Origin of the sequence: Anoxybacillus eryuanensis (assembly GCF_051200995.1) — a bacterium.
Taxonomy (GTDB): domain Bacteria; phylum Bacillota; class Bacilli; order Bacillales; family Anoxybacillaceae; genus Anoxybacillus; species Anoxybacillus tengchongensis.
The window spans coordinates 1-57,671 of sequence record NZ_JBPODS010000007.1 but is presented as its reverse complement, the minus strand read 5'-3'; the positions used below and the strand labels follow the sequence as shown (position 1 = coordinate 57,671).

33 protein-coding genes and 2 pseudogenes (1 of these 35 running past the window's edge) are annotated in these 57,671 nt (G+C 41.6%); 24 read left to right on the top strand and 11 right to left on the bottom strand.

Translation table 11 applies throughout. The annotated features are described in order from the left end of the window. The 3 genes in view from HNQ84_RS08645 to srtD are tightly spaced (at most 60 nt apart) and all read left to right on the top strand, a layout consistent with a single transcriptional unit that may run on beyond the window. Positions 1 to 870, top strand: the 3' portion of a protein-coding gene (locus HNQ84_RS08645; protein ID WP_435621842.1) for an aspartate kinase. It extends 477 nt beyond the left edge of the window; only the last 870 of its 1,347 coding nucleotides appear in the window; its start codon lies beyond the left edge, outside the window; the stop codon is at positions 868 to 870. A gap of 60 nt (positions 871 to 930) precedes the next feature. Beyond that, positions 931 to 1,854, top strand: a complete 924-nt coding sequence (locus tag HNQ84_RS08640; RefSeq protein ID WP_435621841.1) for a processed acidic surface protein — start codon at positions 931 to 933, stop codon at positions 1,852 to 1,854. Further along, positions 1,836 to 2,342, top strand: coding sequence for a class D sortase, LPxTATN-specific (gene srtD, locus HNQ84_RS08635; protein ID WP_435621840.1), 507 nt, complete (start codon positions 1,836 to 1,838; stop codon positions 2,340 to 2,342). The genes HNQ84_RS08640 and srtD overlap by 19 nt, the downstream gene beginning before the upstream one ends. 4 nt (positions 2,343 to 2,346) lie before the next feature. On the opposite strand, the gene HNQ84_RS08630 is transcribed toward srtD, so the two are convergent. After that, entirely contained in the window at positions 2,347 to 2,754 is a 408-nt protein-coding gene (locus HNQ84_RS08630) for a YwpF-like family protein (RefSeq protein ID WP_343053397.1), read from the bottom strand. 375 nt (positions 2,755 to 3,129) lie between these two features. On the opposite strand from HNQ84_RS08630, the gene HNQ84_RS08625 reads away from it, so the two are divergent. Then, positions 3,130 to 3,522, top strand: a complete 393-nt coding sequence (locus tag HNQ84_RS08625; RefSeq protein WP_435621839.1) for a DUF1640 domain-containing protein — start codon at positions 3,130 to 3,132, stop codon at positions 3,520 to 3,522. 183 nt (positions 3,523 to 3,705) lie between these two features. Here the strand turns inward: HNQ84_RS08625 and HNQ84_RS08620 are convergent, their stop codons facing one another. Next, positions 3,706 to 4,119 (bottom strand): helix-turn-helix domain-containing protein, encoded by a 414-nt coding sequence (locus tag HNQ84_RS08620; protein ID WP_032101393.1) that lies wholly within the window; start codon positions 4,117 to 4,119, stop codon positions 3,706 to 3,708. A gap of 192 nt (positions 4,120 to 4,311) precedes the next feature. Between HNQ84_RS08620 and HNQ84_RS08615 the strand changes: the two genes are divergently transcribed. Further along, entirely contained in the window at positions 4,312 to 4,761 is a 450-nt protein-coding gene (locus tag HNQ84_RS08615; protein WP_032101266.1) for a hypothetical protein, read from the top strand. A gap of 171 nt (positions 4,762 to 4,932) precedes the next feature. Here HNQ84_RS08615 and HNQ84_RS08610 read toward each other — a convergent pair whose 3' ends face one another. Both HNQ84_RS08610 and secA2 read right to left on the bottom strand, forming a co-directional pair. Continuing rightward, positions 4,933 to 5,802 (bottom strand): accessory Sec system S-layer assembly protein, encoded by an 870-nt coding sequence (locus HNQ84_RS08610; RefSeq protein ID WP_435621838.1) that lies wholly within the window; start codon positions 5,800 to 5,802, stop codon positions 4,933 to 4,935. Positions 5,803 to 5,824: 22 nt separating this feature from the next. Beyond that, a complete protein-coding gene (secA2, locus tag HNQ84_RS08605) occupies positions 5,825 to 8,155 on the bottom strand; it encodes an accessory Sec system translocase SecA2 (protein WP_435621837.1) in 2,331 nt (776 codons plus the stop codon). Between the two features lie 237 nt (positions 8,156 to 8,392). Here secA2 and HNQ84_RS08600 point away from each other — a divergent pair, with 237 nt between their 5' ends. Both HNQ84_RS08600 and HNQ84_RS08595 read left to right on the top strand, forming a co-directional pair. Further along, complete coding sequence (locus HNQ84_RS08600) at positions 8,393 to 11,833, top strand: S8 family peptidase (protein WP_435621836.1); 3,441 nt, start codon at positions 8,393 to 8,395, stop codon at positions 11,831 to 11,833. A 117-nt stretch (positions 11,834 to 11,950) separates the two neighbouring features. Then, a complete protein-coding gene (locus tag HNQ84_RS08595) occupies positions 11,951 to 13,534 on the top strand; it encodes an S-layer homology domain-containing protein (RefSeq protein WP_435621880.1) in 1,584 nt (527 codons plus the stop codon). A 23-nt stretch (positions 13,535 to 13,557) separates the two neighbouring features. On the opposite strand, the gene HNQ84_RS08590 is transcribed toward HNQ84_RS08595, so the two are convergent. Next, positions 13,558 to 14,523: a C40 family peptidase gene (locus tag HNQ84_RS08590; protein WP_435621835.1), complete on the bottom strand. Its 966-nt coding sequence runs from the start codon at positions 14,521 to 14,523 to the stop codon at positions 13,558 to 13,560. A 377-nt stretch (positions 14,524 to 14,900) separates the two neighbouring features. Between HNQ84_RS08590 and HNQ84_RS08585 the strand changes: the two genes are divergently transcribed. The 9 genes and pseudogenes from HNQ84_RS08585 to HNQ84_RS08545 all read left to right on the top strand — a co-directional run bounded on the left by HNQ84_RS08585 (position 14,901) and on the right by HNQ84_RS08545 (position 40,675). Then, complete coding sequence (locus tag HNQ84_RS08585; RefSeq protein WP_435621834.1) at positions 14,901 to 17,843, top strand: S-layer homology domain-containing protein; 2,943 nt, start codon at positions 14,901 to 14,903, stop codon at positions 17,841 to 17,843. 438 nt (positions 17,844 to 18,281) lie between these two features. Beyond that, positions 18,282 to 18,456: pseudogene (locus tag HNQ84_RS08580) on the top strand (terminase gpP N-terminus-related DNA-binding protein); the annotation flags it as partial. A gap of 293 nt (positions 18,457 to 18,749) precedes the next feature. Continuing rightward, entirely contained in the window at positions 18,750 to 19,322 is a 573-nt protein-coding gene (locus HNQ84_RS08575) for a transposase (protein ID WP_435621833.1), read from the top strand. Between the two features lies 1 nt (position 19,323). Further along, positions 19,324 to 20,844 (top strand): YifB family Mg chelatase-like AAA ATPase, encoded by a 1,521-nt coding sequence (locus tag HNQ84_RS08570; protein ID WP_435621832.1) that lies wholly within the window; start codon positions 19,324 to 19,326, stop codon positions 20,842 to 20,844. A 147-nt stretch (positions 20,845 to 20,991) separates the two neighbouring features. After that, complete coding sequence (locus HNQ84_RS08565) at positions 20,992 to 21,543, top strand: hypothetical protein (RefSeq protein ID WP_435621831.1); 552 nt, start codon at positions 20,992 to 20,994, stop codon at positions 21,541 to 21,543. A 193-nt stretch (positions 21,544 to 21,736) separates the two neighbouring features. Next, a complete protein-coding gene (locus tag HNQ84_RS08560) occupies positions 21,737 to 27,847 on the top strand; it encodes a pullulanase X25 domain-containing protein (RefSeq protein WP_435621830.1) in 6,111 nt (2,036 codons plus the stop codon). A gap of 158 nt (positions 27,848 to 28,005) precedes the next feature. Next, a complete protein-coding gene (locus HNQ84_RS08555; protein ID WP_435621829.1) occupies positions 28,006 to 32,295 on the top strand; it encodes a S8 family serine peptidase in 4,290 nt (1,429 codons plus the stop codon). A gap of 45 nt (positions 32,296 to 32,340) precedes the next feature. Then, positions 32,341 to 38,850, top strand: coding sequence for an S-layer homology domain-containing protein (locus tag HNQ84_RS08550; RefSeq protein ID WP_435621828.1), 6,510 nt, complete (start codon positions 32,341 to 32,343; stop codon positions 38,848 to 38,850). Positions 38,851 to 38,920: 70 nt separating this feature from the next. After that, complete coding sequence (locus HNQ84_RS08545; protein ID WP_435621827.1) at positions 38,921 to 40,675, top strand: S-layer homology domain-containing protein; 1,755 nt, start codon at positions 38,921 to 38,923, stop codon at positions 40,673 to 40,675. A gap of 27 nt (positions 40,676 to 40,702) precedes the next feature. On the opposite strand, the gene HNQ84_RS08540 is transcribed toward HNQ84_RS08545, so the two are convergent. Both HNQ84_RS08540 and HNQ84_RS08535 read right to left on the bottom strand, forming a co-directional pair. Then, positions 40,703 to 42,541: a stalk domain-containing protein gene (locus HNQ84_RS08540; protein WP_435621826.1), complete on the bottom strand. Its 1,839-nt coding sequence runs from the start codon at positions 42,539 to 42,541 to the stop codon at positions 40,703 to 40,705. Positions 42,542 to 42,633: 92 nt separating this feature from the next. Further along, positions 42,634 to 44,520, bottom strand: coding sequence for a 5'-nucleotidase C-terminal domain-containing protein (locus tag HNQ84_RS08535; RefSeq protein ID WP_435621825.1), 1,887 nt, complete (start codon positions 44,518 to 44,520; stop codon positions 42,634 to 42,636). 111 nt (positions 44,521 to 44,631) lie between these two features. Between HNQ84_RS08535 and HNQ84_RS08530 the strand changes: the two are divergent. The 4 genes and pseudogenes from HNQ84_RS08530 to HNQ84_RS08515 all read left to right on the top strand — a co-directional run. After that, a pseudogene (locus HNQ84_RS08530) lies at positions 44,632 to 45,261 on the top strand (IS66 family transposase zinc-finger binding domain-containing protein); the annotation flags it as partial. 486 nt (positions 45,262 to 45,747) lie between these two features. Further along, positions 45,748 to 47,970 (top strand): S8 family peptidase, encoded by a 2,223-nt coding sequence (locus HNQ84_RS08525; protein ID WP_435621824.1) that lies wholly within the window; start codon positions 45,748 to 45,750, stop codon positions 47,968 to 47,970. A gap of 264 nt (positions 47,971 to 48,234) precedes the next feature. Continuing rightward, positions 48,235 to 49,677, top strand: coding sequence for an N-acetylmuramoyl-L-alanine amidase (locus tag HNQ84_RS08520; protein ID WP_435621823.1), 1,443 nt, complete (start codon positions 48,235 to 48,237; stop codon positions 49,675 to 49,677). Positions 49,678 to 49,688: 11 nt separating this feature from the next. Next, entirely contained in the window at positions 49,689 to 50,435 is a 747-nt protein-coding gene (locus HNQ84_RS08515) for an S-layer homology domain-containing protein (protein WP_435621822.1), read from the top strand. 18 nt (positions 50,436 to 50,453) lie between these two features. Here the strand turns inward: HNQ84_RS08515 and HNQ84_RS08510 are convergent, their stop codons facing one another. After that, positions 50,454 to 51,797, bottom strand: a complete 1,344-nt coding sequence (locus HNQ84_RS08510) for a SpoIID/LytB domain-containing protein (RefSeq protein WP_435621821.1) — start codon at positions 51,795 to 51,797, stop codon at positions 50,454 to 50,456. Positions 51,798 to 51,799: 2 nt separating this feature from the next. Then, the gene (locus HNQ84_RS08505) at positions 51,800 to 52,018 is read right to left on the bottom strand and encodes an alanine--tRNA ligase (protein ID WP_032101251.1); all 219 of its coding nucleotides are present in this window, start codon (positions 52,016 to 52,018) and stop codon (positions 51,800 to 51,802) included. A gap of 225 nt (positions 52,019 to 52,243) precedes the next feature. Between HNQ84_RS08505 and HNQ84_RS08500 the strand changes: the two genes are divergently transcribed. Then, positions 52,244 to 53,296 carry a glycosyltransferase family 4 protein gene (locus HNQ84_RS08500; protein WP_435621820.1) on the top strand — a complete coding sequence of 351 codons (1,053 nt, stop codon included), beginning with the start codon at positions 52,244 to 52,246 and terminating at the stop codon, positions 53,294 to 53,296. Positions 53,297 to 53,327: 31 nt separating this feature from the next. On the opposite strand, the gene HNQ84_RS08495 is transcribed toward HNQ84_RS08500, so the two are convergent. Continuing rightward, positions 53,328 to 54,350, bottom strand: a complete 1,023-nt coding sequence (locus tag HNQ84_RS08495; RefSeq protein WP_435621819.1) for an LCP family protein — start codon at positions 54,348 to 54,350, stop codon at positions 53,328 to 53,330. A gap of 92 nt (positions 54,351 to 54,442) precedes the next feature. Next, positions 54,443 to 55,081 (bottom strand): YigZ family protein, encoded by a 639-nt coding sequence (locus HNQ84_RS08490; protein ID WP_435621818.1) that lies wholly within the window; start codon positions 55,079 to 55,081, stop codon positions 54,443 to 54,445. A 196-nt stretch (positions 55,082 to 55,277) separates the two neighbouring features. Here HNQ84_RS08490 and HNQ84_RS08485 point away from each other — a divergent pair, with 196 nt between their 5' ends. From HNQ84_RS08485 to HNQ84_RS08475, 3 genes are all read left to right on the top strand, one after another. Then, positions 55,278 to 56,441: a sensor histidine kinase gene (locus HNQ84_RS08485; RefSeq protein WP_435621817.1), complete on the top strand. Its 1,164-nt coding sequence runs from the start codon at positions 55,278 to 55,280 to the stop codon at positions 56,439 to 56,441. Then, on the top strand, positions 56,438 to 57,124 hold the full coding sequence (locus HNQ84_RS08480) for a response regulator (protein ID WP_435621816.1): 687 nt from the start codon (positions 56,438 to 56,440) through the stop codon (positions 57,122 to 57,124). Before HNQ84_RS08485 ends, HNQ84_RS08480 begins: the two co-directional genes overlap by 4 nt. 208 nt (positions 57,125 to 57,332) lie before the next feature. Next, positions 57,333 to 57,671 (top strand): helix-turn-helix domain-containing protein (locus HNQ84_RS08475; RefSeq protein WP_435621815.1); only part of this gene is annotated, 339 nt, incomplete at its 3' end.

Sequence of the window (57,671 nt, the reverse complement as noted above, 5' to 3'; positions counted from 1 at the left end):
TTGCCAGAATCATATGAACGACTTGCAAAATTAAAAGAAAGAAGTGGTATTTTAGTCATTCCAGGCTTTTTCGGCTATTCTCGTTCAGGGCATATCGTTACCTTCCCACGTGGCGGTTCGGATATTACGGGTTCGATCGTTGCCGCAGGTGTTGGTGCTGAGCTATATGAAAACTTTACCGATGTCGACTCTATTTACTGCGTCAATCCATCAATCGTTGAGCATCCGTGCCAATTAAAAGAATTGACGTATCGCGAAATGCGCGAATTGTCGTATGCAGGGTTTTCCGTCTTTCACGATGAAGCGCTTGAACCTGTGTACCGCCGTGGCATTCCGGTATGCGTCAAAAATACGAACAACCCTGAAGCGAAAGGGACGATGATTGTCGCAACGAGAGACCATCGCGAGCGTCCTGTCGCGGGCATTGCCAGCGATACAGGCTTTTGTAGCATTAACGTCAGCAAATATTTAATGAACCGCGAAATCGGATTTGGACGTCGCCTACTACAAATTTTAGAAGATGAAGGCATTTCATACGAACATACGCCATCAGGCATTGATAACATGTCTGTTATTTTACGTGAAGAACAATTGGCTGGTGATGTAGAGCGCCGCGTATTAGACCGCATTGTGAAAGAGTTGCGCGTCGATGAAGTATCGATTGAACGCGATTTAGCGCTTATTATGGTCGTTGGAGAAGGGATGGAGCGGAGCGTCGGTATTGCTGCAAAGGCAACCGCTGCGTTCGCTCGCGCAAACGTCAACATCGAAATGATTAACCAAGGTTCATCGGAAGTGAGCATGATGTTTGGTGTCAAAGCGGATGCGGTTGAAAAAGCGGTGCGCGCCTTATACGAAGTGTATTTCTAATCGTATAAAAATGGAATAATCGAACAAAATAACCATAGCACACATAAGGGAGGAAAATACATGCGCGTGCTATGGTTATTGATTTGTTTATTATGTGCGACACCTGTGCAAGCAGCCATTCCTGAAGAAGCATTGCGACAATACGTACAAGACATCGGTTGGACGATGGACGATTTAACGCGTTATTTAGCGAAATGGAATATGACGATCAACGATTTTTCTTCGTTGGAAGCATTGAAAAAACAATTAGGAACACCGATCACTCCAGAGCGTCTTGATGAACTATTGCTCCGCTATGAAATGACGAAAGAAGAAGCCGAAGCGCTTCTCGGACAATTCGGTGAACAACTACAACAATATACGTTCATCGAAGATTTAGCATATGCCTTATCGTTTTATCGTGATCGTTACGATGCGATCCAAGCGATGACCGACGTTTTAGCAACGATCGGGCTAACTGAAGATGAAATTCATCGGTTAGTCGAACGGACGCCTCCGTCTGCGAAACAAACGCTTGAACGCCTCGATAAACACATTCAAACGCTCGTATTGCGCGACTCATCTATACCACTAACAAAAACAGAACAAGAAACCGTCCGTCATCTTTGGAGCGAATGGCTTTCGCTTTACCGTCTCCAAGCGAAAGTGTATGAAGTAAACGAACAAGGGCGAAAACCCATTTCGTTTGAGCAATTCCAAACCGCCACGGCGCCTGTTGTGATGGAATGGTACGATGACGACGGCACATTGGTAGCTGATTTATATATTCCGTATGAGCGAATCGGATCAAGTGCGCTCATTGATGCAAGCGAGCAGCTCGCGCATATCGGTATGATGGCGCTTGATTTAGAAAGCGGATTACTTGTTGCGCGCATGCCAAAAACTGCTTCTTCGTACGGGATGAACATATTGATTGGTATCGCTTTACTTTTTGCAAGCTTCGTGTTATGGAAGAAGGGAAAACGATGCGCGTCGTGGCGATAGCGTTATTTTTATTTAGCGCTTCTTTCATTTGGGCAAACGCTATCGGTTGGCATGAAGCGTATGAAGCGGTCCAACAAAGTAACTACCCTATTGTCCATCAAGGCGACGCCATCGGAACACTATTTATTCCGAAACTAAATGTAGCGATGCCCATTTATGAAGGCATGCAACAGTTAAATAAAGGAGTGGCACACGATGAACGAAGTGCACTTCCTGGTGAGGGCAATCATACCATTTTAGCAGGACATCGCGATACAGTATTTCGTAAGCTCGAGGACATGCGATTAGGGGATGAACTGATCGTACGGACGAACGACAAAACGTGGACGTATGTCGTTCAACATATTCGCATCGTCAAGCCCGATGACAAAACAGTGCTCATCCCAAAAGCGCACCCGACGCTAACGTTAATTACATGTTATCCGTTTCGCTGGGTAGGCGATGCGCCGAACAGATACGTGGTAGTTGCCAAACAAAAAAGAGGCTGAATAATCAGCCTCTTTTCGTATGCATTTGTTGTTTAAATTGTTGCAGGAGCGTTTCGCCATGTAGTCCACGTTGAACTAAGTCTTCTAACACGACTTCAGCTAAATTCGAGCGCTTAATGAGCGTCGCATCCATTAATACGCTCATTCGTTCTCCCATCATCGTCACGGAGCGAACAGTTGCACGTACATGAGCGGGATCGTTCGTTTTGCGCGAAATGGTTACGAGCGCATCAAACGGTGCCTCGCTCTCTTTTAACGACGTAAATAGCTCGCGATATGTTTGCTCGACATACGCCTCGATAAGCCAACGTTTATTTTCATCTTCTTTATTAATCATTAACCCATCAATGAGCGGAATGTCTTGTTTTTGCTCATGCAATAGTGTAAGAGCAACGAGCTTAAAAGTTTTCACCGCATCCACCTCGCAACAGTAGTTGCCTTTATTATACCATATGGGCGAAATGTAACAAAAAAAGAAAAGAAAAAGTGAAAATTGAATTTTTAGGCGCTTTTTTTGTCAAAAATGGCCGAAAAACGGCAAAAAAACAAAAAAACGGGCTCGAAAATTGAAAAATCGAAATTTTACACCATTTTTTTATTTTTGTATCATATGAATCGAGGAGGTGATCAAAAACAATTCCTCTCAACTTCCTTCCAAAATGTGTCCTCTTACTGCTCCCTCATTATTTGGCTAGCATCCCCTTCGCTAGCCTCTTTTTTCAATTGACCGTCTGTTACGAGAGTGATATGCTAGGGGTAAAACGAATAGAAAGGAGGGAAATGAAAAATGGAAAACCAAGTTTTACAAGCGGTGAAAGAATTGCTTTATGAAGTACGTGAAATGCGTGGGGAAATAGAAAGCTTAAAAGAAGAGATGAAAAGCTTTAAACAAGAGATGCGCACAGAAATGGAAAGTTTCAAACAAGAGATGCGCACAGAAATGGAAAGTTTCAAACAAGAGATGCGCACAGAAATGGAAAGTTTCAAGCAAGAAATACGTGCAGAAATGGAAAGCTTCAAACAAGGGATGCGTGCAGAAATAAAAGAGTTGCATGTGCGCATCGACAAGTTAGAAACAAAAGTGGACAAGCTACACGACAAATTTGAACTGCACGCACAAAAACAATGGCAAACAGAAGCAGACGTGTATCGCTTAAAAAAATTAATTGGCATTGAATAACGGGCAAAAAGTGCCCCTTTTTTATTTTTTTAAAGATAAGAAAGTATAAAATTTTAGATTTACGGAGCTGTCTAGCTCCAAGCGCCATCGGCTCGAGTCGCTTCGCCCCACACTGCGGCGGCGACAGCCTCCTCGGTGGGGCTTGTGCGCTCTTCGCCGATAGGCGGGCGCTTTGCGCTTTTCTTATTTCAACGCTTCAATCATTTCATCAATCATCTTGATGACGACTCCTTCAATTCGCTTTCGCTTATGTAAAGGCAATGACTGTAGGGCATATAGTCGCTTCGCGAGCTCGCGCTGTTCATTCATGTAACGAATAAGCGATAATTGCTCATCGCTCATTTCGTCCGTTCCGTACGCCAATCGCACTTCTTGTAACAGCTGTTCATCTGTTGGATGTTTTCCAAGCAAAAAGTCGACGCTGACACGAAACATATCACTCATATCGATAATGGATTGTAAATCAGGGAGCACCTCACCATTTTCCCATTTACTTATTTTAGAACGAGATACATTTAATCGTTGGGCGAATTGCTCTTGCGTCCAATCGTGAGCGTTTCGCAACCGTCTAATTTGTTCGCCAATACGTTGTAACATCATCTTCCACCAAATTCCCTTTTTCTTTTTACGATAGAAGAAGAAAGGGGTTTATTTTGTTCTTTTTACGAACGAAATGACAAAATGTTCATTTTTAGAACAAAAATCGACGGTTTGTTTGTCGAAAAAAAGTTGATTGAATATTCATAAAATGTAAAAATATACATTGGAAAAACTTGAAGGAGAGGATGAATCGTGAATATTTATTTTTCAAATTACATTGTTCATCAAGCGAAACAAGGAGGAAAAATGTGTGAAGTACTTATTAAAGAGAAGCCGAATCCTCCGTTTCACGAATCGCGAACGATTGAGCCCATTCACTTTTCTGATTCACTTCAGTTTATTTCACCAAGCGATAAACGACCGCTAGAACCGATTCGTTATCGGATGATTACGTGCACAACAAAAGATGACTTGTTTTTATTTTTTAAAACGATAGACGATCAATTAATGATTGTCATTACGTTTTTCTTCGGAAGAGGAAAAGCTCAAATATGTGTGAAACGTTGGAGTGACCTCGAGAAACGTTACATCCCCGCACCGATGAATGACCTCACAGCTGCTGAAGAACGAGCCATCTTATGTACATTCCGCTCAGTTTCCATTCGTTCTGGGCAGAAAATTCAATATTGCTTATTTTAATGTCAAATTTGTCAACGAAAAATTTATGCCAAAAAACTAAAAATATGTTTGTTAAACGTGAAAAATGATGCTAAAATATAACTGTAGTACTATTTCCTTCTGTTTACAATAGAGAGCGGTTGGTGGCCAGAGGCAAAGAAAAGGGCTGATGTAAATCATCAGCCCTTTTCTTTATGATTGCGGAATGTAGGCGCGCCATGTGGAAAAGTCAAATTGTTCTTTTTGCAAGAGCGACTTTGGAAAGATAAACGTCCACGGTTTGCTTGTATTTGCTTTTACTTCTAATTGCAATGTAAACGCTCCGCGTGCAACAACGTCCCCTGATGCATCTTCAACCACTAATGGCAATTGTTCAAACGTAATGTTTTTGTCGCTACCATTGCGAATGAGTAATGTGATCACTAAACTTCCTTCTTCATTTATGCGCGCCTGTAGTCCCATGACGTTCACTTCTCCTTGTTTTGGCGGAGTAAGAGAGCGAACGAGTTGCTCAAGCTTTTGTTTATCTTCTTCTTTTAAATGTTGTTCCCAACTTTCTTCTAAATCTAGTCGATGTGGCTTTTTTAATTCAAACGCCAACTTCCATCCTGTTTCTGGAATATGTTCTGTATACAGGTCGCTCGTTGTAAATACAAATCGCCATGGACGACTGCTTTTAGGCGGAATGTCCCCAAGTTCGTGCATTGGAAATACCTTTCGTCCGATTACTTTCCCATCTGGCCCAATCAACAACAAAGGTGTATGTTCAAAACGAATTGATTGATCTAAACTGTTTCGCACAAACGCTGTAACAATATAACGATCATCTTCTTTTTTCCATTCAATTCCTGATAGTGATACTTGATTTTTTTTCAATGGTGGCAGTTCGTTATTTACGTATTGAAAATAATATTTTTGTTCTGTCGTTAGCGACATCAGTGGATGAATCGATAACGTGGTGTGCACGTCTTCATCTTGTTGTTCAGCTGCTCCGTCAAATAATTGTCCTGCTTGAACGGTACTATCTTCACCTTGTTTTTTCTTTTTGAAAAATGGAATCATCGTTCCATCTCCTTTCCTCGATTTAAATAAGTAGCTGGGCAAGTTGTTGGGAAGCATCTTTTTCTAATCGATGGTACATTTGTATAAAGAGTTCCAACCCTTCTTTTGCATATTGGCGCATCGGATCTTCTTGTCCGTAATAGCGCAACCCAATTCCTTCTTTTAATAACTCCATTGCTTCCAAATGTTTTGTCCAATGAAAATCAATAAGTGAAAGTAAAGCACGTTTCAATGCCCATTTGTGTTCTTCGGTGTATTCTAATGCATGCACGCGCTCTTTCCATGAGGAGATTGCTTGTTGGACGATCGCTTCCACTTCTTTTTGATCGACAACACTAGTCAAATCAATATGTTCGTTTGTCACCGTTTGAACGGTCTTCACTAGCCGAGCCATATCCCATTCTTCTGGAATGACGTCTTCTGGACATGTATAACGAATTTCTCTTTCAAGAAATGACGGCACCATATGAACGATAATTGGAATAACATCGTTAGCTTCAAGAATGCGATTGCGGAGCGTATAAATGGTACGACGCTGTTCGTTTAATACATCATCCAGTTTTAAGTTATATTCCCTTACAGAGAAGTTGCTTCCTTCACAAATACGCTGTACACGGTTGACGAATTCATGCACCTCTTTGTTTAATACTTCACCTTCTTCATTTACTTGTAGTGATTTTTTCATTTTTTCTAGCTCATCTTTAGCAAAACGACGAAACATGTCATCTTCAAGCGAAATGAAAAATTGCGAGCGCCCCGGGTCTCCTTGACGGCCAGCCCGTCCTTTTAACTGGTTGTCGATGCGACGGCTTTCATGGCGTTCTGTACCGAGAACATATAAACCGCCAAGTTCTGCCACGCCTTCTCCAAGCATAATGTCTGTTCCACGTCCTGCCATATTTGTCGCGATTGTAATTTGTCCTTTTTGACCAGCGCGTGAAATCAATTCTACTTCTTGCTCGACACTTTTGGCGTTTAACAATTGAAACGACAATCCTTCTTCTGCTAAATATGTCGCCACTTTTTCTGACTGTAAAATAGATGTTGTTCCAATAAGCATCGGTTGTCCTGTCTCATGCACGCGCTTTGCTTCTTTTGCGACTGCTTTATATTTCGCATCGATTGTCGCAAAGACGCGGTCTGGCAAGTCTTGACGGATGACAGGGCGGTTTGTTGGAATTTGTACGACATCCATTCCATACAACGTTTGAAACTCTTTTTCTTCTGTTTTCGCCGTCCCTGTCATTCCGGATAAAATTGGATAAAGACGGAAATAGTTTTGAATCGTAATCGATGCTTGGATTTTATTTTCTTCTGTTAACTCTAATCCTTCTTTCGCCTCAATGGCTTGATGAAGACCATTGCTTAAACTGCGTCCTTCCATCGGACGACCGGTGAACATATCGATTAACAACACTTTTCCGTCTTTTACGATATAGTCGACATCGCGTGTAAACATGACGTATGCGCGCAATGCTTGAATGACGTAATGATACAACACTTGGTGTTCAAGATCATATAAATTGTCGATGCCAAATCCTTTTTCAATCTTTTCAATGCCTTGCTCGGTTAAGTTAACAGTTTTTGTTTCTTCATCGTATTCGTAATCTTCATCGCGAATGAAATGTTTTACGATACGGGCGCATAAATAGCTTAACTCCGAGCTGACACCTGTTTTTCCTGCGATAATGAGAGGGGTTTTTGCTTCGTCAATTAATACGCTATCGACTTCATCGATAATCGCGTAATGAAATGGGCGTTGGACACGATCAGCGCTGCTGTACACCATATGATCGCGCAAATAGTCGAAACCAAATTCGTTACCGACACCGTACGTAATATCGGCATTGTATGCTGCTTTTTTCTCCTCTAGTGTCATTTGTGGCAAATTTAAGCCAACGGTCAGCCCTAAAAACTCGTGAATTTTTCCGATTAAATCACGGTCACGGCGAGCTAAATAGTCGTTGACGGTAATGACGTGCACGCCTTTTCCTTCAAGCGCGCGCAAATAGCTTGGGGCGGAAGCGACGAGCGTCTTTCCTTCACCTGTCGCCATTTCTGCAATATTTCCTTCGGCAAGCACAAGACCGCCGATGAGCTGAACGTCAAAATGGCGCATGCCAAGCACGCGTTTCGATGCTTCTCTGACAGTCGCAAACGCTTCGACCTGTATATCGAGTACCGATTCACCTTGCGCTAGTCGCTGTTTAAATTCGTTTGTTTTGGCGCGTAATTCTTCATCTGTCAACGATTCAAATGTCGGTTCAAGCTCATTGATACGCGCGACGATTTTATTGTAGTTTTTCAGTTTGCGTTCATCACTGTTTACTAGTTTTTTTATGTAAGACAACATGGGGAACCTTCTCCTTCGCTGTAAATCAAATCGTTTCAACGTACAGTATACCATTGTTCCCAAAATGTTTCACGACCCGGAAAATATTTCTTTACTTTTTGTTTGTTGGGTGATATTGTAAGTTTATTAGAAAAAATTATCAAAATATGAAACTTTTTTGTCTTTTTTTCGTTATAGTAGGTGTATTTGCCTGTTATGGCGAATACATATGTTACATTCTTTTGAAGGAGGCTTTTTATGAAAAAATGGAAGAAAACCGCATTATCGATTAGTTTAGCCTCATCGCTTATCGTGCCGGCAGTTGCGCAAGCATCGACGGAACCGCCGATTGCGCAGTGGAAAAAACAAATGACGAAAACATCAGCGCCACTCGCTTACAAAAAGTTTGAAGATGCGCAAAACCAAGTGAGTACGGATACATTGATCGTAAAGTACAACGAGGCCATTCCAGCTGCTGTGCATCGTAGTTTAGGAACGACAGTAAAACAGTCGTTTCCGCAATTAAAATACGATGTTGTGACGGTGCAAAAAGGGAAAAGTTTGCAAGACGTGATGAGAAACTATGCAAAATTAAAAGCCGTAAAAAGCGTGACACCAAGTTTTACATACAAACGGCTCGGTTCTGCTGATCCGAAAGCAGATCATATGTATTTATTATCGCTTTTAAATATGGATAAGGCGTTAAAACTTGCTGGAAAGTCTAGTGTCACGGTTGCTGTCATCGACACAGGGATGGATACGAAGCATCCAGAGCTTAAAGGACGCGTTCTCCCTGCTTACAATGCGATCAATCCAGCAGGTGCGCCTGTAAAAGATGTACACGGGACGCACGTTGCAGGTATTATCGGAGCGAACGCAAACAACGGCATTGGTGCACACGGTGTCAATCCAAATGTTAAAATTTTACCCATTGACGTATTCGGTGGCGGTTGGGGGGCAAGCGACTATACGATTGCCCAAGGGATTTTATATGCGATTGAAAAAGGAGCAAAAGTCATTAATATGAGCCTCGGTGGCTATTTTAGCTCGCCAATTTTAGAAGAAGCTGTTCAAAAAGCAATTGATGCAGAGATTACGGTCGTTGCTGCAGCAGGAAATGAAGCGACGGACATGTACTCCATTCCAGCTTCCTATGAAGGAGTCATTAGCGTGGGGGCGACCGACAGCAAAAATAAACTTGCTGAGTTTTCAAACTACGGTCCATCTGTTGACCTCGTTGCACCGGGGGTTGATGTATACAGCCCCATTTATGACTATACGAAAGGGTCTTCGTTTGCTGAGTTAAGTGGAACGTCGATGGCATCGCCAGTTGTCGCAGGCGTCGCTTCGCTTCTTTTATCGAAGTACCCGAATTTAAAGCCGTATCAAGTTGAATGGATTTTAGAGCGCACCGCAACAGATTTAGGGGAAAAAGGATACGATTTAACGTACGGTAACGGTTTAGTCAATCCCGTTGCTGCGCTGCAATATAATATCAAAAACGTGCCACAAAAAGAAAAATGGAACGATGAAACGATTTTAGCGAAAGCGCCTGTGATTGATGCGAAAGAACCGTACGTGAAAAAAGGATCGCTGACAAAACCGGAAGAAGTGCATTGGGTAAAAGTAAACGTCCAACAAGGTGAAAGCGTGCAAGCGCTACTCGAAGGGTCTGAAGCTTACGATTATAAACTTGTGTTTCGCTTTTATCCAGAAGGAAAAACAACGTCTGAAAAGCCCATTCAAGTGAATGACGGTCGAGCAGGCGAGATGGAAGCGAAACTATTTACGGCGAAACAATCTGGCGTGCTTGCAATCGGCGTTACAGATGCAAATGGCAACTATAGTTTACAAGGAAAATCAACGTATACGTTAGCTGTTCAATCGTTTACGGAACTTGCCGATGATGGCATTACAAAAGAAAATCCAGCTGTCATTGAACAATTGCCGTTTGCCTTAGAAAACTTAACGTTTGTGCCAGAAAAAGATGCAAAAGAAGGCGATCGCGACTATTTCCGCTTTACTGTCGCAGAGCCGACAACGGTGAAGTTTGAATTGTCGCCTGTTCCGGGCATTGATTCGTCATTAAACGTTTATTTAGCTGAAGAACTATATCGTCCAGTTGATCCGAATGCGAAGTATAAAGAAATTCCATTCCCAATCGTGTTTGGGAACAATAACGGTGTCGGTAAAGGAGAGACGGTGACGTTTGAAGCGCAACCGGGCGTACAGTATGTGCTCGAAGCGTCAAGTGAACCACTGAGTGGATTTTATCCGATGATATTAGACTCTTTTATGTCAAGCAATCAAGTGAAAGAAGGAAACGCATCAGCCATTCCATATCAGCTGAGCGCAAAAGCCATTATATTGCCACAAGACGAAGACAACTTCCCAGCGCGCGAGCCGATGCCAACGGGCGATGGTGCTGTTGAACAAATGGAAAAAATAAAAGAACAAATGCGCAAGCCAAACGATATCATCATCATTGGCGATGACGGAAGCTGGAGCTATTTTGAAAAAGAACAAATCCAGCAAATTAAAGAAAATGCTCGCCCTTACAACATCGGTGATCGGACAGAAGCATTTATCCAGTTTAGTGGTGACCAAGACTTTTATCGCTTCACTGTTCCGAACACAGCGATATATCAGTTTTCGTTTGCGACACCTGACGACATGATGCCGTCAGCAATGTTGTTCGAATACGATGAGAAAAAAGATGATCTCATTCCTGTTCACTCGTTCTGGCCGTTTGATTGGATGACAGGGAAAAAACAAACAGACTGGACGTTAATTCTTGAAGAAGGAAAAACGTATTACATGTCGGTGCAAAATGACAATTATCAACCGGTAGCTGATCCGTATGTCATGACATCGAAAAAGCTCGTCGATGCCCCGAAAGATGTGAACGAAAAAAATAACGAGCCAATTCAAGCGACAGTTGTAAATGTCAATGAATCGAAAACAGGAAATTTCGTGCTTCCGAACGATGTTGATTACTACTACTATAAACATCGTCAAGCGAAGGAGCTGTTGACGTTTTTTGCGAAGCCAAGCAAAACGAACGCATCGTTGCCAAAACAATTGCGCGGTACATTAATTCCAATCGTATCCGTTGTTGAAGATACGAACGGAAATATGACGATCGATGAAGACGAATACAGCAAAGCTGTAACCTTTTATCCAGACGGTTGGAATCCGTTATACGATGTAAACGGTTCGTTCCAAGCGAAGAAAAATGTCGGCTACTTCTTTGTCGTCAACTCGTTTATGTGGGATGGGCTATCGCTACAGTCGTACAACTTTGGTATTCAATCGCTTAATAAAAAAGACGAAGATGCGTCTTCCGTCGTGAAAAACAATGTGCCATCAAAACCGCTTTCTTTCAATAAAAGAGGAAATGTGTATGAAGCACGTGGCTACATGAACGTCGTTGATTACGGCGATAAAGATTATTACAAATTTGTCGTTGAAAAAGACGGCACATTTACATTCAAGCTCGATGTACCGGGTACGATGGATGGGGTCATGTCCATTTACGACGCGAAAGGTCGCCTCGTTCAAACGTACGACCATTACGGCGATGGCGATGCAGAAACCGGCATGCTTTCTTTGAAAAAAGGAACGTACTATGTCGTCGTTGAAGAATCGCTTGCCCGACCAAATGCCAACCCATACACGCTCTCTATAACGAAGAAATAAATATAAAGGCTGCCTATGCATACAGGCAGCCTTCCTTATTTTTCTTTTCCATCATCGCGTGTGACGTGTTAACATAAATGTAGATTAATAGATAACGAGGTGATTGACGTGCAGCGCATGCGATTCATTTGGCTTTCATTCGTTTTTTTATTCTTTTTTCACGCGCCTGCCCACGCCCATGTCGTTGATTTAACGAAAAAAGCGCAGGCGCAAAGCTATGAAAACTACTATTCGCTCATCGCTAGCTATAAAGGAGAAAGTGGCGTCACGTTTGAAAGCTATAGCCCCCATTGGACGAAGACGAAGCTCGTTTTGTTGGAACAAGAACTATTAAAAAACAAACATGGTGCTGAGCTTGCTTTGTTAGGGAGCGTAAAAATTTTTCCGGACTATCCAGCAGGGGAGAACGTGCTCGGACAATATTTTGTCCAATATCAACTGAGCCCGAAGCTCGCACTTCTTCCGAATCGGTACATTCATTTATACGGCGGCAACGAATGGACGACGGTGGAACAAATGGCGACGACGCTCGCACACGAGTACGGGCATCATTTTACGTACTATTATATGATTAACAAAGAACAACGTCGCCCGAACGAATGGTTACAATCGTCATATGCTTCTGCGCGTGAACTATTCCGCTATCCGTCTGTCCATGCTGATGGCAGTGGAGCGTACGAATGGTATATGCCTGAAATACTAGCAGAAGACTACGTGCAATTATTCGGCTCACCGAATGCTTTAAAAGGACATATGCAAATGAACGTGCATCTTCCGACACCGTTTGAGCTTCCAACGTTACAAACGTATTGGAAAAATCAGCTCGGCGCTCCGTATGAGCCGATGCCACCGCTGTCATTACTGCTGACAAACTATACGGTAAAACATAACGTATATGCGCTCAAGCTTTACACATATGCCGATGCCACCGCGTACGTCAACGCGCACGATGGAAACGGACGCTATGCCTCCGTTTATATCGGAAGTGTGCCAAAAGGAGTAAAAGAAACGACATACGACGGAGCAACGTTAAACAATGAAGTGTCGTGGTTGTTTCGTTCAACGATTGTTGATACGGCTCTATTTCGTGTCGTTCAGCCGACGACAAAAGGATTTAATCGTGGTTCAGCGACGCTACGTGTCCAATACGGAACGATTGACTCGCTTCTTTCCCCTCCTTCACTTTTTCCAGATGTGATCGGGGAGGAGTTGCAAGAAGCAGCAAGATTATTATATGAACGGAGTGTCATTTCGGGATTTCCAGACGGAACGTTTCGTCCAAATGAACGGTTGCTTCGCCGACATGCTGCGCTTATGCTTATTCGTGAATTAAAACTCACGTTGCCAGAAGGATACGTCAGCAAAGCAACAGATATCAAACCGACCGATCCGTGGTATAAAGAAATGGCGATTGCTGAGGCATATGGATTGCTTACAGGATATAACGGAAAGCTATATCCGAACGATTATATCACTCGTGCTCAAATGGCAACGATTTTAACGCGTGTATATGCAGACGTATATGAACGCCCGACTGTAAATCAATCGTTTTTTGATGTTTCTCCTTCTCACTGGGCGTATGAGCCGATTAACACGCTATTTTATAATCGAGTGACGATCAACAATCCGTATCGTCCAAACGACGTTGTGACACGCGGGCAGTTTGTGCTCTTTTTAAAGCGAACGATCGATAAAAAATAGCGAGAAAGGCTTGTCCTTTCTCGCTATTTTGCGTTGATTGCACGATAGAAAAATACCGTAAATTGTGCACGTGTCACTGTCTCTTTCGGTCGAAACGTTCCGTCTTCATAGCCGCTTGCAATGCCAGCTGCGACAAGTTTTTCAATCGCATCATAGGCTGCATCTGTTTCTTTTACATCGGTAAATGGCACATCCGCTCCACGCTTCAACTTCCATGCTTCCGCAAACCACATCGCTAATTGTTCGCGCGTTAATGGTTCATCGGGTTGAAACTGCTTATTGTTTTTATCGACAATATTTTCTTTCGCAAGGGCGTTCACCGCACCGACAGCCCAATGATCGCTCGGTACGTCAGAAAACGTTTCTTTTCGATTGTTCATGTTGAAGTTAAAGTACGTTGCGATCAGTCCGGCAGCTTCTGCACGCGTCATCACGTCATCGGGCTTAAAGTAGCTTTTCGCATATCCAAGCACCATTTCTTTTTTTCCTAACGCCTCAATTTCTTTACTTGCCCAAAAATCGTTTCCGACATCTTGAAACTGCCCAGCAGCTTGCACGTATGCAAGCACACGTCTTGCTCCTATGTATCGCTTTTTATAGTAAGAATCGTCTAATGAAGTGACCGTAATGCCTTTGGATGAGCTCGCATGAATAAATTGATTATCCCCAATATAAACACCTGCATGCGACGGCCCCTTTTTATACGTCTCAAAAAAGACGAGATCGCCGACTCGTAAATCTTCTTTCTTTACTGCGCTTCCTTGTTTATATTGTTCCGCTGTCGTACGCGCTAACGTCACACCAAGTCTGCTCATTACATGGCGCGTAAATCCAGAACAATCAAACCCTTTTTCCGAACTTCCGCCGAACTGATACGGCACACCGACATATTTTTTCGCCAGTGGAATGAGCCGATCGTAACTTTCGTTTGCATAAGCGAAAGAAGGGAAAAGGAAAAACAAAAGCAATGTTGCAACAAACCGCCTCACACGTCACACCTCACTCCGCCATTGTTCTTACAATTTCGACATTTTTACACTATTCCAAGTGTATCATAAATAGGAGAATGATAACTTTACAGTTATGTAACAAAACTTTTTGTCAAAAAGTTACGTAGGAAGGTATTGAAAAAAGTCGAACATTAGGTAAAATGGTGAATAGGTGGAAGGCTACATATGAAACAGTATTGTTATTCCAACAAAGAAAAGTGATTCAAAAAATGGTTGACTTTAATCATGGAAAAAATTATAATGTAGTTTGTAGTCGTTCACTCGCTAAGTTTAAGAGTTTCATAGAGAGAACATACATAATCTCTTAAATTTAGCTGAACTAAATAGAAGCAGAAACAAAAGGAGGAAATATGTCGATGGCTTACCAACCAAAGTCTTATCGCAAATTTTTAGCTGGTACAGTCTCTGCAGCAGTTGTTGCTTCAGCGATCGCACCAGTAGCAAGCGCAGCTTCTTTCACAGACGTAGCAGGAAGCGTGCATGCAGATGACATCGCTACATTAGTAGCAAAAGGTTACATTAAAGGATATGCAGACGGTACATTCAAACCAAACAAACCGTTAACACGCGGTGAAGCTGCGATCATCTTCTCACGCATTTTAAAAGATGCAGGCGTGACTCAAAAAGGAGCAGGCTTCCCAGACGTTCCAGCGAGCAAAGCTGAATTAGCAGAAGCGGTGGCGATCGTGCAAGCTGCTGGAATCATGACTGGAGACGAAAAAGGCAACTTCAACCCGAACGCAAACATCACTCGCGAACAAATGGCGAAAGTCGTTGTTGAAGCGTTCAAATTAACAAAACCAGCAAACCACACAACAAAAGTTACTGACCTTGACAAAGCTGGCTCATGGGCGCGTGAATACATCCAAACATTAGAAGCAAACGGTGTAACGAAAAACACTGAGTTCATGCCAAAACAAAACGTCACACGCGGTCAATTCGCTTCATTCGTCGTTCGTGCGATGGATGTGAAAAAAGAAGTTTCCGCAGCTGATATCACAGCGGTAAAACTTGTTGACGAAAAAACATTAGAAGTAACATTCAACGGCGAATTAACAAACGTAAATAAAGACGATTTCAAAATCGAAGGCGTTGAAATCGACTCTGTATCGATCAAAGCAGCCGCAGCAGCTGAAGCAAAAACAACAGTTGTTGTCATCAAAACAAAAGCAGCATTAGAAGAAGGCAAATCTTACAACGTATCTTACAAAGGTCAAACAACCGACAAAGCAAAAGTAGATGTGCCTGTTGTAACGCCGAAAGTTGAAAGTGTAAGTGCGATTAATGCTGAAGAGATTTTAGTTACTTTCAATAAAAATGTTGATTCAAAAACAGCATCGGATGTAGCAAACTATGAATTGAAAATTAATGGTGTCAGCAAAACATCCGCTATTGACAAAATCAAAGTAGATGGTAAAACAGCACTCATCCGCCTCAAAGATGGTGTTGTATTTAATAGTGGGGATAAGTTTGTTCTACAAGTTAAAGATTCAGTAAAAGATTATACAGGAAAACAAGTTGAACGATTTGCTTCAGACGAAGTTACATTTAATGTTTCTACAGCTCCAAAGATCGTAGAGTCAAAGTATAACGGAACATCCTTACAATTAACATTTGATCGTCCGGTATCACCATTGGTAACACTTATCAAAGTGGATGGTGTGGCTTTGGGATCGCAATCATTATTAGCTGCCGATGATGATGCACCAGGTAACTATGTTTATACTGTATCGTTAACTTCTGGTGAGCAGAAACTTGCTGGAAAAGTAGGAACGCATGAAGTAGTAATTTTCGATTTGGCAGACACGAAGGGTGTACTTCCTAACAAAGCTAGTGTTGCTACTTCTACTTATACAGTCACTCAAGACACTGAGGCTCCATTTGTTAAGGCAGTGAAGGCCTTGAATGCTAACAAGTTCTTTATTGAACTTAGCGAGGGTGGCACAACAGTTACTAATGCTTCGTTCACAATTAAAAAAGGTAACTATACATTCGCTGTAGGTGGCAATAATGCTCAATTAGCAAATGATGTAGGAACAGGAACAGAAAAGAACAAAGTTTATTATGAATCAGGCACTCTAGACGGAAAGCCAGGATATTATGTCGTTATTACTGAACCTAGTACTGGAGAGTTAAACCCTCTATACGGAAAAGATGAGAATAGTGTTACGTTAAATGTTACTTTTGAAAACTATAAAGACGCTTCTAACTTCATTGGTGCGAAGTACGAAGGAACAGTAACACTCTCAAAAGATACAAATAAACCGCAAGTTGAAAAAACAAATATTGATACAACAAATAAGAAGTTGTTAATTGATTTCGATCGTAACTTGAGTGCAGCTCCATCTCTTTCTGATATTGTTGTACGCAATAAGGATGGGGTAATTATCGCACCAAATAATATTGGCTTAGGTACATCAGATAATTCAGTTGTGGAAATTACACTTTCTGATGTGAAAGACGAACCATATACAGTTGAGTTTAAGGAAGGAAAAGTTCAATACGCTGTTGTGAAAAATAGCGTGGTAGGCTATAACTTGAACGCAAACAAAAATGATGCGTTTACAGTTACTGTTAAATCAACAGCGAATAACTTCTTTAAGTATGTTGAATTCACAACGAATGGTGCTACTCCGACTGTTGTATCTGGATCTAAAAATGTTATTGAAATTAACTACGGTGTAGAAATGGGCACATCAGCATTAGATTTGGCAAATTATTCCCTGGATGGCAAAGTTTTACCAAACGGAACAAAAATTGATTTCTTCGGTGACAAAAAGACTGTAAGAATCACACTTCCTGAGGGAACATTTGTTACAACTACTTCATATAAGTTAACGATTAAAACAGATGTAATGACTAAAGACGGTGTTCGTATCGTCGGTGATTTGCAGACAAAAACACCTTATGAAACAGTATTGACGTTAACTGATAATGTAAAACCAGTCCTTCAAGAAGTTAAGTATTTGATTGTAAATGACACAGATACAACAACTACGAAGTTGTTAGTGAAATTCTCAGAGGCACTCAAGTCAGGTGTGACTTTTGATACAGACGACTTTAAAGTAACTGTTCAAGGTTCAAAACAGACGATTGCTTCTATTAGTAACTCAAAAGATGATGACGAGTATCTTGTTATTGTGTTAAGCAACACCGTGAATGTGAATCAATCTGCCACAGTTGAAATTGTCCCTGAGGGTCCATCGAATACAACTATTACTGTAGTTGACCCTGCAGACAATAAAGCTACAGGAAGTGCAACTGCTACAAGCACAACAAAAGATGATAAGGGGAACTAATTGGTAGCGTGCCTGTTGGGTTGCGTGCCAGTTATGCCTCGAAGATTGATAGAAACAGAGAGTCGTTAGTGGCTCTCTGTTTTTTCAGTGAGGAAGAATTTCGTCATTTTTGTATTAAAAAATACGGAGGAGGTAGGATTGAAAAGAATAACAGAAAGTGAAATTCAGGAATTTTTGTATTGTTTCGTTTTATATGCTGTGTCTTTGTTGATAGCTAAGTTAATACTCAACAGCTTAGAAATAAGTAACTTGCCATTGATTTGGGTCGCGGGGCACGTATTCTCTCCCATGCTGATAGCAATTGAATTAAAGTTATTTCGTCGGATATTTTTTAAGAACGCTCTATATCTTGAAAGAATTATCTACTATATAGATTGAAATAAAGGTTTTCTCCCGTTCCACGGCGAATAAATAATAGGGGAACGGAGAGAAAATACGATGCCAAATCATAAAGACGAGATCGAAAAGTTGTCCACTGCCATGAAAGAAGCAAAAAGTAAACGAACATATGAACGCTACCAAGCCATTTATCTTCATTTGCAGGGGATACACCAAAGGAGAAATCGCAACGATTATTGATCGATCCAAGAAAACTATTTATAACTATATTCATGGGGTATGGTGCCTGTGCACTGCGATCCGAAAAGTAGACAGTATAAATTCAGTTAACGTGAAGGAATCAGAGTGATTGGGGTATGGTGCCTGTCACGCCCCGAAGATTGTCGAAGATTAGTAGATACAGAGAGTCGTTGAGTGGCTCTCTGTTTCTTTTTTTATCCGCATCAACGAGCATTTGGTTACGTGCCTGTGTACTGTCAGCTGTCGAAGAAAATTTTTTGAACATGCAGGATTTTTGCTATTTTTGTCGAAGAAATGTGTGAAAATACTTCAAAAGGAGTGAAAAGTGTGGGACGAGCAAGGCGGATATGGGTGCCGCATTTGTTTTACCATATCGTTTGTCGTGGGAATCGGCGTGATCCGTTGTTTAAAGAAACAAATGATTTCCTTGCTTTTTTGCATATCCTCGAACAGCTTCATGACAAAATTCCGTTTGAAATTGCTTCGTATTGCCTCATGACGAATCATTTCCATCTGCAGCTTCGTTCGCAACAGGAATCCATTTCCAAAGTCATGGCACTGATTAACAAACGATACGCCAACTATTACAATACACGTTACGGATTAACCGGTCATGTGTTTGAAAAGCGTTACTTCAGTAAAATCATTGACGATGACGCGGGGATGTTAGAAGTCAGTCGCTATATTCATCTCAACCCTGTCGAGGCGCGTATGGTGCATCTTCCCGAACATTATCGCTGGAGCAGTTTTTATTTTTATCACCAACCTTCCTCATTGCCTTCGTTTATGAACATGGATGTACTCCTTCGTTACTTTTCTGGAACAATGAATGAAAAAAAGAAGGCATATGTGCAGTTTGTGAAAGAAGATGTTGTACCGAACTGTGTCAAGGAGGAATAACATGAAAGTTTGTAGCATCGGTTTGCGTGGGATGGAAGGGTATCGTGTGCAAGTGGAAGTGAAAGAACTGCCGGGAATGCCTTCCGTAGTCATTGTTGGATTGCCGGATACATCGGTGAAAGAAGCAAAGGAGCGTGTCATTGCAGCGTTGCATGCGTTTGGATGTGATATTATGAATCAAAAACTTGTCATCCATTTGTCGCCGCCCGAGCGAAAAAAACAAAGCCCGATGTTTGATTTAGCAATGGCGATTGGCATTTTACAAGTCAAAGGAAAACTCGAGCAACCAATTCCGTCACATATCGCATTTTTAGGCTCATTGTCATTAGACGGAACGATTCAGCCAGTGGATGGCATGTTGCCAGCTATTTTAGCTGCCAAAAAACTCGGCTTTCAACAAGTATATGTCCCATATGATCCCACATTTCCCTTCCAGTACTTGCAGCATATCGATTGTGTTTTTGTTCAAACATTAGATCAAGTGGTGCAATGTTTACAAGGGCAACAAGTGTTATTTTCGATGAATCATCTACCTTCAGCTGTCGATCCACCTCAAAAAACTCATCGTGATTTTGAACATATCATCGGACATGAAGACGCCAAATATGCACTTGAAGTTGCCGCAGCAGGAGAGCATAACGTGTTAATGATTGGACCGCCGGGGTGTGGGAAAAGTTTATTAGCTGAAACGTTTCCGACGATTTTGCCGCGCCTTTCCCATGAGGCACAGCTGGAGGTGCTTAGTTTGTATCAATTAGCTGGAGAAACAAAAAACGACTCCTCCCCACCGTTTCGTCATCCGCATCATTCAGCATCTTCCGTGGCATTGATTGGTGGAGGAACGCAGCCGAAGCCCGGAGAAGTTTCGCTTGCTCATCGTGGGGTATTATTTCTTGATGAAATGGCAGAGTTTACGAAAAAGACGCTCGACATGCTTCGCCAGCCGTTAGAAACAGGCAGAGTGACGATTAGCCGCGTTTCGTCGACAGTGACGTATCCAGCACATTTTATTTTGATCGGGGCGATGAACCCATGCCCATGCGGATATTTCGGTTCGAAAAAGCGCTATTGCATATGCAGTCCGAAACAAATCCACGCCTATCGTCAGCGCATCTCAGGGCCGATTTATGATCGCATCGATATATTGTTATCGTTACAAGCAGTGGATTTGACGCAAAAACACCAACAGCTAGAGCGTTCGGAAACAATTCGTCGCCGCGTGGAAGCCGCACGCTTTAAGCAATACGAACGGTATGGGGAAGAAATCACCAACGGTCGTGTGCCAATGGACGTGCTGCTTGCGAAAAGTCCATTGACGAAAAGGCAACAGCAATTGCTTCAACATTGGGCGGCTACGAACGACTGGAGCAACCGCGTCCAAACAAAAATCATTCGCCTCGCTCGCACCATTGCCGACTTAGCAGAAGCGGAACACATCACCGATGAAGCATTATGGAAAGCGATGGCGTTTCGGAGGATAAAAGAAGGACGTCAAGAAAGGAATAGGAAGGGAGGGTGTTGAGGAGATAGGGAGAGTGATTGGTGTATGAGCAAAATGTTTGTGGGAGAAAAAGACAGGTTCCTAATTTGGTAAATAAGGATCTCCCGCAATATACATTGATGGCACTTTCTAATATGCTATAATGAATGTCAAGGGAGGGTGTGTGAAATGAATGAGCTAAAAGAAATGTTGCGCTCCATTATTCAAGAAGAGTTTAAACCTGTTCATGAGCGGCTCGATCGATTAGAAGGAACAGTGGCGCAAATTCAGGAAGGCCAAAAAGCATTACAGTGGGATGTAGCGGAATTGCAAGAAGGTCAAAGAGCATTACAGCGGGATGTAGCGGAGTTGCAAGAAGGCCAAAAAGCATTACAACGGGATGTAGTAGGGTTGCAACGAGATGTGATGGAACTGCGAGAAAGTCAGCAGGCATTGCGAAAAGATGTTGAGCAGCTTCAAAAAGGTCAAGAAAAATTAGAAACAGATATGACTCATGTGAAACAATCACTTGGAAATATGGAGAAGACACAGCAACAAATCCTTGAAGAAATACGCGTATCGAAAAATAATCAAGCTCCTATGCTAACGGATTTAACAAACATTAAAAAATCCGTCGATGTGACCGTTGCATATTTGCAACGTCGATCCGATGTCATGTTTGATAAAATGATTGAACATGAAAAAGAGATTTTAAACTTAAAGTCGCGGCTCCCTAATTGATTTCCTAAGGGAGTTATTTTTTTACCATGCAGTGATAAGTTTAATTAAACAAAAAATTAAAAATATTTTATTGAAATTCCCTCCTTTTTTATGTACGATAATTAGTAAGTGAGGCCGTTTGTTACCCCCTTGCTGTACCCCTTTGTGCAAACGGTTTCACTTATTGAACAATGTAAAGAAGGAGGAAAAGATCGTGGGGAGAAGATGGAGAAAGTATTTTGCTTATTTCTCAATCTTTTTGCTTCTCGCACAGTTGTTTTCATTTAGTGCAATCGTTCGCGCTGATGAAAACGTGCAAAGCCCTGTTGTAAACGGAAACGATGTGACATTCCGTTATGTAGGTACAGGGGAAGAACAGTCTGTGTTATTAGTTGGATCGTTTAACGATTGGCAAACAGATGGAGACAAAAAGATTGCATTAACAAAAGAAAACGACCGCGTTTGGTCTGTAACGAAAACGCTTCCAGACGGAACGTATATGTACAAATTTATTGTTGACGGAAAATGGGTGACAGATCCGTTAAATGCAAATCAAGCTGATGACGGATACGGCGGAAAGAATAGTGTTGTTGTTGTCGGTCAACCAGTTCAACAACACCGGACTGTGACGCTTGTTGGGAACTTGCAGGATGAGTTAGGACATACAGGTGAGTGGGATCCGAAAGCGACTGCTACGATCATGGTGCATGAAGGCGATGGATTGTACACATTCACAGGAACACTTCCTGCAGGCACGTATGAATACAAAATTGCCATAAACGGTAGTTGGGATGAAAACTACGGGGCTGGTGGACGTAGTGGAGGCAATATTTCACTTACGTTACAACAAGAAACGGAAGTAACGTTTTATTACCATGATCGTACACATGCGATTGCTGATTCGACATGGTATACACCTATTCCAAAAGAAAAACAGCCGCGGTTAGTCGGCACGATTTTACCTGCGATCGGCTATGAAAAAGAAGTCGATGGTTGGACGCCAGAAACATCCACAGCATTTTTTACAGACGATAATTTCGACTCCATTTACACGTTCTCAGCACGTGTACCAAAAGGAACGTATGAATATAAAGTAGTGTTAGGGAATAACTGGAGTGAGAACTATCCACAAGAAAATGCGAAGTTAAACGTACTCGAAGAAACGATGGTAACATTTTTCTTCGATGCGAAAACCAAATCGGTATATACCGACTACAGCCCAACGGGTTCAGATGGAGCTATACAAAAAGAACGGTTAAAACATAACACGTGGGATCCTTTATATCGCCAACCGTTTGGTGCAGTGAAAGCAGGAGAAAGTGTCACCCTCCGGTTAGCTACGAAAAAGGGTGATTTGACAAAGGCGAACGTATATGTAAAAAATACAACGACAGGGACAGCGAAGTTATATACAATGAGTAAAGTCGGTGTCATTGGTGACGATGAATATTGGGAAGCAACGTTTACACCAGATGACAAAGGATTGTACGGCTATAAGTTCATCGCGATGGACGGTGCAGCTAAAGCAGAATATGGTGAAGATACGCAAGAAGGTCAATGGGGACGAGCGGTCGATAAAAATGCGGAATTGTTCCAATTGACCGTGTATGATCCAAACTATAAAACGCCTGATTGGATGAAACATGCGGTTGTATATCAAATTTTCCCTGATCGTTTCTTTAACGGTAATCCAAACAATGATTATGCAAAAACAAATGCACGAGGACGTGAACCAATTGAACATCGTGAGTGGTCGCAACTTCCTGACAATCCGCGTATGAAAGGCACTCCAGGATATGATGGAGATGGCATTTGGTCAAACGACTTTTTCGGTGGAGATATTGCTGGGGTTGAGCAAAAACTTGATTACTTGCAATCGCTTGGTGTGAACACGATATATTTAAATCCAATCGCACATGCACCGTCAAATCATAAATATGATGCGCATGATTATAAAGAAATCGACCCGATGTTTGGCACGCCTCAAGAACTTCAGTCATTTGTGCAAGCGATTGCATCTCGTGGCATGCACTTAATTTTAGACGGTGTATTCAATCACGTATCAGACGATTCTATTTATTTTGACCGATATGGAAAATATCCAACAGTCGGAGCTTATGAATATTGGTCGGCTGTGTACGATTTAATGAATGAAAAAGGGTTATCAGAAGAACAAGCTCGTGCTCAAGTTGAACAAAAGTTCAAAGACGAAGGGCAACAATTTAGTCCGTACGGATTCCATTTATGGTTTAACATTGAAAATGAAAAAGTAAACGGTGTGTATAAGTATCAATCATGGTGGGGATTTGATAGTTTACCAGAATTCAAATCAATTTCTGGGAATAAAGTGCCATACGCCAGTGAGTTAAATAACGAGCAGCTTGCTAACTATATTTTCTATGAAAATGACTCGGTCGCAAAAAGTTGGATTACGTGTGGGGCTTCAGGCTGGCGTTTAGATGTTGCCAATGAAGTAGATACAGAGTTTTGGCGTGAGTTTCGTGAAGAGTTGTTGCAAGGTGACTATGATCGTGGTCCAACGCTTAAAAATGGGGAGCAGCCGTTAATTCTCGGTGAAATTTGGGATGATGCGTCAAAATACTTCCTAGGTGATCAATACGATTCAGTGATGAACTACCGTTTCCGTGGAGCTGTGTTAGACTTTTTACGAAACGGGAAAGCGGAAGATATCGATGCCCGATTAACAGCCATTCGTGAAGATTATCCGAAAGAAGCATTTTATGCGCTCATGAACTTAATTGGTTCACATGATACAGCGCGTGCTGTTTTCTTACTTGGAAATGGAACGGATTCGTATGAACGTGCAGAGCTTGACCCGAATTATAATGAAGAGCTTGGCAAAAAACGATTGAAACTCGCTGCCATTTTACAAATGGGCTATCCAGGAGCTCCAACGATTTATTACGGTGACGAAGCGGGAGTAACGGGATCAAAAGACCCAGATGATCGTCGTACGTATCCGTGGGGAAGTGAAGATAAACAATTAATTGCACACTATCAAAAAGTAGGAACGATTCGTACGGCACATCAAGATGTACTAGCGAAAGGTACAATTGAGACGGTATATGCGAAAGGAGACGTATATGTCTTTGCACGTCAATATGAAAAAGATGTCGCATTGATTGCGATTAACCGTGGCAATAACGAGCAAACGGTTGAATTAAATGTCGCTTCGCTCATACCAAACGGAACGAAGCTTGCAGATGAGTTGCATCATTCGTATAACGTGACAGTAGCAAATGGAAAAGTGACGTTACATGTTCCAGCGATGGACGGTCGCATGTTATTTGGAAAAGTAACTGTCGATCTACCGAATGAAGTAACGAGCGTTCAAGCGACGCCGGGCGTTGGCCAAGTGACATTAACGTGGGAAGGCGATGCTTCAGCGTATCGCATTTATCAATCTACATTAAAAGGTGCAGGATATACACTTGTGAAAGAAACGAATGAAAAGACGATTGTGATTAATGAGTTGAAAAACGGTACAGCATATTATTTTGCGATTACAGCATTAGATGGAAACGGAAATGAATCGGCAAAGGTAGAAACAAATCGTGTTGTACCACATTATCCGTTAACAGAAGATAACATTGAATTACTTTCTGAAGTACATGATGGAGTACTGAATTTAGCTGCTCCAATTGTTATTGAGGCAAGTGCGTACATTAATGATGTAACAAAACATGGATTAGCTGACGGTTTACAAGCTGTTTTGCAGGTAAAGAGACCAAATAGCGACAAATGGGAAAGTGTACAAGCAACATATGATCGTCAAGGTCATGAAGCAAACGTATTCCGTGCGACGTTTATCCCATTACAAGCTGGAACGTATACGTATCGTTACGGTTTTACGACAAACCTTGGCGACGATTGGGTGTATACATCTGAACGAACATTTACACTCACAGCAAACACTGAAGATACACAAGCACCTGCAAAAGACATTCAACTTGTGCAACCAGAAGTTGAATCTGGTCAAGTGAATTTAACATGGTCGTTCGTTGACCGTGATGATCATGATGATCATGATGCCTATATGCTTGTCATTGAACGCAATGGTCAAATCGTTCATACAACAACGGATATCGGCACATCATTTACCGATTATGATGTAGAGAATGGAAAAACATATACGTATGTTGTAAAGTTGTATGACAGGTCTGGAAACTTTGTTGCATCTAATGACGTGCAAATTACACCAAACATCGTGATGGTTCAAGTAACGTTTAAAGTGAAAGCACCAAGCTATACGCCGTTAGATACGCGCATTACGATTCCGAATAGTATTAACGGTTGGAATACAGGTGCTTGGGAAATGACGCGCGGTGGGGCGGTTACACCTGATTGGGAGTTTACGACAGAGCTTCAAGAGGGAGAAACAATTATTTATAAATACGTAAAAGGTAGCTCATGGGATCAAGAAGGGTTAGCTGATCATACGCGTGACGATCAAACAGATGATGACGTTAGCTATTACGGATATGGTGCGATTGGTACAGACTTAAAAGTTACGGTGCACAACCAAGGTAATAACAAAATGGTTATTCAAGATTACATTTTACGTTGGATTGATATGCCTGTTGTCGTTGAAGATGTTACTAAAGAAGGTGAGCGTGTCACTATAAAAGGAAATGCGATTAAAGATGGTGTGCTAACGATTAATAAAGAACGTGTAACAATTAAAGACGACATGTCATTTACGTATACGTTCACACCAACAACAAATCAAAAAGAAGTAGCCATTCACATTGAGCCGTCTGAAAGAAGCAAATCGGAAATTTTCAAAAATGACGGTGGTGCTATTGCGAAAAACACAAAAAATTATGTATTACATCTCGACACAAAACAATTACGTGAAGGAGTATTACAAGAAGACACAACACCGGGCAGTGGCACAACACCGGATAGCGGCACAACACCGGGCAGTGGCACAACACCAGGCAGCGGTACAACACCAGGCAGTGGCACAACACCAGGCAGTGGCACAACACCAGGCAGTGGCACAACACCGGGTAGCGGTACAACACCGGGTAGCGGTACAACGCCGGGTAGCGGTACAACGCCGGGTAGCGGTACAACACCAGTGACGGGTGAGAATGGCACGGTTGTTTTACAGCCGAAAGTAGAAGCGAAAGAAAAAGATGGTAAAGTAGTGGAAAAAGTTGCTGCTGTTTCTTCGAACGATATTGCAACAATTGTAAATGAACTTTCAAATGAAAAGAAACAAGTTGTCATTTCAACAGGTTCGCTCGTTAAAGATGTAGCAACAAGAGTAGACGTACCTGCGACGTTGTTTGTTCAAGTAGCCAATAAACAATCCGATGCGACAATTGTTAGTGCGAGTGAACAAGCTGTGTATAAATTGCCAGCAAAAGAAGTGAAGCAAGCAGTAGAGGAAGTGGCTAAGCAGCTTGGAGCAACGGTAGATCAAGTGAGCATTTCCATCGAAATGAAAGTAAAAGACGCTCCACAGTTACGTGTGAAAGCGTTATCTGATGCGATCGAGTTTCACGTGGTGGTGAAGGCCAATGGAAAAGAACAAGCTATTGATCGCTTTACTCAATATGTTGAACGCGAAATTGTATTCAAGCAGTCGGTTAACGCAAGTCGTTCCATTGTCGTGCGTGTAAATCGTGATGGCTCTCTCACTCCAGTACCGACAACATTTGTCGGCAACAAGGCAGTTGTAAAATCGTTGACGAACTCTACTTATGTTGTCATTGAAGGTACACATACATTGAACGACATTGGTCGACATTGGGCAAAAGGATATATCGAAACGTTGGCAGCTAAACAGCTTGTGAAAGGTATGACGGAAACAGCATACCGACCAAATGAACATATGACACGCGCGCAATTTGCGGTCTTACTTGTACGCGCATTAGCATTGCCAAATGAAGCATACGATGGTCGATTTGTCGATGTGAGAGGAACAGAATGGTTTAACAAAAATGGGGAATTAGCTACAGCAATGAAGTTTGGCATTATTCAAGGAAAAACAGCAAATACGTTTGCGCCGAATGAACCGATTACTCGCGCCCAAGCAGCTGTCATGATCGAGCGAGCATTGAAACTTTCATTTGTTGGCTATGATGAAACAGCAAATGACAAAACGAAAAAAGTGACAGACTTCCGTGATGCAAAACAACTACCAACATGGGCGAAAGAAGCGATTGAAGTTGTATATCAAGCAGGAATCATGCAAGGGAGAGATAACGGAACATTTGATGCTGCGAGCTATGTGACACGTGCGGAAATGGCAAAAGTATTGGCGGAGTTTTTAGGAAAAGTAAAATTGATGTAGATGTAAATGTAAGGAAGGCTTCCGTATAGGAGGCCTTCTGTTTTTGTCGGAAAATGTCGAATTTTTGATAAGGAAATAGAAAAACAAGAATATTATAATATTTTATGTATTTTATAGTTTTATAAGTTTATTTTTCCAAAAAGAAAGGAGAGGAAAAAGTGAAGTGGAAAAAGCCTTTTAGTGTCATGACGACAACGGTGTTCATGGCAAGTATGTTCGCTGGAAGTGCTTGGGCAAATGAATCGTCCCATTCACCAACATCGGTTGTCTCTTCTTCTAGTAAATTGCAACGAGAAATTGTGCAAAAAAAGCTAGAAAAGCAATTGAAAAAGCTTCCTCAAAAAGTAGAGTGGAAGGAAACAGACCATGTACGTGTTGTTGTTGAGGTGGAAGGAAAAACGCCACTACAATATGCAACAGAGCAAGGCAAGTTGTATAAAGATCTATCAGAACAAACGCGAGAGCAACTTGAAAAACAAGCAGAACAAAAACAAAAAGAAGCGTTGCAACAAATTCAACAATCTGGTGTTGATGTAGATGTCGAACAATCGTTTACAACGGTTGTAAACGGATTTAGTACAGAAGTGCAATATGGTGATATTGAAAAAATTCAAAGTTTACCATCGGTCAAAGCTGTTCATCTTGTTAACGCATATGAGCGACCACAACCGATGCCAAATATGAAAACAAGTCATCAGTTTATTCAGTCGCAAACAACATGGGCAGACGCACACCTACGTGGCGAAGGTACTGTCATTGCGATTATTGACACAGGTATTGATCCATCCCACCAAGATATGAAATTAAGTGAAACAACGGAAGAAGCATTAACAAAAGATGAAGTTGAACAAATTGCTAGTGAACATCACCTCCCAGGAAAATACTTCACAGAAAAAGTACCGTACGGATACAACTACTTCGATAAAACAGATGAAATTCGTGATCTTGGTCCGGCAGCTTCTATGCACGGTATGCACGTAGCTGGCACAGCTGCGGCAAACGGTCAAATTTCTGGTGTCGCCCCAGAAGCGCAAGTGCTAGCGATGAAAGTGTTTAGCAACGATCCGATGTATGCATATACATATGATGATGTATATGTAGCAGCAATTGATGATGCGATTAAATTAGGTGCAGACGTTATTAACATGAGTTTAGGAAGTGCAGCTGAGTTTTATAATGAGCAAGATATGGCAAGTGAAGCGATTACACGTGCAACAGAAAACGGTATTGTTGTATCAGTATCAGCAGGCAACTCAGGTCATTTCGCTTATGGATTTAGCAATCCACTCGCTGAAAACCCTGATATCGGAACCGTTGGTGCTCCGGGGTTAGCAGCAAATGCCCTTCAAGTTGCTGCTACAGGCAATGAGAGATACTTATACGAGACGTTCGTGAATGTTGGAGATAATCGATTCGTAGGTTATGGGGCAGATAACTGGGTGGAAGTATTTGGCGATGAACCAGTTCAGTTAGTATCCCTTGGTGGTGCATACGGTTTTGCAGAAGATTATGAAGGGATTGATGTAAAAGGAAAAGTTGTCCTCGTTCGACGCGGTGCAATTTCTTTCTATGAAAAAACAATGAATGCGAAGAAAGCAGGAGCCATTGGAATTATTGTTTACAATAACGGCAACCCGAACTTTTACAAAGACCAAGGTGGATGGGATCTCATTCCATTTATGAAGATCGAAACAGAAGATGGGCAAGCATTAGAGCAGCTGATTGCTCATGCTGATGGTTCGCTTCAGGTCAACTTTGTAATCAAAGATCAAACAGAAGATCCAGAAATGGGACGGATGACAGACTTTACGTCATGGGGGACGACGCCAAGTTTACAGTTGAAGCCTGAGATTTCTGCGCCAGGCGGAAACATTTATTCGACACTCCAAAATAATAAATATGGATATATGAGTGGAACATCGATGGCAGCACCACATGTGGCAGGTGGTGCAGCGCTTGTCATGCAACATCTAAAAGAACAATTTCCGAATATGGGAACAAAAGAGCGAGCAAAACTAGCTAAAATCTTACTAATGAATACAGCAAATATCATTACTGATCAAGAAGGTTACCCATTCTCGCCACGACGTCAAGGTGCTGGAATGATGCAAACGTATGCAGCGGTCACGACGCCAGTATACGTCGTCAATACATCAACAGGTGAAGCGAAAGTTGAACTTGGTGATTTTACTGAAAAGTCGATTAAAATGACGTTTACGGCGTACAACATGTCAGATGAAGAAGTCACATACGACGTGAAGGCGAATGTGTTAACGGATCTTGTGAATGGAAAATATAATGCTTTAGCTGCACGCCATATAGAAGGTGCGGTCATTACAAAAGAATACGATCGCATTACAGTGCCAGCGAACGGTCAAAAACGATTTTCTATCAAAATTGATTTATCAAACGCGAAAATACCAACAACTGATGGGGCGAAAGATCTTCATGAAAACATTTTCGTCGAAGGCTTCGTGCAGTTGAAAAACGAAAATAATCCAGACTTAACGATCCCATATGTCGGTTTTTACGGTCATTGGGATGAGCCGGATATTTTTGATGGTATTGCAGATCTAGGCGAGTCATCGTTTTACGGATGGTCAACGATGATGGATGAAACGACATCGTTTTTAATGCCAAATGAAGAAGGAAAGTACGCATTTTCACCAAACGGCGATGGCTTTATGGATCAAATTCAGCCACTTCCAACATTTTTACGCAATGCAAAAGAAGTGCAATACAACATTTTAAAAGATGGGAAACAACTTCGCCGTATTAAATCTGAAAACAACGTACGGAAAAATTTCTTTGATGCAGGTTATGAACCACCATTCTCTTATATGGACGGTCGCCTATGGGATGGAACAGTGAAATTTCATGTTGTTCCAGATGGGGAATATGCGTATGAGTTAAAAGCAGTTATTGATTATCCAAATGCGCGCTGGCAGTCAAAGAAAATACCAGTCATTGTGGATACTTTAGCACCGACTTTATCAGTTGATTATGATGAAGAAACAAATACCATTTCATGGGAAGCTATTGAAACTGGTGCGGGTATCGCCGGCTACGATGTGTTTGTCAACGGCGATTCGATTACAGGTGAAACATTGTTATCAAAAGAAGAAACAAGTGTAGAGCTTCCACAAGTGTACACGAACGCAGAGGTAACTGTAGCTGCGGTTGACTATGCTGGAAATGTTAGTTTTGCTTCAAAGGTTATAGCAGATGAAGAAGCGCCAGTTATTTCGCTATTCTCACCGGAGCCACTTAGTGCATATGGATCAAAAGATGTACACGTATTTGGATCTATTAGTGACGTATCAAACGTTCAAGTTACTGTGAATGGAAAGAAAGTGAAAGTAAGTAACGACCCGATGATCGGAAAATATTTCTCTACGGTTGTGTCATTTGAAAGTGACGGTGTGAAAGACATTCAAGTAACAGCAACCGATGAAAAAGGTCAATCGATTACAATTAATCGCACAGTTTTTGTTGATTCCACACCAGGAGAAATTGAATTTGTAGAGCGTGTGCCGAAGTATGTGACTCATGATGTGGACAAGTTTAAATTGCAAGTGAAATTAAAGGATAATTATCGTCATATGCAATTTTATGTCGATGATGACTTTGCCTATGGGGTAAATTTTGAAAGCCCATTTGTCATGAAAGATTATGAACATACGTATACGCAAGAGCTACAGCTAGAAGACGGGCTCAATACATTCGTGCTCACATTAAAAGATCTCGGTGGTCATGTGACACAAAAAGTTGTATCGATTTATCGTCTAGCAGAAGGAGAACAACCACCGAAAGTAGAGATTACAGACACATATGTACAACCAAACCAATTTGTTAGCACAAACCGTCCAGCATGGCTAAGTGCGTATGCAAACGAAGAAGTAACATGGAAAGTAAAAGTGAAAGATCCACTCGGAAAAGAAGGACAACTTCCAGAACAAGTAGGACAACAGTACTCGTACTCTTATCAAGTGGGACAAGATGCGATGAACGGCACATATACTGTGACGTTTGAGGCGTACGATGCAGAAGGTAAGCTCGTTGATTCGGAAGTCAATACGTTCGTTGTGTACAACTACGAAACGCTTATTGAAGCAGTGAAAGTATTAAATGAAAACGGTGAAGAACAAACATCGTTTAATCAATCTGGTTCTGCTTATGTCATGGCGCGCGTTCAAAACTTAGAATATGCACCAGTCAAGCCGCTCGTCATTTTACAAGTGCTTGATGCAAATCGCCGAGTTGTTGGACGTGCTTTCTTGACAATCGATCAACTTGATCCACAACGAACAAATGGTCTCGGTATGCAATTGCCGCTTTCATCTCTTGCCAAAGGGACATATACAGTAGAAGCGTTCGTTTGGTCAGGATGGGATCAAAAAGCAATGGCTGAAGCGAACAAAGATCGAGTTCAATTTCGAGTGGAATAAGGAGGGGGGCTCCCCCTCCCCACTAAAATAAGGAGGAATGTCGCAGTGAGGAAAGCGTTATATACGCTATTAGCAGTCTTACTTATTTTCTCGTCCTTTGCCCCTTCTATTGCGGTATATGCGCAAGAGGAGAAGAAAACGATCCAAATTGAACTGCCCGAAGGATATGAAGCAGTATGGGAAGCAGATGGTTGGTTAGTCGGTTATAAAGAAGGAGATACTTATTATTCTTCTTGGGAATGGCTGAATGGTGAGCGAGATCAGGCGAATTTAGTTATTCCTGTTGACAAACTAAAACCGAATTTAACGTATGAACTAAGTTTTTCTATCCGTATGAAAAATGAACAAAATGAATATGCTGTATATGCAGATACAAGGAAACTGACATATGAACAACTAAAGGCACTAATCAATGGAGAAACGTTATCTTTGCCAACTGACCTCGTACCAGTTCAGGTGACGGGAGAAGACACCCCGATCACTAAAGAGGCTTCGGCTGAGTATTACTTATCAACAACATATGGGGATTTTACAGTTTATGCATATGATATAAAAAGAAAAATATTTGTTCGTCCACAAAAGATGACAGTTAGCTATCGAGGATTTGATAATGAAAATAATGGTTATTTTGTATACAAACAATTTGAAGTAAATGAAGAACACCGGGTATTGTCATTTGAGGATGCGTTTCATAATGTTTCAAAAATTGAAATAGATGGTGATAAAAAATTAACGTCGTTTGTGTTTATGCGTGAAAAACAATATAGCGCTGCGCACGTTCATTTGAATGAAGGAAATATTTCTAATGTGTATGTTACATCTAATAAGTATAAATATGCTGTTTTCAGTATGGTTGATGATGGAGGATACACATATGACCTATCACCTATCAATCTTGACTTTACAACACCTCGTACACTATCGGTTGCCGGTCAACCTGCAATAGAAAGCACAGATGTATCTTACTGGAAAGATAGTTTGAATGGTACGTCTATTTCTTTGAACACCGATTTGCGTCAAGGGGACTTTAAGTTAAGGAAAATTCAAAAGAAAACTGATGGCGTGTATAAGAATATTGAGCCATATATTCGTGTTGTCAATGAACAAGGGCAGGAAATCGAATTTGAGAAGAAGTATGTTACGGTCGATTATGTTTATATCCAAGCGCCTAATTTACTGAATGGAACATATATCGTATACTATGATTTAAATCTTCCAGATGGAAATTATGTATACTGGAAAAAGAAGTTTACTATATCGGATGGAACGACACAACCTGTTCCAGAAAAAGAAGTTCATATTCAAACCGATCAAACGATATATTCACCAAATAGTGAAGTGAAGTTTAACGGTTACGTACGTAAAAATGGCCAAGCTGGTTACGGGATGAAACCGACGTTAAAAGTCACATCTCCAACAAATGATGTTGTGTATACGTATCAATGGAATGACGCAGATATTCAAACAGATGGTTCGATCACCACATCGTTTACATTAAATCAAGCAGTTACAGGTGTATACCAAGTTGAATTAGTGACAGGAACAGGTGAGAGAGCATATACGTCGTTTACGGTTTCTGAAAATACCGCACCAGTCATCGTTTCGCCACAAGATGGCTCGTTTGTTCGTGGGGATGATAATAAAATTTACATTCATGGATATGCCAAGGCGAATATCGATTTAACGGTACAAGCAAAACAAGGAGAAGAAGTAATTACATCTGTAAAAACAAAATCAGATGCCACAGGACGTTTCTCAGCTGAGTTGGAACTAGCGGATGGAACATACTCATTAGTTGTATCAGATAGTGAACAATCATCAAAACCTGTAACAGTTACAGTTGATACGACACCGCCAGCAAAGCCTGAAGTGACGATCAAAGAAGAAAATAACGAACTCGTTGTAAGTTGGAATGAAGATAAAGACGTTGCTTACTATAATGTCTTGCTTCAAGTGAATGGCGGGGAGTGGCAAACACTGAAGTCTGGCTTGAATCGTCAAGAGTATCGTTATTCACCTCTGTTGCCAAATACGACATATCGTTTTAAAGTCGTTGCCGTCGACCAAATCGGAAATAGTAGTGATACGATCGCTGAATGGAAAACGGAAGAATTTATTGCGACGACATTGCAAGTTCAAACAGAACAAGGTTATTTAAAAATTGGCAAGAACATGAATATTGAGTTATACGGTTCATACAAAGAAGGCTACAAAGCAACAGCGGTTATATATTATGATGGGAAACAAAAAGAAGTTGATTTAACGTACAATGCGGAACGAAAAGCATACGTTGGAGCGTTTCCAATTGAACAAGGCATGAAGTTCGTTGATCAAGTTGTTGCGTTCATTACAGACGGAAAAGGACAGAAAACGAACGAATTAACAGAAAAAGTTGGAAAGTACGTTGGGGCAACGGTTGAGGGGAACGTACGTACAGACGGTGAGCCATTAACAAAGGGCAAAGTACAAATTGGAGCATACACAGCGGCTATTCAATCCGATGGTACGTTTAAGCTTGAAGGGTTGCCAAAAGGGTTTTACAGTATCGATATTTACGACGGAAAAGAATGGAATTACGCTGTTTCAACGATTCAATTACATTACGGACAAAAAGAGCAAGTAACCATTCATTTACCACAAGAAGTGCGCATTCATTTTGTTGATCAAAATGGAAAGGCAGTATCTGATCGTTTATATGTTGACATGTATAACGATCGAGTATGGATTAGCGGATACATTAATCAAAAAGGGCAGTTCGTTTCTTGGGATGATCGTGCCTTAAAACGTGTACCAGCTGGGGAGTATGAATTGACCGTGTACGGAAATGGGTTGTACGAAACGTTGAAAACAAAGGTCACGATTCATCCAGAAAAAAATTATGTAAAAGAACCGATTGTACTCACATTAAACAAAAAAGATATTGAAGTCGTTGATGTAAAGCTAACGTTTAAAGATAAAGATGGAAATGTCATTACGGAACCGAATGCGTATTTTTATTTATACCAATATGACGTATATCGCACATCGAATTACAATTTCGGTTTTTACCATTCAACATATCCAGTTGAATATAACGAAGATGGTAGCGTAACGATTCCGAATGTCGTTGTTGCAGATGGCTATTCGTTATATACAAGTGTACCTGGGTATATTGCAAAAGAACAAAAAGTAGATATTACAAAAGATCAGCACGATGTAGTTATCACACTCGATAAAGGATTAACAGTGACAGGAAAAATTGCTGATTACGACAAAATGACAAATGTGTGGATGTATGCATATACGGATAGCAGCTATGGCTACGTATCATTTGCACAGGATGGTACATTTACAATTAAAGGATTAAACACAAATGAAAAAATCACATATGTCGTCTCAGCAACCGATTATGTCGAAAAGAGAGAGACTGTTGCTGGAGCAAGTGAAGGTGGCACGCTTGATCTCGGTACCATTATGTTAGAGAAAGCAAAGTACATTGATGGACGTGTGTACGAAGGGGCTAAGCCACTCAAACATGTGTATGTATATGTATACGATAAAGATGGACAATATGCAGGTTGGGCGCGTACCGATAAAGACGGCTATTTTAAAGTTCGCGGCTTACAACCTGGTATGTACAAACTTGAAGCATGGTATAACGGAAAGACGATTAAACAAGAAGTTGATATTCAAAGCGAATCACAAACCGTCACGCTTACATTTACAAAAGGAACAGGAAACTTTGTAGGTGACGGAAATCGCTTCGTTGCGTCTGTTGACACGATCGTACCAGGAAAAACAATTGATTATAAGCTCACGTACCGGAATAATGGTACTACAGATGAAGAGAACGTTCCTGTAACGATTACTTTGCCGGAACATGTGGAGCTTGTCAGTAACTCATTTGTTGTAAACGGAAAACAAGAGACGTTAACGGACGGTAAAGTGACCATTCCTAAAGTAAAAGCTGGTGAATCAGGATCTATTACTTTCCAAGTAAAAGTGAAAGATAGTGCGGATGATTTTGTACGTGTTGTTGCGAAGGTTGGAAATGGAGACGAATTATCAGCAACGACAAATGTATTGTTTGTCACTATGCAAGCACCAGCGCAAACATCTGAGAAGCAAATAAAAGCATACGGAAAAGCAAAACCGAATGCCGTTGTTGAAGTATATGCAGATGGAAAAAAACTAACGGAAACGAAAGTAGAAGGTCGTTGGTGGTTTGCGACAGTAACGTTACCTGTAACAAAAGAAAAAGAGTCCTTCCAGCTGTACGCTGTTGTAAAAGAGAATGGTCAGCAGCACATGTCTGACGTTTCCACTGTTCAATACGATGCATCTGTTCCAAAGGTGGAAAAGGCAGAGGTATTTGCAGGATGGAACGGAACGGTATCGCTTAATCCATATACAGGCGTTGCTTCATTTGCGATTGTTGAAGGGACACCGTTAAATACAAAAATTGTATTTAGTGATGAAGTTGATGAAGCATGGATTGAGTTTTTAGGTGAACAGTACGAAATGGAAAAAGAAAGTGATGGCAAAACGTTCACATTCGATGGCTCAAAACTCGGCGCTTGGAGCTCGTATGGAGAACAAATGTTACAGCTCATTTTTAAAGTTAAGGGGCAGGAAATCCGTCTGCCACTCATGCAAATTATTGTACTTATTGACCCATCAGGCTATGTGTTTGAAGGTAGCATGGACAAACGTTTAGAAGGTGTAACAGCGGAAGTTCAACAGCTACAAGGTGATGAATGGGTGAAATGGAATGCCGAACTTTACGGTCAAGTGAACCCGCAAGTGACAGATGAAAATGGACGATATGGTTGGGATGTCATCAATGGTAAATGGCGTGTTGTTTTCTCAAAAGAAGGTTATGAGACGTATACGTCGCGCATTGTGAACGTTCCACCAGCAGAAACACAATTGAACGTGCCACTTGTTCGTCAAGGTAATCCGCGCGTAGAGACAGCAACGCCTGCAACAAATGCGGAAAACGTAGATACGAACACAAGCATACACGTTACATTCGATCGCCTAATGGATAAAGCATCTATTGAACAATATGTAAGCGTATATGAAGTGAAAAATGGACAAAAAACAAAAGTACCCGGTACGTTCATATATGATCGCATCTTTAACGGCTACAAATCGGATGAAAGTAAAAAGGATGATAGTTTATTAGATGGCAAGGGTGAAAGTGGTTGGTTTATTGTAGATGAAACGAAAAAACTCGTTCAATCATTTACTTTTAAACCAAATGCACCACTCAAACATAGTACGACATATGAAGTAGTAATCAACTCACAAGTAAAAGATTATGCTGGCAAGTCGATGACCGATTACACGTACACCTTTACGACAAAGCAACAGCCAACAAGCCCGACACCAACTCCAGGAGGAGGCTCAGGAGGGGTGCCAAGTCCAGCGCCAACACCTGCTCCATCGACTGATGTTGGTAAAGAAGTGATCCAAAATGGCGAGAAGACGGTCGAACTATCTACAGAGCGTGTGTTAGAAATGGCGAAAAACGTTGACACAGTAAACATTGTCGTGGAGCGTAAACAAGGAGAGCAAAGCGTTCATACACTTAGCGTACAAGTATCAAAACCGTTGGCTGAAGCGTTGGTAGCGAGCGGGAAGTCTATGTCGATCGAGATGAACGGAGCTACTATCGTTTTAGCTAAAGATGTATTGAAATCATTTACGAAAGCGGATGTAAAACTATCCGTAAGTGTCAAAGATGTGAAGCAGGAGACGGAAGGCAAAGTCATTGCACCTGTATATGAACTGTCAGCTAAAACATTAGATGGCCAACATATAATAGGTGGGGAGCCTATTAAAGTCGCATTTAACGTCACATCTACGCCTGTTGATGCTCGGAAAGCGGCTGTATATCGCCTTAACGGTCAGTCTTATGAATACGTTGGCGGTGTATACGACAAGTCGAAAAAACAATTGGTTGTTTCACTCCGTGCATTCGGCACGTTTGCTTTGTTAGAACAAAATAAAACGTTTAATGATGTGACAAGCCAATTAGCTTGGGCTAAGGACGAGATTGAAGTCCTTGCTTCTCGCTCAGTCATTCAAGGTATGACAAAAGATCATTTTGAGCCGAACAAAGCGATCACGCGCGCTCAATTTGCAGTATTGCTTGCACGTGCATTGCAGTTGCCAACGTCCACATATAAAGGTGTGTTTACAGATGTTTCATCACAGATGGCATGGGCTGCACCATACATTGAGGCTGCATATCGTGCAGGTATTGTGCAAGGAAATAAAGGGTTCTTTAAACCGAATGATGTCATTACGCGGGAACAAATGGCAACGATGCTTGTTCGTGCGCTTGCGTACAAAAATCAACATATAAAAGGCAATGAGACCATTACGTTTGCTGATGAATCAACGATTGCACCGTATGCACGTGAACATGTTCAATTAGCCGCATCTTTACAATTAATTCGCGGTACGGTTGTTAACGGCAAACTTGTATTTAAGCCAAAAGCGAATGCAACGCGTGCAGAATCGGCTGTTATGTTGTATCGCTTACTTCAACAAACGGGAGAGTTTTAATGAATGGAGAATGGCTTCTGTCAAACAGGCAGCAAGCCATTCTTCTGTGATAATCAAGGGAGGATTATGAATGAAAAAAGGAATAGCAACTTTATTATGTTTGTTGCTTATCTTTTCTTCTTTTCCTGCGTGGGCATCTGGGGTTACTGTATCAACAGATAAATCTGCTTATGTGCGGGGAGAAAAGGTGAATATCTTTGGAAACGTACAAGGAAAAGGAACGAAGCCAACGTTAACTGTGCGAGGTCCTAATCAATCGATTGAGTACACATATCAATGGAATGATAATGAGATTAGTAATGATGGCACAGTGCAGACGTTTTTTACACTAAAAGACAATGCGGCGTACGGTACATATACCGTCACTCTAAAAGCGAGTAGCGGGGAAGCAACAACAACATTTGTTGTGGAAGAACCGAAAAAAGAAAAAGTCGTTGAATTGACTGCAGAATTAAACGCTTCTTCTTATGTAGAGGGGGACACAGTCACCGTTTCAGGCATAGTAAAGGAAGATGGAAAAGCACTGAGTACAAGTGTGCAAGTGACATGGACGAAAAACGGAACAACATTAAAGCAAGAAAACGTTTTTTCGAATAGTAATGGTCAATATACGCATACATTTCGTGTCATTGAAACAGGTTCTTATATGGTTAAAGTCGAGGCTTTAGGGAAAGCGATAGAAAAAAGTTTTTCTGTTTCAGCAGCACCAACACCGAGTCCGACGCCATCACCAAGTCCAGCACCAACGCCTAAACCGTCTCCACAACCTGTTCCATCAAAAGGAGAGCAAGTAGATGAGGCGGTACGTCAGCAACTACAATCATCTGTACCAACTGTGACGGTTCAAGTGGAAAAACAAGCGACGGTTTCTGCAGCAATAGTTGAGGAAATCGTCAAAGCGAATAAGTCGTTAGCCATTCAAGCAAGTGGTGCAACGGTAGCGCTTTCGCCAGCTGTTTTACAATCGTTCGATGTGCGTGCAAATGTGACGGTTACAGTCACACCTGTGCAAAAAAGTGAAGCATACCGTGCATATGATTTTTCTATTCAAGTAGATGGGAAAAAATATGATCGTTTATTTGACAAGCCAGTCGAAATCCGTATGAATGTTGGTAAACAAGTAAAAAATGCTGATTATACAGCAGCATATTATTGGAATGAAAACGTGAAACAATGGGAGTATGTTGGTGGAGCATTAAAAGGAGAAGAATGGATCGTCTCTGTATCCCATTTTTCCACATATGCGGTCATCGAGCAATTTAAAACATTTGCAGATGTGAAGACGCATTGGGCGAAAATGTATATTGAGTCACTAGCATCGCGTATGGTTCTTAAAGGAATGAAAGAAAATGAATTTGTTCCAAACGGAAGTGTGACACGCGCGGAGTTTGCTGTGTTATTGGCAAGAGCATTACATTTACCAAAGACATCCTATAAAGGAACATTTACAGATGTGAGTGAAAAATTGAAATGGGCAGTTGCTGAAATTGAAGCAGCCAGTGCAGCTGGCATTATTCGCGGAAATGGAGGAAAGTTTGATCCGCATGCTCCAATTACACGTGAACAAATGGCAACGATGATCGTACGTGCGATTCAATACAAAAATGAGAAAATTTTAGAAGAAGAAAAAGGGAGAAATGTGTCATTTGCTGATGCTTCAACGATTTCATCTTATGCTCGCGAGGACGTACAATTGGCTACACAACTACAGATCATCGACGGAAAAATGCAAAACGGTCAACGAGTGTTCGATCCAAAAGGAAAAGCGACACGAGCGCAAGCGGCCAAAATGCTATATGAAATGCTTCGATTGTTACACAAGTAAAAGGATGTCCGGTTCGGACATCCTTTTTCACCTCACCGTCGAAACTTCAATCCCAAGCGGCAGTGCGGCCCCGCCTGCATGCATTAGTTCAAGCGAAAGGACGTCTTGAGTCGAAAAGACGGTGTAGTCGATGTAGGCGGATTGGGTAATCGGTTGAAGAGGTGGGATGAGATAAACAACCCCGTTTATTTTCACAGCTCCACAATAAGCTCCGCCACGTCCACTGAAATGAAGACGAATCGTCTTTATTTCCCCTGTTTCATTTTGAATCGGAAGCGACAGACGGTACGTTAAGCCGTAATGACCTGGATTATGCACGGTTTCGTTCGGATTGCTTAATGCATTGGAAACGGAAAGAAGATGATCCGTTTTTCCGTTTGATATACTGTAAGCAACAGGTTCGCTATCGATCGTATATGTCGGCAATGTCGCTTCTAATGTCGTTCCTTTCCATACGCCGCGCGGATGAGTCGCATAAGAATCAAGCGATGCGAGCGTTGGAGAGATTGTTGAGAAATTAGCAGATGAATTGGTGACAACTGTGCGAATGCGATAGTCTGCCGTGCTGCTTTCTTGTTGTACAGTAAAGTCATATAAAAAGCCGAGCAGTTGATTGTTTGAAACATCAAATGCTTGAATGACTGCACTCGCTCCTGCTTTCACTTTTATTGTTGGAACGGTTGCGAACGATTGGCGCAACACCGCCTCAGCTAGTGGTAATCCAACATCATAATGCCCCCAACTGTTTGGACTTGTTCGATATGTTCCTCTTATATTCGTGACGACCATATCGCTAGATGAACGGTTGTCGATCATTATTGCAACTGTCGCATGAGTGCCTAAGGCGTTAACGTGCCAACCAAATACGCGATGCTCCATCGTTTGAAGTGGTCCTTGCACGTGATCAAGCGCTAACGTCGCTTGTCCATTTGGTACAGAAGCGGATGTTAACACTTCTGGATTGTCACTTATTAATAGACGACGGTCATCAGCCATTTTTGGTGTTGTGACGTGCTGTGGGACAGTAATTGAAGTTCCTGTGATTGGCAGTAACGGACTGCGAAACGTCGTTCGTGGAATAGAGAAAAATAAATCGTTATTTCCGTTACGAGTCATTTGCGCGCCAAACACCGTCATGATCCACGAAGCAGATACGTACCATTCGTCGTTCAGTCGAATCGGTGCGAGTGGTGCTACAACTTCTTGGTCATCAACAATAAATTGTTTTTTCCCTGCGAAAATGGTCAGCTGTCCACGGGATAATCGCACGGTTAATGATTCATCTGTTTCGATCCAATCGGCATTTACATCAATAGCTGTTAATAAGTTTTTTAATGGAATGTATGTATATAATCCATCTGTCATCGTGTTGTTTGTAATTTTTGTCTGATTGACATATACTGCTCCCTTACTTGTTTGTAAAGTTGCCCACGAGATGCGCACATCTTTTCCGGTCCATTGAACGTTAGCATCGAGCGCCTCAGCGACAAAACGAATAGGGACAAACGTGCGCCCTTTGTAAATGATCGGCGGGGCGTCAAGTGTAACGGTTTGCTCATTCATTGTCGCTGTGGACGATTGAACAGTAAGAAAAATAACCTTTTTGTTTTTTTGAACGGTCACTTGTTTTGTGTTTGCGTTCCAAAAAACATTTGCCCCCATCGTTTGAGCGATCGCTCGAAATGGGACGAGAATACGATTGTTCACCATAATGGGCGACGCATCTGTTTGTAGTGCTTTTCCGTTTGAAATGATTGGGATATGTACAGGTCGAATGCTTGTTGCCTCCGTAGATGTCGCCATCGTTGAAAAACTAATGAGTGTAACAAGTACATATCCAATAATTTTTTTAAACAAAACTACCACTCCTTCCCAACACATTATACCATATCATTTCCTTTTGTCACGTATTTTGGGATTTAACGTAAAAAAAGACGCCCGTCTGGACGTCTTTTTCGTTATTGATTCGCTACTGTCATTCTTCCTTCCACCGTTGGAATCGGCTTTTGTGATTGTAAATAGTTGATCACGACTGTACTTAATAATTCCCCGCTATCAAATTCGAGTTTGCTTGTTTTAAACATATCATAGCCATCACCACCTTTGGCGATAAAGTCGTTTGTTGCGACGGTGTATGTTTTTGCTTCATCAAGTGGCTGTCCGTTAATTTGAACGGATGTCACACGTGAGCCAGCTGGTTTCGTCGCATCAAACGTGAAGCGAATGCCTGAAACGTGTGGGAAGCCGCCATTTTGTTCAGGATAGAGGCGGACGCCATGTTCAAGCGCTTTTTTCAAATCGGCACCGCTCATCGATACTTTCACAAGCGTGTTTGCAAACGGTAGCGTCGTTAAAATATGATTGCGTGTCACATTTCCTTTTGGAATGGAAGCGCGAATGCCGCCACCGTTCGTTAGTGCGACATCTGTTTGGAGCGTTTGGCGCATCGCATCAGCAATGAGGTTGCCGAGATTTGTTTCTTTTGTGCGTACGTTTGCGCGTTCACCGTCTAAGTTGACGTCAATTGTTGCGATCACTTGTTGTAAAGTAGCGTCGATATTGTTTTTGTACGTGTCAACGATTGCTCGAACGGTTGCGTCTTCTTGTTTTGTTGCGCTGTCACGATATAAGAAGCCGTTTACCCCAATAAGTTTACCTTTATAAAATAATAAGTTTGTTTGTCCGAGCGCTTTTCCGTATTCAAATGCTTGGGAGACGTAAGCGTATTTAAACTTTTTCGGTGCTTCAATGGTGTCGTGGCTATGACCACCGAGAATGACGTCTACACCAGACACGTTGTTAGCAAGTTTCTCGTCTGTTTGTAAACCAGCGTGAGACAATACGACGATATGATCAACTTTTCCTTTTAGCTCACCCACGAGTTGTTTTAATGTCGCTTCTTCATCTGCGAATGTGATGCCGACGATGCCTGCAGGATTCGTTTTTACTGCTGTATCTGTTGCAGTTAAACCAACGAGGGCGATTTTTTTCTTGCCGACTTGTTTAATCGTATATGCAGGTAAAAATGGTTGTCCGTTTTTATAAATGTTTCCGCTAACGACTGGGAATTGTACAGCTTGTTTTAACTCAAGCAAACGATTTTGACCGTAGTTAAAATCGTGGTTGCCCGGAACCATCGCATCGTATTTCATTGCGTTCATCAAATCAACGACAGTTTGTCCGTTATTTAAGTTCACGTATGTTGTGCCGTGGAACGTATCACCTAAATCGACAAGGAGTGTTTGTTTATTTTTTTGACGCGCATCTTGGGCAATTTTTGCGATTTTGGCAAAGCCCATTTCACCGTTTTGCGTGTTGGCGATCACGCGTCCGTGCGTGTCGTTTGTATGAATGAATGTAATTTTTTCAATATTTGTTTCGTATCGCTTGAGTATTGTTTTGATTTGTTCAGATGTAAGCCACTGTTGTGGGCGGATTGTTTTATCGCTATATCCTTGAAGCAACCCGAGATGAATTGCGGCAGCGAGCGATTGTTGCGCCCAAGGCTTTGTTGTTGTTCCGTCTTTGTACAATTTAAATACGTTCGTTGCGTAGTGATGGCGAAGTTGTAACGAACGAATGAGAAAGACATACGCTTGTTCACGTGTTAGTTTTTCATTTGGGGCAAATGTTGTTTCCGTTTTTCCACTTGCGATGCCGAGGCGAATAGCTGCTTCAACGTAAGGTGCAAGTTGTGGATCAACGTCTGTAAAAGGAAGTTCCTTTACTTCACTTTTAATGTCAACGCCTAGCGTCGTAATGAGTTGTTGCACAAACTCTCCGCGCGTCACATGCTCGCTTGCTTCCGATGCTTGCGGTTGGAGAACAAAGGCAACAGCAAACATACAAGCAAACATGAGCCATTGTAACTATTCAGCCACATCATAAAGTGAGCTGAATATTTTCTTCTTTCCTTGTCTATGATGTGAATACTGATAGACAAGGAGGTGAATCGCATGTTGACGGTACAACAAGCTGTATTTACAGTTGAGAGCTTAATCGGCAAAGTTCAACAACAAAAACAGCTCATTCATCAACTCGTTCAAGAAAATGAACATTTGCGTCACGAAAACAAACAACTACGCAAAGAAAATGAACAACTGAAGTACCGTGTTCAAGAGCTGGAAGCACGTACGAAAAAAAACAGCTCCAATAGCCATTTGCCCCCATCTTCTGACCGTTTTCACACCCATTCTTCTCGCAAGCCATCTGGCAACAAGCCAGGCGGACAAGAAAGTCATCAAGGAACGACGCTCCGTCAAGTGGAACATCCACATCATCGTGTCGTTCATCGTGTGCATACGTGTCAAGGATGTGGGGCTTCTTTGCGTGAAGTCAAACCGTTCAAAGTCGATATCCGTCAAGTGTTTGATGTCCCTCCTGTGGCGATCGAGGTGACACAACATGAACGTGAAGTGAAATCTTGTCCACATTGTCGATGTGTTCAACAAGCCGAATTCCCATCCCACGTCACGAATCATGTGCAATACGGTCCACGGCTCACGGCGCTCGTTGTTTATTTGCATCATATCCAATTGATCCCGTACAAGCGTTTAAGTGATACAATCGAAGCGTTATTTCCACACTGACGAAACACGAAAAAAACGTGTGGGATTCGTTATGTCTTCTGTTGACAGGCGAAACGCTCGATCGTGTTCTTTCTACCACTTAGGGCATTTTCTATTACGGGGATGCCTTATTTGTGTTGCGCTTCTTTACATACTACTATCGGGATGAATAGTTACGAGCCATTTTTTCATTTTATACATCTTTTTTCCTCCTCTACTTCATTATGACTCTTCTTCATTATAACAAAATTCTACAAATCTTTTTTACTAAAATATTAAAAAACTATTATTTTTCAGTTATATATATGCACGTTGAAGTTTTAACATTTTTCGACTGTCAGGCGATCGAACAACGAGCCAAAGGCTTGCCTCGACAGTCGAAAAAAAATGAAGTTAAAGTTCTTGGTTGTGTGTATATAAATTCCTATTTTATGTAGTTGCGATTTTTGTCTATTCATGTCGTGTTTGGAGCGATACAATGGAAGTGCGTAGGAGGTGGTACGGATGAGCAGGTGGTTATGGATATTATTGATTTTTCTTTTTATTCCACAAGTCGTTTGGGCGAGTGAAAAAGAAGAGTGGATTGTTCAAGTTCAACGTATATCAGATATTGTATTTCTTCAACCGTACGTTGTTGATACGATGGGGACGTTTGCGAAAGTTGCATTAACAGAAGAGGAACAAAAAGCGGTATCATGTTTGCCATTTGTTTTGAAAATGGAAAAAAATGATGTGAAGCGGGCAGCTATTGATGATCCGTTATTTTCGGAACAATGGTCTTTGCCAATTATTCATTGGTCTATGCCTTCGCTAACATCGGTGAATCGACTAATCGGTAAACAGATGATTGTCGATGGACAAGAATACGTGTACGATGGTGAGCCGTTTGACGGCGAACATATCGTCGTCTCACTTGGCGAAGAGAAATTGTCTCGTCTTTCTGTCACGGTCGATCATCTGGAAGGGCCGTGGCGTATAGAGGTACAAGATGAAAAAGGTGACATGTTAGGGAAAAATGAAGGAGAGCTTTCTCGTTTAGATGTACTCATCCCCCGTTCTTCTGCAACGATTCATTTATATGTCACCGCACCAAATTGGACAAAAGCACCACGCATCATTGAAATGAAAGGGGTTGACCACGTTCTTGTTGCGGTTGTTGATTCTGGGATTGTGCTGCATGAAGATTTGAGCGACCATGTGTTATATAGCGTAAGTGTCGATTATGCAGAAAAGAAGCGATATGCTGATGATACGTTTGGGCATGGGACGCATGTGACCGGCATTTTAGCCGCCCGCGTCAATAACGGAAAAGGAATTGTCGGGCTGATCGGTGATGCACCAATTGATATTTTACCAATTAAAGTACTAGATCGTTATGGAGTTGGTGGCGATTTTGAAATTGCAAAAGGAGTAAAATATGCACTTGACCAAAGGGCCTCTGTTATTAATTTAAGTTTAGCCGGTCAAGGAGAGACGGAAGTGTTAAAGTCGGTCATCGAAGAAGCAGTAAAACGTGGCGTACATGTTGTTGCCGCCGCAGGAAATAGCCATATGCCGACAACAAACATTTATCCCGCCAGTTATCCTGGGGTCATTACTGTTTCAGCGATCGATCGAAAACAACTGCCGCTTTCTATTTCAAATTATGGTTGGGACGTGGACGTGAGCGCACCAGGAGATTTTTTAATGAGCACATATTTGTCTGGGTATCGGACGATGCGCGGAACGTCGATGGCAGCACCGCACGTTTCGGCATTACTTGCGATGTTGCAGGCGATGTATCCAGAAGAAGATGCGATTCAGCTTCGACAACGTTTATGGAAAACCGCCAAAGACGTGTATTGGCGTGGGTATGATATATATACCGGACATGGAATGATCCAATGGCAACGGGCAATGATGTTATCTGCTCCATTAGGTATTGACTGGTTGAATTTGCAGCCGGGGCAGCCAATTGAAAAACATCGTACGTATGTTTTAGGTTTGTCTTCTCGATTTGTTGGAAAACAAGGTCATCTTTTTGTGAACGGAAAGCTCGTTCATTCGTTTCATATAGATGGAGAAATGATGTCTTTTCGTTTGTTCGACATCGTTAAACAACAAGGAGATGTGGCGGTCGTTATCACAGATGAGGAAAAGCGGGTCGTCGCTTCGGATGTTCGTTCTGTTCCGATTCGTTCGACAACGTTTTCCGATGTGAAAAAGACGTATTGGGCACATGATGCGATCATGCAAGCTCAGCAACTACAGCTTGTACGCGGACTTCCAGACGGCTTGTTTCATCCCAATGATCCTGTCACACGTCGACAAAGCATGGTTATACTTTCTCGTCTATTTGGTTGGGAGGCGCCATCTATTTTGCAATCTCCTTTTGTCGATGTGCCATTAACGTCAGCTGATGCACTGATTGTAGCGATAGCAGCGGAAAAAGGCATTGTGAGAGGAAACGAGGGAAAAGCTTTTTTACATGAACAGCTCACACGTGGACAATTTGCTTTGCTGCTTATGCGTGCCCTTCAACTAGAAAGCGAAGCCATTCGCTCCGTTTATCCGTTTCGAGATGTGAAGCAACAAGATGTATGGAAAGCAGTGCAATTGCTAGCGGAACGAGGATTGATTGCAAAACATGCCTTTTTCCGTCCGAATGATCCGATCACGAGAGCAGAAATGTGTGCCGTACTTATCCGCGCTTCTTTATTTGTTCGACAAAATTCGACAAAACCATAATAAAAAAAGCCCCGCCATTTGGAAACGGCGGGGAGGCTGACTTAGCAACCAAAACCTTATCGCATAAGTAAGTATAGCCGTTTTATTAAAAAAAATCACTACAAAAATCATAACTTTTTTGCATAAATTTGTCGTTTTGTGTCGTTATTTGTCGAAAAAGATCGAGCGATTTGTCGAATAGAAAAATATGCTTTGACGGGTATGGAAAAGGTTAGGATTGTTTGTTATGCTTAATGGTAGAAAAATGTCGAAAGGGAGAAGAAGATGCTGGGGAAACGTCACGTATATGGTTGGTTCATCGTTTTTCTTGCTTTTTTTTCTGTTGCTTCACCTAGTTGGGCAAATACAGAAGTAAAGCAAGGAGGTCGATTTGTCGATGTTGGGGACGATCATTGGGCAAAAAATGAAATTGATTTTTTAGCAAATGAACAAATTATTAACGGCTATCAAATGGGGCAAACGGTACAATTTCGTCCTGCACAAATGGTGACAAGAGCAGAAGCGGCAAAAATGATCGTCAGCGCTCTTGGGCAAACGGAGTGGAAAGATGGAACGATGCCGTTTCAAGACGTTCCACTAAATCATTGGGCGCGTGGTTGGATCGCACGCGCAGTGCAACTAGGCGTGATGGGGGGAGACGGCACGACAAACTTTCGTCCGAATGATGGGTTGTCACGTGCTGAAATGAGCATCGTTCTTGTCAATGCTTTTTCGCTCCCGAGTAAAGGAGCAGCGGTAGAGTCTGCCGCGGTATTTAAAGATACGGCAGGGCATTGGGCGTTAGCGCATATTAATCGCTTATATTATCACGGTATAGCGAATGGACGGGATGGGCAATTTTTCCCGAAGGATGCGATTTCGCGTGCTGAATTTGCAACATTAGTAGCTCGGACCATTAACGATCAATTTCGTTTGCCGTTACCTGATTTAATCGAACAAGGAAAAACAAATATTCAAGGAACGGTGACAATTTCTTCGCTTAACGTTCGACAAACGCCGTCAACGACTGGGACGCTTGTCGGAACGTTGAAAAAAGGACAAGTTGTTGATGTATACGACATAAACGGATATTGGGCAAAAATTGCGTATAACGGTCAGTTTGCTTACGTGCATAAAACGTATTTAAAACTGCGGAATATAGCAGGCTCTCCTGTGAAAGGACGTATTATTGTCGTTGACGCAGGGCATGGTGGAAAAGACCCTGGTGCGATGAGTGGAGGAGCGAACGAAAAAACAATTGTGCTTGAAGTAGCGAAATTGTTAAAAGATAAACTTGAAAGAGCAGGCGCAATCGTTATTATGACGCGAGAGACCGATGTGTATCCGACGCTACAAGATCGGGTTGATATTGCAAAAAATAACTATGCCGAAATGTTTGTCAGCATTCATACAAATTCAGCGACGAACACGAGTGCGAAAGGAGCGGAAGTGTATTACGATTCATCAAAGAATCCGAACGCTGAAGAAAGCAAAAAATTAGCGCAATACATTCAAGAAGAAATTGTCCGTATGGCAAATATGGTCGATCGTGGTGTAAAAAATAGCGGTTTGTATGTTTTACGTAACAATAGCGTAACAAGTGTGCTCGTTGAACTTGGGTTTATTTCGAATGCTGAAGATCGTGCCAAGTTAACATCGGCACAATATCAAAATATATATGCAGAAGCCATTTATCAAGGTATTGTGAAATATTATACAGCACAATAGGAGGTGACGTAGTGAAAAGGTGGATCATCCCGATTGTTTCTGTCTCCGTATTGTTACTAGCAGCGTGCGAGCAGGAACATGCAGGGGCAAGTGAAGAACAAGAAATTGCGACAGCACCATGGACGGAACAGCAGTTGGCAGATACGAATAGCCGTTTAAATCAAATCGATGAAAAAATAAAACAGTTAGACGAACAACTGGCAAAGATGAAAACAGCTGCGGAATCGCCGCAAGTGTTTAAAGACGTTCCGCTCGGTCACTGGGCGTATGTCTCCGTCACTCGTTTATACCGTCAAAATATCGTTGGGGGTGTGGGTGATGGTTTGTTCGCTCCAAATCAAGCGATTACGCGCGCGCAAGCGGCTGCGATGCTTGTAAGAGCATTCCAACTGCCGCTATCAAATAAGCCATCGATTTTTGCGGATGTACCAAACTCTCATCCGTTTGCACGTGAAATTATGACCGCATATGAAGCTGGTTTTGTTGGGGGGTATCCAAACAATCGGTTTGCACCACAAGAATCGATGAAGCGAAAGCATATGGCCATGATTATTCAACGCGCTTTTCGCCTGCAGGCGACATCAGCACCGTATGCAGGTTATAAAGATGTGACAAACGGAACCGAAGGAGCGCTAGAAATTCGCATTATTTCTCAACATGGCATTGCAGAAGGAAGCAACGGCTATTTTTATCCTGAGCAAGCAACAACGCGCGCTCACTTTGCGACGTTTATGGATCGTGCGCTTCAAAATAAATAGGCTGTGCATGTGCACAGCCTATTTGATTTTTTTCACTTCAATCCCTTTATAGTAATACTTTAAAATTTGGTCATACGTAAATCCTTTTTCAGCCATCGAGCGCGCTCCCCACTGGCTCATGCCGAGTCGATGTCCCCATCCATCCCCTGTAAATGTAAATTCAGTTGGGGCTGTTGGATAGTACATCGTTCCATTTTCCGTACGAATCGAAGTATTTCCAGTAGCAATCGTCGTTTGTCCATTATTTGTTTGAAGTGCATAGCCAACAATATGATCGACTGTTTGTTCTGACCCATCTGCCCGTTTCACTTTCACGTTTGCATTTCCTTTGACATCGAAGGAAATACTTTTTAATGAAACGCCGAAAAATGAACGAAACGCATCAGCTGATGAGACGAGAGAAGGACGAGTTTGTACGATGCGCTTTTGTCCTGTCGCTGGATTGTATACGGTCGCTTCCATTTGTTGCACGCTTCCGGCATTTGTTTTTTGTGTGACACGAAGTGATACGACTTGTTCGTTTGTTAGCTTAAATCTTGAAGATACTGTATTAGCTACTACTTTTGCGTTCCACCCATAATGTGGATTGCTTCCATGACGATCATATGGATCAGAAACAGAACGAATATATGGAACGGTGTTACTCCATACATTTTCGCTATTTTCTGTATTTCCACCAGAACTTGAGTGGAAATACGCAGAAATCGGTTCATTTTGATACGTTGCATATACGCCTGCTGTTTCATTGACGGCTGCTGTTGACGTTGCTTGTTCTTTTGATTTGCCGCCGTACACCTGGCTTGCGACTGTCATTTGTAAAAATGATGTATTTTTTAATTGGGCATATGCATAGCTACGAGCCGCGACAGCTTGTGCTTTTAACGCTTCTTTATGCCAAGATGACGGCATTTCTCCTGGAACGACACCTTTTAAATAATCTTCTATATCTAACGTATTAAATAAGTTTGGTGCTGTCGTCCCTGGGGTTATTTCAAATGAACCGCGATATTTCACAGGTGCTGATGTGCCGTTCGCTTGTTGAATGCTACCGATTGTGACGTCATGTTGATCGTTTCTTGTCACTTCATCTAATAAAAACCCACTTGTTGATGTGTAAGAAGTACCGTTGATCGTAGCGACAACCGCCCCATTCGTTTGGGAAAAGGCAATGGGATTTGTAAACGGAATAACTTGTTTCGTTTTTAAATCAATAAGTTGATAATTTCCATTCACTGTCGCAAGAAACGTCGCTGTCGGCAATAGCTTTACCTTTACAGGAGTTGGATATGACGCCGCATCAACGGATGTTGGGATAAAGAGAAATAGACTGAAAGCAACTAAAATCCATCGAATGCGTTTCATCGTCATTTCGCCGCCTCTAATTGTTGTTTTAGTTTTTCTACTTCCTGCTCAAGTTGTTGAACGCGTTGTTCAAGCTTAGTGACGCGGTCATTTAACGGATTCATCTTTGATAGCACCCATTCGACGCTTGCTAACACAGGTTCGCTATTTGCTAGCGCTTTTGATGCAGATAGCGTCAACATCGCTGCGAGAAACATCATGACGATCGTTCTTTTTTTCACCGTTTTTCTCCTCCCTTAACTCTATCTATCTCACATTATAACAAATGATTTCAACAAAAAGGACGAAAATGTAACAAAATTCTAGTTTTCTATTTTCCATTTGTCGATTTTAAAATTTATGGTATAATGTCTGATAGGTTTGTGAGAACAGATGGTAGAAAGTGTTACTTTTTAAACGATAATGGATTAAAAAATCGGGAATGCTAACGAGTAGGGAGGTTTTTTATGATTTATTTCACCTTGCTTCTTTGTTTTGTTGTAGCTGTGCTTATTACGCCTGTTGTGAAATGGTTGGCGTTTCGTGTTGGTGCAACAGACAAGCCGAATCAGCGGAAAGTGCATCAAAAAATTATGCCACGTTTAGGTGGATTAGCCATTTTCATTAGTTTTATTGTCGGTTACTTCGTATTGAACCCAGCTAGCCCATATGCAACAGCAATTGTTATTGGAGCGACGATCATCGTATTAACGGGCGTGCTGGATGATATATATGAGTTGTCACCAAAATGGAAGTTGCTCGGTCAAATCATTGCAGCAATTGTCGTGATATATGGTGGCATTCGCATTGATTTCATCAACTTGCCATTTGGTGGTCATTTGGAATTTGGATTGTTAAGCATTCCGATTACGATGCTTTGGATTATTGGCATTACAAATGCGATTAACTTAATTGACGGCTTAGACGGTTTAGCTGCGGGCGTATCATCGATTGCGCTCGTGACGATTGCCGGAATGGCAGCAACGATGGGTAATACGTATGTGTTCGTTTTTTCGATGAGCTTATTATTGCTCGGAAGTACGCTCGGCTTTCTTCTATATAATTTCCATCCAGCGAAAATTTTTATGGGAGATACAGGGGCGTTATTTTTAGGCTATATGATTTCCGTTTTATCGCTTCTCGGTTTTAAAAACGTTACGGTGTTTTCGTTAATCATTCCGATTCTCATTTTAGGAGTACCAATTTCGGACACGCTGTTTGCGATTGTGAGACGCATCGTCAACAAACAGCCGTTATCGGCGCCAGACAAATCGCATTTGCATCACTGCTTATTGCGTCTCGGCTATAGTCATCGTCAAACAGTGTTAATTATTTACGGCATGGCAGCGATGTTCGGTGTGTCTGCTGTCGTGTTATCGAAAGCAACGATGTTTGGGGCGTTGCTCGTTATTGCGTTCGTTTTACTTATCGTTGAACTTGTGGTTGAGAAAATTGGGCTTGTCGGAAAAGACTATCGCCCGCTACTGAAAATGGTTCGCGGAATGAGGAAAATTTCATAAAACAAAGAGGGTGTCTCGCGAGACACCCTCTTTATTGTCCTTGAGCGAACTGTTCTGTTTGTGCTTGATAAGACGATACGTCAAGATGTGTTTTTAACGTTTGTTTAATTTCATCTACCGTTGTTTCATCAAGTCGATAATAATACACCCCGCTAATGCGTGCGTCTTCTCCTTTAAGATGGAGCGTTTCAATGTTTGCCCCCGTTCCTTTTGTCGCGTAAGCAAAGAAACCTTTCATTTCTTCAAATGTTAAGTTTGTCGTCATATTTTTACCGACAGCTTCCATTATATCGTCAAATTTCGTTAATGAATGAACGCTCATCGCTTTTTTGAAGATCGCCTTCATTAGTTCTTGTTGCCGTTTGCCACGTTCAATGTCATTGTCATATTTGCGTGTCCTTGCAAGTGCTAACGCTTCTTCACCGTTTAATGTTTGCACACCTGGTTTTAAATGAATGGCGTTTTTGCGATCTTTTGAATCCATTTCGCGAATTTCATAAGGGACATCAAACTCAATGCCCCCAAGTTCATCGACGACATCGACAAACGCTTCAAAATTCATTTTGACGTAGTAATCAACTGGAATATCGAGCAATTCTTCGACTGTTTCGACTGTTGCTTTGACTCCACCGTATGCATGAGCATGTGTAATTTTATCATATTTTTTTTCGATTGGAATATAAACGTAAGAATCGCGCGGAATGCTAAGCAATTTGACTGTTTTATCTTTGACGTTAAATGTCGCAAGGACAAGTGCATCGGAACGTACGGCGCCCATTCCTTTCTTTTGTCGAATGTTGCTGTCGTCTACGCCAATAAATAAAACAGAGATATTGTCTGCGTTTGGATCGACTTCTTTCATTCGCTTTTCTGACTTTTCTCGTCCATCAATTTGTTCAAATGATTGCTGGATGACGGATTGGGCTTTATTGAAAAGAAATGTCGCATATGCTCCCCCACCGATAAGAAGTAGGAGTAATGGAAGCAAAACAAAGGTCCATACTTTTTTTCGTTTTTTCTTCTTTTTTTTCATATATACTCGTCTATTTTGCATAGTCGTTCCCCTTTTTTAAAAGTTCAACAAATATCGACATGTAAACAATCATCATTTTACAAAATTTTTATGCAGTCGTAAACGAAAATTTTTTACTCCTTTACATCAAACTCGACATATACATGTTCGCCTTCTGTAATGGCGCCTCGCCCATTTGTCAGCTCTGTCATCCATGCGCGGAAATCGTCTTTTTGTTTTTCTTCGACATATGTGTCAATCGTCACATGTTCCGCATAATGAATGTCTTTGATTGCATAGATTGAGGCGCGCAATTCGTTTTCGACTTTGCCAAGCCATGTATAGTCAATTGTTGTATGCATGATACGCATAAGTTTACGTTCGACGATACCCGCTGCTTTCAGCCCTTCAGTTACCGCTTTGCCGTAAGCGCGCACGAGGCCACCAGCGCCAAGTTTAATGCCACCGAAATATCGTGTGACGACAACGACCGTATCTTTTAGCTTTTTCTTTTTTAACACTTCGAGCATAGGAACGCCTGCTGTGCCGCTCGGTTCCCCGTCATCGTTTGCTTTTTGAATATGGTCATGTTCGCCAATGATATAGGCAGAGCAGTTATGTGTCGCATCCCAATGTTTCTTCTTTATTTGTTGGATAAAGCGAACGGCTTCTTCTTCTGTTGTCGCGCGTTCGACATAACAAATGAAGCGCGATTTCTCAATGATGATTTCTGCCTCTCCATATCCTTTTACCGTATAGTATGCCTCTAACAAAACGTAATCACCTCAAATGTTTATTTGGAATGTTGTGCGTATTTTGTCGAAAAATGCTGATGGAAATAGGCGAAGCGTGTTATAATAAAAATTATAAGACGATATGTCAAATGTTCAAAGTAAGAATAACATTCGAATAAAAGTCAGAAAAGTTGTTTTTATTGACTTTTGGTCATTTTTTCTTTAGGTGGTGCATATGTCCAATAAAAAAATAAATGCAAAAGAGCTTGATCGAATTGTAAAAAAAATGATTGAAACGGTTAATCAAAGTAAAACGGAAATTTTTCATATTAGCGAACAATCGCGAAAAGAACATGAACGATTGCTTGAAGAGCTTCGGCAAACGAAAGAAGAAGTGCAACGTGTTATTTTCCAAACAGATGACTTAGAAATGAAAACAAGGTTGGCGCGACAACGACTGTCAGATGTCAGTAAAAACTTCTCGCGTTATACAGAAGCTGAAATTCGACAAGCATATGAGAAAGCGCATTCGCTACAAATGGAACTAGCGATGGCGCAAGAAAAAGAAAAGCAGCTGCGCCAACGTCGCGATGAGTTAGAAAGACGGCTTGCCGCTATTAAAGAAACGATTGAGAGGGCAGACCATTTAATCGGTCAAGTGACTGTTGTGCTAAACTACTTGAACGGAGATTTCCGTGAGCTGAGCGAGTTTATTACTGGCGCAAATGAAAAACAAGAATTTGGACTTCGCATTATTGAAGCGCAAGAGGAGGAGCGAAAACGTCTGTCGCGAGAAATTCATGATGGTCCTGCGCAAATGCTTGCGAACGTCATTATGCGTTCCGATTTAATTGAACGCATTTATCGCGAACGCGGTGCTGAAGAAGCCATTCATGAAATGCGCGATTTAAAAAAAATGGTTCGCTCCGCTTTATATGAAGTGCGTCGCATCATTTATGATTTACGACCAATGGCGCTTGATGATCTCGGTTTAATTCCAACATTGAAAAAATATTTACAAACGATTGAAGAATATCATAAAACAACGATTACGTTTACATACATGGGAGAAGTGAGACGTTTATCCGATCGCTTCGAGGTTGCCATTTTTCGTCTCGTGCAAGAAGCGGTGCAAAACGCATTAAAGCATGCCGAGGCGAAGGAGATTCAAGTGAAAATGGAACTGAAAAAGGATAGTTTGCTGATCGTCGTGAAAGATGATGGCAAAGGATTTAATCCAAATGAAAAAAAAGAAAAAGCGTTCGGATTAATGGGCATGCGTGAACGCATCGAATGGCTGGAAGGAAAATTACATATTTACTCACAACTTGGACGTGGAACGATTGTGACGATGCATATTCCGCTCCATAAGACAGCAGGGAAAGGGGAACAACAATGAAAACGCGCATTATTTTAATTGATGACCATAAATTGTTTCGAGAAGGAATTAAACGTATTTTAGATTTTGAACAAGATTTTGAAGTCGTCGCAGAAGGAAGCGATGGCAATGAAGCGCTAGCGCTTGTGGAACAATATCAGCCAGACGTTGTCATTATGGACATTAATATGCCACATGTAAACGGTGTAGAGGCGACACGCCAGCTCATCGAAGCATATCCAGATACGAAAGTCATTATTTTGTCTATCCACGATGATGAAAGTTACGTCATGCATGCTTTACAAACGGGTGCGATGGGCTATTTATTGAAAGAGATGGATGCCGATGCTTTAATTGAAGCGGTTCGTGTCGTGGCAGAAGGTGGTTCATATTTACACCCGAAAGTCACGCATAATCTTGTGAAAGAATACCGTCGTCTCGTTGCGGGAGAGGGATTGGAAAAAGGAAAGCAAAATCAAAGCCAAGATGTGTGTCGCCCGTATCATTTATTGACGCGTAGGGAATGTGAAGTGTTGCAGTTATTGGCAGACGGAAAAAGCAATAAAGGTATTGCCGATGCGCTTTATATTAGTGAAAAAACGGTTAAAAACCACGTCAGCAACATTTTACAAAAACTAAACGTGAACGACCGTACGCAAGCGGTTGTTGTTGCGATTAAAAACGGTTGGGTCGAGGTGAAATAAGGTTGTCGAAATCGATTCGACAACCTTTTTCAATGCAATCGTAGTTGTAATGTAGTACAATGCAGATAGGAAAAAATTTGGACAAGGAAGGGTAGTAACTGTTAAAATATTTTTGTAAAAATCAACAAAACTCTATATACAATTTACAAAAAATCACAAGGCAAAAGAGCCAACAAAGCCAAGAGAATGGTTAAGGAGCTAACTGAAAATGATTAAAACATATAAGGTTATGCTACTTCCGAATAACAAACAAAAAACAAAATTATTTGAGTGTGCGGGTGTTGCCAGATGGGCGTATAACTTTGCTTTAGCACAACAACAAGAAAATCATAAACAAGGTGGCAAATTTTTAAGTGATGGAGAAATCAGAAAAAGGCTAACGAAGCTGAAACAGACAAAAGAGTATAGTTGGCTCAATCAATATTCCAACAACATTACAAAACAAGCGATCAAAGATGCGTGTCAAGCCTACAAAAACTTTTTTGCAGGACGGGCGAAGTTTCCAAAATTTAAAACGAAGAAACGAACACGCCCAAGTTTTTATCAA

Excerpts from the sequence above, each read along its gene's own strand:
- HNQ84_RS08600 (WP_435621836.1), top strand. The coding sequence starts at position 8,393 with ATGAAAAAATGGAAGAAAACCGCATTATCGATTAGTTTAGCCTCATCG.
- HNQ84_RS08585 (WP_435621834.1), top strand. The coding sequence starts at position 14,901 with ATGGCTTACCAACCAAAGTCTTATCGCAAATTTTTAGCTGGTACAGTC.
- HNQ84_RS08510 (WP_435621821.1), bottom strand. The coding sequence starts at position 51,797 with ATGAAACGCATTCGATGGATTTTAGTTGCTTTCAGTCTATTTCTCTTT.
- HNQ84_RS08545 (WP_435621827.1), top strand. The coding sequence starts at position 38,921 with ATGAAAAAAGGAATAGCAACTTTATTATGTTTGTTGCTTATCTTTTCT.
- HNQ84_RS08520 (WP_435621823.1), top strand. The coding sequence starts at position 48,235 with ATGCTGGGGAAACGTCACGTATATGGTTGGTTCATCGTTTTTCTTGCT.
- HNQ84_RS08500 (WP_435621820.1), top strand. The coding sequence starts at position 52,244 with ATGATTTATTTCACCTTGCTTCTTTGTTTTGTTGTAGCTGTGCTTATT.
- HNQ84_RS08480 (WP_435621816.1), top strand. The coding sequence starts at position 56,438 with ATGAAAACGCGCATTATTTTAATTGATGACCATAAATTGTTTCGAGAA.
- HNQ84_RS08535 (WP_435621825.1), bottom strand. The coding sequence starts at position 44,520 with ATGTTTGCTGTTGCCTTTGTTCTCCAACCGCAAGCATCGGAAGCAAGC.
- HNQ84_RS08565 (WP_435621831.1), top strand. The coding sequence starts at position 20,992 with ATGAATGAGCTAAAAGAAATGTTGCGCTCCATTATTCAAGAAGAGTTT.
- HNQ84_RS08495 (WP_435621819.1), bottom strand. The coding sequence starts at position 54,350 with ATGCAAAATAGACGAGTATATATGAAAAAAAAGAAGAAAAAACGAAAA.
- HNQ84_RS08485 (WP_435621817.1), top strand. The coding sequence starts at position 55,278 with ATGTCCAATAAAAAAATAAATGCAAAAGAGCTTGATCGAATTGTAAAA.
- HNQ84_RS08610 (WP_435621838.1), bottom strand. The coding sequence starts at position 5,802 with ATGATTCCATTTTTCAAAAAGAAAAAACAAGGTGAAGATAGTACCGTT.
- srtD (WP_435621840.1), top strand. The coding sequence starts at position 1,836 with ATGCGCGTCGTGGCGATAGCGTTATTTTTATTTAGCGCTTCTTTCATT.
- HNQ84_RS08620 (WP_032101393.1), bottom strand. The coding sequence starts at position 4,119 with ATGTTACAACGTATTGGCGAACAAATTAGACGGTTGCGAAACGCTCAC.
- HNQ84_RS08570 (WP_435621832.1), top strand. The coding sequence starts at position 19,324 with ATGAAAGTTTGTAGCATCGGTTTGCGTGGGATGGAAGGGTATCGTGTG.
- secA2 (WP_435621837.1), bottom strand. The coding sequence starts at position 8,155 with ATGTTGTCTTACATAAAAAAACTAGTAAACAGTGATGAACGCAAACTG.
- HNQ84_RS08625 (WP_435621839.1), top strand. The coding sequence starts at position 3,130 with ATGGAAAACCAAGTTTTACAAGCGGTGAAAGAATTGCTTTATGAAGTA.
- HNQ84_RS08595 (WP_435621880.1), top strand. The coding sequence starts at position 11,951 with ATGCGATTCATTTGGCTTTCATTCGTTTTTTTATTCTTTTTTCACGCG.
- HNQ84_RS08525 (WP_435621824.1), top strand. The coding sequence starts at position 45,748 with ATGAGCAGGTGGTTATGGATATTATTGATTTTTCTTTTTATTCCACAA.
- HNQ84_RS08640 (WP_435621841.1), top strand. The coding sequence starts at position 931 with ATGCGCGTGCTATGGTTATTGATTTGTTTATTATGTGCGACACCTGTG.